The organism is Rhodococcus sp. JS3073, assembly GCF_026810085.1.
GTDB classification, from domain to species: Bacteria; Actinomycetota; Actinomycetes; order Mycobacteriales; family Mycobacteriaceae; genus Rhodococcus_F; species Rhodococcus_F wratislaviensis.
Map to the genome: position 1 here is coordinate 57,672 of NZ_CP113952.1, position 57,671 is coordinate 115,342.

A 57,671-nucleotide genomic window follows, 5' to 3' on the forward strand; every position below is an offset into this window, starting at 1 on the left:
GTGAGATGACCAGCCGAGCAGCGATTGACTGATTCGTCAGGCCTTCGGCGACGAGATCGGCGACCTGTCTTTCCCGCTTGGTCAATGGCGTCGATGTTTCGACGGCACGGCTAGCGTTGCCTGAGGTTTGTTCGTGAAGCGCGTAGGCGATTGCCTGGTCGAAGCTGAGGTGCTCACCCTTGCGATAAGCCTCGGTGAAGGTATCGTTCCCGAGCCTTTGGCGCGTCCAATTGACGCAATCATCTTGGTATCGCAGCAAGTTCGGATGGACGATCGCCGGGCTTCCTATCGATCGCGCCAGCTCTTCCGCCGCTCCCAGCAGTACTGCGCTTCGATGAGCGTCGCGCTGTTCGCCTGCGATCCAGGCCAGTGCCTCCAGGCATGTCGTGGCAAGGCGAGGACTGTGCACGGTCCGGGCCAACTTCAGCGCCTCGTCGAAGTGCCGTACCGCTCGTTCGGTGTCACCCTGCCGCCACACAGCAATTCCCAAGGCCCACAGAGAATACGACCGGTACATCTTCTCGCCGCTCGCTTCTGTGGTCTCCACCGCGCGCTCGAGGCATTCGACAGCTTTGTCTGTCAAGCCCGCCAATGCGTAGGACAAACCTAGCGGGTAGGGGATACTGGTTTCGGGCGTACGTTCGTTGTGTTCGCGGACTTGCGCGAGGGCGGTTTCGAGATGGGGATACGCATCCTCAGGTTTCCCGCTGTAAAGGGCGAGCATGCCGTCGGCGTAGGACACAACCGCGAGCCTCATGGGGTCGCTGGTGTCCGCGGTGAGCGTGTGTATCTCGTCGACGAGTGCAGCCCCGGCATGCAGATCGCCCTGCATGCTCGCCATCACGCTGGCGCTGTAGAGCGCCTTGATTTGTGGTGGTGTCGGCGGACCGCTGTAGCCGGCGAGTAAGTGGCGAAACCAGCGTCGGCCTTCGTCGTAGAGGCCTTGGGAGGTCCAGAACGGTCGGAGTGCGACGGCGATGCTCAGACCGGCGTCGGGGTCCTCGTCGTCGACGCAGAACTCGAGCGCCGTGCGGATGTTCGGTAGTTCGCGCTTCAGGCGGGCGATCCAGTCGAGCTGGTGTGAGCTGATCCACTCCGCCTCCGCCTCGAGCGCTAACGCCTCGTACCAGTCCCGGTGCCGTCGACGTAGGGTCGTCTTCTCCCCGGTCTGCTCGAGTTTCGAGTTCCCGTAGTCGCGCAGGGTTTCGAGCAGGCGGAACCGCACACCCGACTCGTATTCCTCTCGGATCAGGATCGACTTGTCCACCAACGAGGTCACTGCGTCCAGGATCTCTTCCGATGTCAGGTCCGTCCCGCACACCTGTTCGGCCGCCTCCAGTTCGAAGCTACTGGCGAACACCGACAGGCGTCCCCACACCAGTTGGTCGTGGGCGGTGCACAACTCGTAACTCCAGTCGATACACCAGCGCAGGGTCTGTTGCCGCGTCGGCGCGCCTCTGAGGCCGTGGGTCAGCAGGGTGTAGCGGTCGGTCAGACGCTGCAGGATCTGCTCGGTCGACATCGCCCGCAGCCGGGCCGCAGCCAACTCGATCGGCAAGGGCAGACCGTCGAGCCGGTGACAGATCCCTGCCACTGCACGCGCGTTGTTGTCGGTGAGCGCAAAACCGGGAACGGCGACAGCGGCCCGTTCGGCGAAAAGCGTCACTGCATCATATGCGGGCAATCCCCGAAGCGACGGCGGCCGCTCGGGATCCGGCAGGGCCAAAGGCGGCACCCGCAGCACCGCCTCCCCGCCGATGACCAGGGGCTCGCGGCTGGTGGCGAGCACCCGCACCCCCGGACAGGCCTGCAACAAGGTCTCGGCCAGTTCCGCGGCCGCGCCCACGATGTGCTCACAGTTGTCGAGGACGAGCAGGAGTTCGCGGGTCCCGATGTACTCCACCAAAACCTCACGCAACGGCCGTGCCGAGTGGTGCTGAATCCTCAGGGCCCCGGCCACCGCGTCCACCAGCAACGACTCGTCGCGCAGCTCCCCGAGCTCCACCAGCCACACCCCGTTGGCGTACTCGCGTCCTACGCTCGCGGCGGCCCGTAACGCCAGGCGCGTCTTGCCGACACCTCCGATTCCGGTCAAGGTCACCAGTCGGGACTGCGCCAGCAGATTCCTCGTCTCGGTGAGTTCATGCCGGCGGCCGACGAAACTGGTCAATTCCAGTGGAAGATTCCCTGTAGGTGAGGCGCCTGATGGACGACGTCCACCACCAACTGGCGCCCCTCTTCGGCCGCTTCCCTGCGTGTCGGGTGTGGTGTGTAACGCCATCTCGTCGACCAGGATGTCGTGGTCCCTTTGAAGTTGTCTCAGTTGCTCACCGAAGTCGGACGCGGTCGCGGGGCGTTGATCGGGGGTGCGGGACATTGCGCGGGAGATCACCGCGGACACGTCATCAGGGATCCCGTGCTCGGTCAGGTCGGGAACCGGTTGGGTGGTGATCCGCAGAAACTGGGCGACGACCTGCTCACCGCTACGGCGTTCGAAGGCGGCGTGACCGGTGAGGGCGCTGAACAGGGTGGCGCCGAGCGAATAGATGTCGGAAGCCGGGCTCGGCGGTTTCCCCGCGAGCACCTCTGGCGCGGTATACGCCGGTGACCCGGTGATAGCACCGGTAGCGGTCTCGAAGCCACCGGCGACGTGCGCTATGCCGAAGTCGGCCAATTGGGGCTCGCCGTAGTCGGTGATCAGAATGTTCGCGGGCTTGACGTCGCGGTGGAGGATGCCCTGTCGATGCGTGGTCTCGATCGCGCCGGCGACCTTCACCCCGAGCTGCAGCGCTTCGTCTAACGGCAACGCACCTTGTCCGCGGATCCGCACGTCGAGCGAATCCTGTGAGTGGTAGGGCATCACGATGAAGGGAAGCCCCCTGTCGGTGGCACCGACCTGCAGAATGTGGACGATGTTCGGATGCCCGGTCAGCCGTCCCATCGCTCGCTGTTCGCGGAAGAATCGCGCCCGGCTCTGCTCGTCGAGTTCGACGGTCAGAACCTTCACGGCGACTGTGCGATCCAATTCGGCCTGGGTGCAGCGGTAGACGACACCGAATCCGCCACGGCCGATCTCCTCAGCGTTATCGAAGCCGACTCCCACCAGGTCGGCAGCCGGGGAGACCGGATGCCGCTGTGTGTCGAGCGGATCACCTGCACCCATCGGAACGGTCTACTCACTCCGCCGGCTCGTAGTTGTCGTGCGCTGGTCCCGACGGCACGACCAGTGCAGATTGATCTGTACTCTCCTCTCGATGATGCGTCCAGGATATCGCCGCCACCAGTTGTCGCGAGCATCGCCGCGGGCGGCCTGAGCGGTTTCGCGGAGGGCGGGCCTGCCCCGGATTTCGCCGGGGCCTGCCCTCCGACTGCGACTCGGCCCCTGATGGTCGGGCCAGCGGCCGTGGTCGGGCTCTGTCCGCGCCGTAACAGACCGGAAGGTTTCACTCCCGGGAAGTCCCGTGGTCCGATCCGGCGCTTTTCGAGGTTCGCCCCTTCCGATCTGTGCGGGGCGCGACCGACGGAGTCATTCAGTCCGTGCCCCGCGGGGGTCCGCCTAGATCGCTCGCCCGTCCCCGCCTGGCATCGAGTGGCTCGCTGTAATGTTGTGGCGTCGCTGGTGCCGCTGCGCGTTCAAGTGTTCGGGGTTCGCTTGCAGCAGAGCTTTTTGCGACAGCTGATTGTTGGTGCCCGTCGACATCGTCGAGGTTGCGGTTGTGTGTGTTTGCTCCGAAGGTGCCGATGATCAGCCCGGCAAGTGTCGAGAACAGGGCAGCTGCTCCGAAAGCGCCGGCGAAGCCCAGCACGGTGACGATTGCCGCCGTGATGAAGCCACTGGCGATGCCCGCGGCTCGGCCGACGCCGTTGGCGAGGCCGGCCCCGGATCCACGCAGGGCAGTCGGGAAGTTTTCAGGCAGGTAGGCGTACAGCACCTGGAAGGTCGTCACGAAGAACAGTTGGGTCAAGAAGCCCGATACAACGAGGGTGGCGTAGTTGTGGGTGTATGCGAAGGCAGTCACTGCTGCGGCGGCGAGCATGCACAGGACCATGCAGGTCCGCTTCCGCTCCCATCGATCGGTGATCGGCAACGCGAGAAGCGTTGCTGCCAGTGGTGAGGCCGACAGGACGGTAGTCACGGTCAGCGCAGCAGAAATGGTGAGTCCGCGATCGACCAGCAAGGTCGGTACCCAGTTGTTGAAACCGTAGTAGCCCAAGAGGAAGAAGGTCATCGCGACGCAGAGCACTACCGTGCGGCGACGGTATCGGGCGGTGAACAAGTTGCTCATCGGTTGCGGAGTGGTGGGGGCGGCAGGTGCGGGCGCGGGCAGCGGGGAACCGGTGCGTGCGATCACGTGCTGCTCGAGAGTTGTCACGAGCTGGTCGGTGCGGGCGGTCTTGCCGTTGGTTTCGTCCCAGTGCACGGATTCCGGCAACAGTTTTGGCACAAAGATCACGGCGAGCAGTCCGATGCCTCCGAAAACGAACACCCAGCGCCAGGTCTCGGGTCCGGCGGGGACGACGATGCGGGCGGCGAGTGCCATGGGGGGCATACCGAGGGAGCCCAGGCCGATGACGAGGGAGATGTACCGGCCACGGGACACGCGGGGGAACATTTCGGTGACGTAGACCAGGACGACACCGACGACGGCCTGCAGGCCCGCACCTGTCAGGGTCCGAAGGATGATGAACACCTCGTAGTTGGGCGATAATGCGGACAGGATGGAGGCGACCGAGAAGACGATCGTCCCCGCAATCAGCGTGGGCCGGCGTCCGAATTTGTCGGACAGTCTGCCTCCGAGTACAGCGCCGATCGCCATTCCCGCGAAGGTGCACGAGGTCACGGCGCCAATTTGTGTGGTCGACAGCTGCCACGTTTGACGCATAGCGGGCATCGCGTAGGACAGGCTGAATATGTCGGCCCAGTCGCATGCATAGATAAAGCTGAGAAGTGCTATCCATACCCGGTGAGAGCGGGTGATTCGGGGGAGGCGCTCGAGCCGGGCGGACGGCGATACAGAATGCGTGGTCGGGGAGCTGCTCGGGGGGTCGACGATGTCCATGGGGGCTCTCCTAGAGGAGACAGGCTGGGGTTGGGGAGTTGCGAACTGGGCTGGCTTTGGGGCCAGTGAGGCGTTGACGGGAAGGACTAAGCCGCCCACCTCCTTGAACGACGCCGCTGACGGGCACCCAGTTCAGTTGCTGCGGGTACACCTGCTATTCGTGTGGTGTCTAGTTGCTGGGGCCCGCGACTGTGCGAAAGCCGTGCGGTCGGTGCCTGGATCACACGAGCGCCTACCGCACCAGCGAGTGCGTCGGTTTGGCCTAGGTCAGCTGGGGATAGTGAGTGTGGATGTATTTCTTGCTGATTCGTTCGTCATCGAGATCCCTCGTGACAAGGGCTGAGTCTCGGTCGCAGCCGTTTCCGATGCCCCCGCCGCCGGCTGTCTCGCGTAGGAATTCGTCGCCTGCCTCGAGTGAGACGAGGGTTTTCGACGGGAGGACTCGTTCGTGTTCGGTTCCGGGGTTGAGTACGAACCGGCAGGGTTGGCCGTCGGCGCCATCGTCTACTCCGCTGGGTCCGGAGGTCACCTGGTCGCCTCGGATCATCAGCTCTCCTCCGAGGTCACGGAGCCGGAAGCCTCGTCGTAGACCCAGACCGCCCCGGAACCGACCGGCGCCGCAGGAGTCGGGTCTGAACTCGAAGCAGGTGAATTCGATGGGGAACTCGGCCTCGAGTGCTTCGATCGGGGCATTCATGCAGTTTGAGATGTGTACGTCGGTGCCATCGATTCCGTCGTCCTCGGGTCGCGCGCCCAGTGCGCCGGGCATGACCTCGAAGAAGATGGGGGCGTGACCGGCGCGGCGATCGAACTGCAGGCTCATCGTCATGTTTCCGCAGCTGCCGGCCGTGTAGCGGTCGGGTGTGAAGGTAGCACATGCTCGTAGTAGGGCATCGACAACGCGGTAGCACGTCTGCATTCGGCCGCCGCACGCGGTCGGCGAGGTCGGATTGACGATGGTTCCGGACGGCGCGACGATTCGCACCGCACTGTTCAGTCCGTCGTTGGCCGGGAGGTCCGGTCCGAACACCGATCGGATGACATACAACACGGATGCGGTGGTTGCGCTGAGGACTGAGTTGATCGGGCCGTCGGTTTGGGGAGAGCTGCCGGTGAAGTCCACGACCAGCCCATCGCCAGTGATCTCGACTGAGACCTTGACGGTGAGGGGACCGTTGCCGAGGCCGTCGTCTTCGACGAAGTCCTCGCCGGTGCCACATGCGTCGGGCAGATCAGCCATCCTCTTCCGGAATTCCGTTTCCGTGGCCTCGATCGACCGATCCATGGCGGTCAACACATTCCGGGTGCCGTGTTCTTGTGCGATTCCGTGAACTCGGGACACGCCGAGCATATTCGCCGACAACTGGGCCTGCAGGTCACCGATGGTGACTTCCGGCAGGCGCACGTTCGCTGCGAGGATGCTGGCGAACGTTTCGTCGATTACTCCATTCCGATACGCGATGATCGGGGGGATACGCAGGCCCTCCTGGAAAATGTTCCGGTTATCTCCGGCCACGCTACCGGCGACGCGTCCGCCGACATCGATGTGGTGCGCCACCGAGCCCACGTATCCGACGACGTCGTCGTCGACCACGACCGGACTGAACAGCAGGATATCGGGAGTGTGTTGAGCGCCGCTGTAGGGGTCGTTGACGAGAACCGCGTCGCCGGCCGCCAATCGACCCTCGAAGATGCGGAGAGTTCGATGCCCACCACCACTTCCGACGTCGTCACATGGCTCTGTGAAGCCGCACCCCGGCTCGAAGCCGCCGATACCTTCGCCAGCGCGCACCTGTCGCTGGTGGACTTTGTCGGCTGCTCGATCTCGGGCTCGGACCACCCTGCTGCGCGCGTCGTCACCGATATCTGCGGCATCTCCGGTGAAGTTCCGGCGCTCGGCCACTCGACGACGAGGCTGCACCCTGCATCCGCCGCATATGTGCACGCCCTGCAAGCCCACGCGTTTGAACTCGACGACGGCGACTGGGAGACCTGGGGCCACCTCGGCGCACCCACCATCGCGGCGGGACTGTCCGCCGGATGGCGGAGCAACGCCACCGTGGGCGAGCTGACCGATGCAGTCGCGACCGCGCTGATCCTGGGAATGTCCCTCGGGCGCCGGGTCAATCCCGGTCACTATCAGCAAGGCTTCTGTACCACCGGCACCATTGGTGCACTCACTGCCGCGGCTGCAGCGGCGCGACTGCTCCGGCTGGACGAGGCCGCCACTGCGCATGCTCTGGACTTTGCGGTTGCGCAGGCAGCAGGGGTGCGCCAATTCGCAGTGGACGGCAGTGCCTCGTGCTTGATCAACCCTGCGAATGCCGCGCGCGTCGGCTACGAGGCAGCCGTGCTGGCCGGGGCAGGCCTCGCCGGTGGCCTCGAGGCGTTCGATGGTCAGTTGGGCTTTCTGCGCGTTCTCGGAGGAGTATCGGCGTCGGATTTGCGCCTACCCGCATACGCCGAACACCGGCCCTCTCAGATCTACTACAAGCCACACAGCTGCTGCGGTAACGCCCTCGGCCCGTTACATGGTTTCGTCGAGGGTTGGCAGCGACTCGACCACGCGCCGCTTCGCCGCATCGCGTTCGAGCTTCCGCGCGAGGTTGCACGTAATGTGAATCATCCCTCGCCGGACAGCGAACTCGAGCGTCACCTCAGTCTGCAACTCGCGGTGGCGATGTATCTAGCGCGCGGCGCGATCGCGGCGCGCGATCTGATCGAGGTCTCGATAACGGACGAACTCGAGCAAGCCATGGCGATGGTCCATGTCACCGTCGTCGCCGCCGAGGATGTACAGGAGTTGAGAGCCGGAGAGATGGGCTTCCTTATTCTTTCCGCTGCGGACGGTCGCGAAATCCGCTGTCCTGTAGGTGAAGTTGGCCCAGCAATGGGCGAGACTGAGATCGATGAGAAGTTCCGATCACTCGTGGGTTCGTCAATGGGCGAACACGGTGCCACACGACTGCGTGCGATGTTGGGTGATTGGTCGAGTCCGGTGCGCGACGTGCTGTTAACCGGCCGCCCACCTCTGCCGACGTCGTGGCCGTGAGGAGTCGAACCCGGTCAGCGCGATAGGTCAGCGAAAGAGCAGCCTGAGCCGAGTCCAGTGAGCAGTGGTAGAAGATCTGTGCGGCCACTCACTGCCGCACCGGCCTCGATGAGGCCGCCAGGCGCGTGCGCTTACTGGTGCGCAACGGTTGAATTCGCGTCTCGTCCTGGCCGCCGTCCCGATTGCGATCGATCCCCGTCGTCGCGAGACGAGGGTGGATCGGCCTCGGGGAGCCAGTGCGGCCGTGCGGTGGATCATGAGGATCCATTTGCGTGTTTCGACCACGCCGTTGGGCACCACTTGCCTGAGACGACGGTCTGCCGCCCTCCTCTGCCTGGTGCTGTGCTCGAGTCGTCCGTCACACGTTGGTGGGAATGGCAGCGGCGGCGCTCTGGATTGCTCCGCACACGGCCGTGATCGAGGGGTGCGTTTCGCTGCCGGCGCGCAGCGCTATGGAGATGGAGCGCTTTTCCCCGGGAAGCCGATGGAGTCCTGGTGGGCGTCGGTGAGTGCGCCAGAGTAGGCCGGGTAGAAATGCGCTGGCATGGCCCGCGTGTACCAGCTGAACGTGGATCGACAGGTTGGCGGCTTCGAACTGGATGTCGGGTTCGAAACCGGCGTCACGGCACCGTGCGATGGCCCATCGGCGACCGACGCTGCCTTCGGGTTCCATCACCCAGGCGTCGTGGCGTGCGTCGGCTAGGTCCCACGACGTGGGGTGGTTGGGACGGGCGAGATAGAGCGGGTCATCGGCCACGGGGAGGCGGATGATCTCGGCTGGCACGGGGAAGGGGTGGCCGGGGAATTGTTCGGTGATCAGCAGGTCGAGGTCCCGGGCGAGCAGAGCGGGCAGTGCGGTGCTGGGTTTGGCCTCGACGACCTCGACTCGGAGTCGCTCGTGCTGGTGTAGCGCGACCAGGGCGCCGGGCACGATCGATTCTGCGACGGTCTGGAACGCCCCGACGCGGATGGTGCCGACTGGTTGGTGTGCTGCGGCGGCGAGGTCGGACTCGGCCTGCTCGAGTTGCGCGAAGACTTTCTTCGCGTGTTCGACGAGCACCTTCGCTTGTGCGGTCAGCCGCACGTTGCGCCCCACTCGTTCGAGGAGCCGAACACCGGCCTCGGTCTCGAGCTGGCTGAGCTGCTGAGAGACCCCCGAGGGTGCGAAATGTAGGGCCTGCGCGACGGAAGCGATGGTGCCGTGTCTGTCGAGTTCATAGAGCAGGCGTAGGCGGCGGACATCGAGCATGAGCCCTCCAACAAGTCAGCAAAAGCGAATGGTTTCGCTCAAAAACGATACCTTGTGTGAATTTTTGACCGTCACCATACTTATGACATCCCTCACAACGGTGCCGATGAAGAAGAGACTCCCCATGCCCAAGAATTCGGACCCCAGGCTCCGACGCGCGCTGCAAGCGAGCCTGTTCGGCAGCACGCTGGAGTTCTACGACTACATCATTTTCGGGCTGGCAGCCGCGTTGGTGTTCCCCAAAGTGTTCTTCCCCCACAGTTCACCGACCGCGGGGTTGCTCAGCGCATTTGCGACCTTTGCGGTAGGTTTCGTCGCCCGGCCGATCGGTGCGGTGATCGCCGGTCATTTCGGTGACCGCATCGGTCGTCGCAGAGTCCTTCTCATCACCTTGTTTGCGATGGGTGTCGCCACTGGCGGTATCGGGCTGCTTCCCACTTATGACCAGGTTGGCCTGTGGGCGCCGGCGCTGCTGGTGGTGTGTCGAATCGTGCAGGGCCTCTCCTTGGGCGGCGAGTGGAGTGGTTCGGTGCTGCTGGCTGTGGAGCAGACGTCGGGGAGCCGGCGTAAGGGTTTGTTCGGCAGCATCCCCCAGGTCGGTGATCCACTCGGACTGTTGCTCGCCAACGGCGCCTTCGCGATCGTCAAGGCCACTACGAGTGATGAGGCCTTCCTGGCGTGGGGGTGGCGTGTGCCGTTCCTGCTTGGGCTTGTCATCGTCGCCGTCGGGATGTGGCTGCGGTTGAGGGTCACCGAAACGCCCGAGTTCGAAGAGCGCATGGCCACGGTCAGCGAGCCGCTGAAGCGGCCGTTGGTGACGTTGTTGCGGGAACAGCCGCGCAACTTCGTGCTCTCGATGGGCTGCCGTCTCGGCAACGATGTCGCGTTCTACATCGTGACCGTCTTCGCCATCACCTACGTCACGCACGAAAACTTGATGGATGGCTCGGTGGTGCTCATCGCGACGATGGCTGCAGCGGGAGTCGGGGTGATCGTCACGCCACTGATGGGTGTGGTCGCCGATCGGATCGGCCTGCGCAAGTTGGCGATCTGCGGGCTTCTGGCTCTCGGTGTCGGCGTGGCCGCCTACTTCCCACTGCTCAATGCGGGGCAACCAGTGCTTGCTATCGCTGCCGCTGTCTTCACCAGCGGTATTGCGGCTAAGGCATTTTGGGCACCCTACGCGGGATTCATGTCCACACTGTTCCCGCCGGAGATGCGCTTCAGCGGCATGTCATTCAGTTTCCAGCTCGCCGGCATCGTGGGCGGCGGCATCGCACCCTTCGTGGCCGTGACGCTGCTCGAATTCACTGGTTCCTCGTGGGCTATCACCGTGTACGGACTGGTCGCTGTCGCGATCAGCCTCGCCTGCGTCGCCGCCGTCCGCCCCTATGCGCAGCAGTCTTCGGCCGATTCGACCACTCACCCAAAAGACTCACCTAACCAAACCGCTCACCCAATAGTGAAGAAGTAATCACATGACGCTGACGTTACCGGCAATTGGCGATATCACCGAGGCACGGCTGGACCGTCTGCGGGACAAGCTCGCGGAATCGAGCTACGACGCGATCGTGTGCTGCGGCTTCGAGAACATCCAGTACGCGACCGGCTACCGGAGCGCGCCCGGGGCGAACCGCCGCAGCCAGCGGATGGCCGCGATCGTCACCCCGGCCGTGGTGCTGCTGGTCGGCGGTACCGCCGAAGCCGCCCCGGCTGTGGCGGGCGGCCTCGCCCCTGATCGATACATCCCTTACGGCGCGTTCTACTTCGACTCCGTCACCGAACACCATCCCGCACTGCAGTGTGCACCGCAGCAGGCCTCGCTCGGCGCCGGCGTCGAGTACGCCGCCCGCCTGCTCCAGTCCGTGCCCCTGTCCGTGGTCGGCGTCGACGAGGACGATTGTGCCGATGAGGTGCGTAACGCACTGGTGAGCGCATTGCCCGGCGCCACGTTCGCCAACGCGAGCGGGTGGCTGCAGGGTGTGCGCAGCATCAAATTGCCCGGCGAGATCGATCGATTGCGGCATGCGGCCGGATTGGCCGAAGACGGGATCACCGCGGCCATCGCCGCGGCCGCACCGGGCGTGACCGAAACCGAATTGTCCGCCATCGTCGGTCGGACGATGGCCGCCGGTGGGGCGATGCCGCGCTCGATCACCCTCACCACGGGCGAGCGTTCGGCGCTGGCCGACGAGTTCCCCACGAATACCGTTATCCGCGAGGGCGACCTGCTGCGGTTCGACGTCAGCTGCGATTACGAGGGCTACCGGTCCGATATCGGCCGGACCGCCGTGATCGGCGAGCCCACCGCGTTGCAGAGCGACCGGTACAACGCGATCTGGCGCGGTGAGGAGCGCGAGATCGAGATCTGCCGACCGGGGCTGCGGACAGCGGATCTCTTCGCCGCCGCCATCGAGGCCGTCGAGGAGGCCGGACTGCGACCGTATCGGCGCAATCACTGCGGGCACGGCATCGGAATGCAGATCTACGAAGGCTTCCGCGTCGCACCCAGCGACAAGCACGTGCTCGAACCGGGCAATGTCCTGTGCGTCGAGACACCGTATTACGTGCTGGGATGGGGCGGGATGATGGTCGAGGACACGCTCGTCGTCACCCCGACCGGCGCCGAAACGCTCACGGTCAGCACGCGGGAACTCAGGACGGTGTCGTGATCACGGGCTACACCGGGAAGCTGGGTTGTCAGCGGTGCGGAGCGGTGGTCTCCGACCGGCACGGAATCGGTGGCTGCCGCTCCTGCGGTGCGCAGGGTGTCCCGGTGAACCTGCACGCCCAGTTCGACGCCTATGACCCGATTGCATCTGCCGAGCGGGCTCAGCCCGGCATTTTCCGGTGGCGGGCCGGGTTCCCGATCGAGCCGAACACCTCGGCGATCAGCCTGGGTGAGGGCGATACGCCGGCGATACGTTCCGATGCTCTCGCCGATCGTCTTGGTGTCGCGTCCGTGGTGGTCAAGGACGAAACCCATAATCCGACGTCGTCGTACAAGGACCGTCTCGCTGCCGTAGCCGTCACCAAAGCGGTTGAGTTCGGGGCGCGGACGGTCGTGGTTGCCTCAACCGGCAACCACGGCGCGGCCACGGCAGCGTATGCGGCGAGGGCAGGGCTGGAGTGCGTCGTTCTGACGGCAAGTACCGTGTCGGCGTTGATGGTCGAGCAGATGCGCGCCTACGGTGCCCGGGTCGTCGCGCTCCCGACCATTCCGGACCGCTGGACCGTCATGAAGGCTGCAGTGGAGGAGTTCGGCTGGTTTCCCATCTCGGGTTTTCAGAGTCCGGTGGTGGGCTCCCCGCCGTTCGGAATCGAGGGATATAAATCCATCGCCTTCGAACTGCACGCGCAGCTCACCACGACCCCCACCGCGATCATCGTGCCCACGGCCTACGGTGACGGTCTCACCGGGATCTTCCGGGGATTCGACGAGTTGCGCGCCGCCGGGCACATTCCGAGCGTGCCCCGGATGATCGCCGCGGAAGCGCTCGGCACTCATGCTCAGGCACTCTCGGCGGGTAACACCGATGTCGTGCCCGCGATCGAACGACAGCCGACGTTGGCATTCTCGGCGGGCAGCCCTGTGGGTACCCATCAGACGTTGGCGACAGTGCGCAACAGCCACGGCTGTGCCGTCGGTCCGATTTCCGACGATGCGATTGTGCGGGCTCAAGCGCTGTTGGCCCGCGAGGTCGGTGTCTTCGCCGAGACCACATCGGCGATGAGTCTGGCGGCAGCAGAACGCCTGAGTGACGAAGGAGCCTTTCATGAGACAGACGAGCTCGTGCTCCTGATCACCTCGAGTGGGCTCAAATCCAGCGCAGAAGTAGCAGCCCGTCGCACGGCTGTCCCCGTCGTCAAACCGACATTGGGCGACCTGGTTGCCGTTCTTGCAACCAAGGCCGATGCATGAGTTCCCAGGCACGCGCTGCCATGGATCGGTAATCCGCTCGACGACACGAGAGCGGTCCCACTATTCGAAAGGCTCGGGGATGACCCTGAAATCGGGGGAAGACGACACCGATCCACGCACCGCCGCCACCGGGGCGGCGGAGGTGCGCGTCCGCGGTCCATTGGGTGGATCTGCTCTGATGGAACAGCTCGCATCGCACTGCGTGAGCGCGGCGGCGGGCAGCCCGGCCGACTCCCCCGCCATGACGCGCGCCAAGGAGTGTGTGCTCGACCTGTTGACGCTCGCCCTCGGCGGTACCCGGACCGAGGTCGGTCAGATGGCGCTGCGCAGCAGATCGGCTCCGTTTTTTCCCGATCGATCCGATGTTCGGGGATGCTCGGTCGCCGGAATACCCACCAGCCTTTCTCCAGGCGATGCCGCCGGTGTGAACGGTCTGCTCGGTCATACCCTGCAATGCGACGACGGCATGCGAAGGGCGCACGGGCACCCGGGTATCGCGGTCATCCCGGCCGTACTCGCTGCCGCGCAACTGACCGACGCGGACGGGCCGACATTTCTTCGCGGAGTGATCGCGGGCTACGAAACATTCGGCCGGGTCGGCGCGGCCATCAACCCCGCACACCTGAGTCTCGGATTCCACCCTTCGGGGACGGTGGGCGCACTCGCAGCCGCGGCAGGTGCGAGCTCGGTGCTGGCGCCCGGCGATCTGAACCAGATTCAGAATTCCATGGCCCTCGCCGGAGCTGTCAGTGGGGGCCTCATGGAGTACTCGCACTATGGCGACATGTCCTCCTATTTCGTCGGGGGGAACGCCGCGCGCGTCGGAATCGACGCGGCCCTTCTCGCCCGCGCGGGAATGATGGGACCGCTCACCGTGCTGGAGGGCACGTACGGGATGGCTGCAACCATGGCAAACAGGACCTTGCACGAAAGTGAACTGACCGACATCAAGGAGGACGGCCCGCACATCCTGCAGACCTACACGAAACTGTTCCCGTCCTGTCGACATACGCACAGCGCCATCGAGGCTGCGCTCTACTTGCGGAACGAGCTACCACCCGCCAACGACATCGAGTCGGTCCAGATCGAGGTGTACCGACTCGCGGTCGACGAGTGCAATCGACCCACCGCGGCCAGCCTGGCCGGTGCCGAAAGCAGTCTGCAGATGACCGTGGCCGCCGCCCTTGTCCACGGCGACCTGTCCCTCGAACACCGTTCCTACGAACGCTATTTGGACGATCGGGTGCAAGCATTATCGCGCCGGGTCACCGTCGTCCACGACCCGGGGCTGGACGCAGCACTGCCCGACCAACGACCCGCCCGGCTCACGGTGCGGACAGTGGCAGGCGGAACCTCGCGGGCGCAGGTCGACCTACCGCGTGGTGAACCGGAGCGACCGCTGACCTGGCAGACTCTTACCGCCAAAGCCTGGTCGGCCTGCTCCGGCGTCCTCACCCGGGAGCAGTTCACGCGACTGGAATCGGCCGTGGCCTCACTCGACAGGCCCGGTAGCTTACGGCAGCTGACCGACGCTTTGACATCAAAACAATTGTGAGGCAGTAGATACCGTGCTAATACCGCGAGAGAACTGAATCTCTCACCCTTCCCAGCTCGATGAGAGGTGCTCACTGGCGCCGGTAGTCACCCAGGTAGGCGCCTGCGGCAGTGAGCGGCTCTGTACCGAACCCGCACCCTGATGAGGACCTCATGACAATCTCCGAGCTCACCCCGATAACGAAGGAATCCGGCGCCTCACCGCTCACCGACGCGCTCGAGCAACTGCGCCAGGCCGTCGACGTCCTCGGGCTCGACGACGGCGTCTACTCCATCCTCTCGACGCCACGACGAGAGATGACCGTCAGCGTGCCCCTCCGCCGAGACGACGGCACGATCGAGGTATTCACCGGTCACCGTGTCCAACACAACCTTTCTCGTGGCCCCGCCAAGGGCGGACTGCGCTACAGCCCCGATGTCCGGCTCGACGAAGTACGCGCGCTCGCGATGTGGATGACCTGGAAGTGCGCGCTCCTCGACGTCCCGTACGGCGGCGCCAAGGGCGGCATCACCATCGACCCGCGCCGGTACTCGCCCGCCGAACTCGAACGGGTCACCCGCCGGTACACCAGCGAAATCTCGCCCATCCTCGGTCCCGAGACCGACATCCCGGCTCCGGACATCGGCACAGACGAACAAACCATGTCCTGGGTGATGGACACCTACTCCACCGGACGCGGGCACACCGTCCTCGGCGTGGTGACCGGCAAACCACTCGCACTGGGTGGATCTCTCGGTCGCGCCTCCGCCACCTCGCGGGGTGTAGTCCATACCGCCCTCGCCGCGCTCGATGAGCTCGGCATTGCACCGCACCAGGCCTCGTCCGCCGTTCAGGGATTTGGCAAGGTGGGGCGCGGCGCGGCCCTGTTCCTGCACGAGGCCGGTGTCAAGGTCGTCGCGGTCAGCGATCAATACGGTGCCGTGCACAACGATGCCGGATTGGATGTCCCCGCCCTCACCGAGTTCGTCGACCGGACCGGATCCGTCGTCGGATACCCCGAGGCGCAGACCCTGCCCGACAAGGATCTTCTCCTCTTACTCGAAGTGACGCTGCTGGTGCCCGCCGCGGTGGAAGGCGTCCTCGACGCACACAATGCCGGCGCCGTCCGAGCTCGCATCATTGTCGAAGGCGCGAACGGGCCCACCACGCCGGAAGCCGACGAGATCTTGCAGAACAACGATGTCCTCGTCGTTCCCGACATCCTCGCCAACGCCGGCGGTGTCGTCGTCTCCTATTTCGAGTGGGCACAGGCCAATCAGGCCTATTGGTGGAAAGCCCACGAGGTCGAACAACGTCTCGCCGAGCGGATGCGTGCGGGGTGGCAACGCGTTCGGCAGCACGCGAAAGACAAGAACCTGACACTGCGCACCGCCGCCACCTCACTGGCGGTCAAGACGGTGACCGAAGCGCACCAATCACGGGGCCTGTACCCCTGAGCAGAGTCAGTTTCTTCCGGAGGTGGCGGTGAGTCGAATCCTGCGGCCGTCCTCCGGAGTGGATCCGCATCCGCATCCGCATCTTCCAGTTCGGATGCGGATCCACCCCGCGTCAATCCCACCGCCCCTCTACAGGGAAGCGGTCCGCCACAGCTCGGAACTTTCTGTGTCACACCGCCAGCCGGAACTCACTGGGGCACCTCGCTAGACAACACGACGAACCGAGCAATGATGACCGCCGCGGGCACGCTTCCCCGCTCGCACCGCCACCCGCGAACACGAGCACGGTCGGCACCATTCGATCGTCGACCGGTTCGCCGCCGCCACCAGGCATCCTGGCGGCAATTCGTCGAATAGCGCTGCCGCTGGGGCGTTCACAGGTATGTCGGTCACGTATTGTCCGCGAGTTGTTTCAGCAGTGGAGTCAGACGGTAGTCGAGGAGCTGGCGCATGACGAGGGCTGTGGTGGTCTTCTCGACGCCGTCGATGTCGAGGATGCGGCCAGCGATCCGGTACAGATCGTCGGCGTCGCGGGCGACGACGTGGACGAGAAGGTCTGTGACGCCGCTTAGTCCGTGCACTTCCACCACCTCTGCGATGCCGTCGAGCGCGGCGGCGATGGGCGTCAGCTTGCGCTGCGTGACTGCAGTGAGGATGAACGCGGTCAGCGGGTAACCGAGCGCAGCCGGGTCGATACGGCGTTCGAATGGTCTGAGGACGCCCTGCTTTTCGAGCTTGCCGAGCCTGGCCTGCACCGTGTTGCGGGACAGCTTGGTCTTGTCGGCCAGCGCGATCACGGTGGCTCGTGGGTCCGCGTTCAATGCCTCGAGGATGCTGGCGTCGATGGAATCGATGGTGCTCCGGGTGGGCATATTGCCAACCTCCCACTGATATGAACTCGATGATGCTGCGCAGAATGCTGAAAATCCGCGGCCGGTCTTGCCGAAAGCGTAAGCGGATGATCAACTATTCCACGTTCTGCATACAGAACTCATGTCGTACCGGCAGCCCGAACGCTGCCACCCCAGCTCCGGCCTCATCCCAGTCCGGCTGCCTTTTGCCACACGATCCGCCCGCTCACAACCTGAGCATGCCGATCCACGTTGGCGCCAGGATCCCACAGGCAAGGACGAACCCCATGAACGGCACCCGCACGCTCGACCTGAACACCCTGTCCGAACAGTCACCGACACCCGAGGCGCTTCGCGAGATCGAACGGCGCGTGCTGTGGCTGTCGACGGCGATGATTCACCACGCAAACCGGGTCCGCCCCAACCCGTCGGGGTTGAAGGTCGGTGGCCACCAGGCGTCGTGCGCCTCGATCGCGACCATCATGACGTCGCTGTGGTTCGAGCAGTTGCGCCCGGGTGACCGGGTGTCGGTCAAGCCGCACGCCTCCCCGGTGCTGCACGGCATCAACTACCTGCTCGGCGAGCTGGACGAAAAACACCTGACCACGCTGCGCGAATTCGGTGGGCTGCAGTCGTACCCGTCCCGGATCAAGGACCCGGACCCGGTGGACTACTCGACCGGGTCGGTGGGCATCGGTGCGACCGCCCCGATCTGGGGTGCCATCGCCCGCCGCTTCGTCGACACCCACATCGGCGGCGCCGGCACCGGTCGGCAGTACTCCCTCGTCGGCGACGCCGAACTGGACGAGGGCGCCGTGTGGGAGGCGATCCTCGATCACTCCGTCGCCGAACTCGGCGAGATCGTGTGGATCGTCGACCTGAACCGGCAGTCCCTGGACCGGGTGGTCCCCAACATCGCCGCCGGCCGCCTCGAATCCATGTTCTCCGCCGCCGGCTGGCAGGTGCTCACCGTCAAATTCGGGACCCTGCTCGAGTCGCTGTTCACCCGCCCCGGCGGGCCGGCGCTGCGCACCCGGATCCTGGACATGCCCAACCCCGAATACCAGCGGCTGCTGCGCTGTACCGCCGAGCAGCTGCGCGACCGGCTGCCCGGCGACGGCCCCGACTCGAGCGCGATCGCATCGTTGATCGCCGACCTGGACGACGCCACCCTCCTGGCCGCGATCCGCAACCTCGGTGGGCACGACCTCGACGCCCTGCGCGCGGCCTACGGGCAGATCGACGACACCCGCCCCACGGTGATCATCGCCTACACCATCAAGGGCCGCGGCCTGCCCACTCAGGGGCATCCGCAGAACCACTCGTCGCTGCTCACGGTGGAGCAGTACGAACAACTCGCCGCCGAGCTGGGGATGAACCCGAACAACCCATGGGCCCGGTTCGACCCGGACAGCACCGCCGGCCGGGTCTGCGCCGCCTCCGCCCATTGGTTGCAGCGTGAACCCATCGAGCTGACCACCCCGCCCGCCGTCCCCACCGACATCGGGCGCACCCCGTCCGGGACGTCCACCACCCAGGCGGCACTGGGTCGCGCGTTGCTGGACCTGTCCCGGCAGGCACCCGAGGCCGCCAAACGGGTGGTCACCATCAGCCCCGACGTCTCCTCGACCACCAACCTGGCCGGGTGGCTCAACAAGGTCGGGGTGTGGTCACCGAACGAGCGCCGCAACTGGTTCGACGACGACGCCGAAACCATCATGCACTGGCGGGAAAAGCCCACCGGGCAACACATGGAACTCGGCATCGCCGAAACCAACCTCGTCGGACTGATGGGGGAGCTCGGTGCCACCTGGAGTCGCTGGGGTCAGCCGCTGTTCCCGATCGGGGTGATGTACGACCCGTTCGTCGAACGCGCCCTCGAACCGTGGTCGTACGGGATCTATGCCGGCGGGCAGTCCATCCTGGTCGGCACCCCGTCCGGGGTGACCCTGGCCGCGGAGGGTGGGGCGCATCAGTCGATCAAGACCCCATCGATCGGACTCGAGCAACCCGGCTGCGTCAGCTTCGAACCGGCGTTCGCGATCGACACCGAGTGGGCCCTGCTCGACAGCATCTCCCGGCTGGGGCGCCCGGACGGGTCGTCATCGTATCTGCGCCTGTCGACCCGCCCGGTCGATCAGACCCTGGCGAATGTACCGTCGGATCCGGCGGCTCGGGAGCGTCGCCGCCGGCAGGTGGTCGCAGGCGCCTACACCCTGCGGCATGCTGACAATCCGGTGGTGACGTTGGTGGGGATGGGCGCGATGATCCCCGACACCCTCGCCGCCGCAAACCGGTTGGCCGAGCAGGGTATCGCCGCCGACGTGGTGTGCGTCACCAGCCCCGGACTACTGTTCCAGGCGGTCCAGGCCCGCCGGGGATTGGCCGACGGCCCGTCGTGGATTCTCGATCAGGTGTTCCCGGCGGAGCGGGCGGCACCGATGGTGACCGTCCTCGACGGGCACCCGCACACCCTGGCGTTCCTCACCGGCATCAACCAGGTGCGCGGGGCCGCGCTCGGTGTCAGCAAGTTCGGGCAGGTCGGCTCCCTCGACGACGTCTACCGCTACCACGGAATCGACACCGACAGCATCGTCCGCGCCGCCTTCGATCTCGTCGACTGACTAAGAGAGACAACACGAATGACTACGACACAGACCGGCACCACGGTGACGCTGCCCTCGCTCGGTGAGAACATCACCGAAGCCACCATCACCCGCTGGCTCAAAGCCCCCGGCGAGTACGTCGAGTTCGACGAACCCTTGCTCGAAGTCGCTACCGACAAGGTCGACACCGAGATCCCCTCCCCGATCGCTGGCACCCTGCTCGAAGTGCTCACACCGGAAGACGCATTAGTCGATGTCGGCGCGGCGGTGGCGGTTCTCGGTGCACGGCCGCCCGACGCCGCGGGTGCGCACGCCCAGAGCAGTGCACCCAGCCCTGCGCCTGCCCCCGAGTCCCCGGCAGCCCCAGCCGCGGCCGTCCAGGTCCCGGCTCCGGCGGCCCTGGCTCCGGCTACCCCGTCCGCGCCGGTACCCACTCCGCCGCCGGCACCGGAGTCCCCGGCGGCCGTGCCGCAGGCAGACAGCGGTGATCGGGTAGAGAAGCTGCCGCGTATTCGCCGCACGATCGCGCGGAGGATGATCGAGTCGCTGCAGACTTCGGCGCAACTGACCACGGTCGTCGAGGTCGATATCACCGCGATCGCCCGCCTGCGTACCCGCGAGAAGGAGGCCTTCCACACACGGACCGGGATGAAGCTGTCGTTCCTGCCGTTCTTTGTGGCGGCGGCCATGGAGGCGCTGACCGCGCACCCGGTGATCAACTCCTCGCTCGACGCCGACTGCACCGAGGTGACCTACCACGGTGCTGTGCACCTTGGCATGGCCGTCGACAGCGACAAAGGCCTGATGGTCCCTGTCATCCGCGATGCCAACGGGTTGCGGATCCCCGCACTCGCCCGGGCGATCGCCGGTGCCGCTGACAGTGTGCGCACCGGCGCCATCCGCCCCGACGACCTGTCCGGTGGCACGTTCACCATCACCAATACCGGCAGCCGTGGGGCGCTGTTCGACACCCCTATCGTCAACCAACCGCAATCAGCGATTCTCGGGATCGGAACCGTGGTCGAACGCCTCGTTCCCACCCGCGGCGAGAGCGGCGAACTGCGGATCGATGTTCGGTCGGTGGCCTACCTGTCGCTATCGTACGACCACCGCATCGTCGACGGCGCCGACGCCGCACGCTACCTGACAGCGGTCAAACGGCGACTCGAGAATGGCTTCCCAGTCGAGGACCTACAGTGACCGCCCCCTACTCGAAACTGCAGAGCGAACCGTTGAGTGGGTACGAACGGGAACTGCTCGCCTTCTCGGTCCGATGGGAACCCTACGGCGGTGGCGACGAATTCATCCTTCCGCACTTCGGAATCGGTCCGGCGCTATTCTATCGGCGGGTTCTCGATGCCCTGCGCCCCGTCCGCGACCACCAGCTCTCCCCCGACGAGCAGAAGCGGCTGCTTGATTTCTGCATACGAAAGCTCGACGCGCAGTATGGGATCGGCGGCGGCGCCGACTGCCTTGTGCAGTGCGAGAAGCAATGACGGTCACCGCTAAGCCACCGGCTCGCCTCCCGTATCTCTCTCGCGTCCCGATTCCGAAAGTCTCCTCCGGCCCGAATATCCGAGTGAAATTCCATGAACTCTCGTCAGTACCACCAGTATCGCCAGCGGCTGCGTGCCAGGTGGACCGATGCCCACCGCCCGCGCACGCATCCCGACTACGAGGGGGCGCGCCTCATCGAGTTCGCCAGAATGTGGGCCCCCTACGGAGGCGCCCCTGAGGGGGAGATCCTCGTCCACTTCGGCATGACCACGCACCGGTTCACCGAGCGATTGTGGCAGCTCATCCCCGAGTCCCACTGCAGCCACGACGAGGTGCGCAGTTTAACGAGCGCCTACCCGCGCCACCGGCGACCGCTCGGTTTCCCACCCTTTCGATATGCCCTCGGCGATCTGTCACGTGAACAACGCGGGTGAACGAGGGTGTGCGCTGGCCTCATCGAAGTCGGGGAAGGCATCAGAGCAGGAAAATTTGGTAGGAAGAGATGTGGAACCGCGAAAACGACACTGACATTCTCGACTTCGCGCTTCTCTGGGAACCTCTCGGAGGGCCCGCACCGGAAACCGTGACGGCCGCCTTCGCCATCGACATCAGCGAGTACACCCATCGACTCCGCAAGGCGGCGAGGACCCAGTTGACACGACTTCAGTACGGCGTCACATCTGCAGAGCACATCTACGGGTTGTCCGCCATGACAGACCTTGGTCGAGATCCCGCTGAAGCGCGCCGCACAACGTGACCAGATCTTCCTGGGATTCGTTGTTGACGAACCTTTGGCCGTCGAACTATCTATCTCGCGCGGCACCATGGTGCCGTACAAGATCACAGAGGGAACTGCACAGTGAGTACACCGATCGCTGACGTCGTCTCGATTCGAGCCGACCGACCGTCCGAAGACCGTCCTGCCCGCCCATCGCACGAGCGGGTGACCGGGGCCCAAGCGGTGATCCGGACGCTCGAGGAACTCGGCGTCGACTACGTCTTCGGCATCCCCGGCGGAGCGATCCTCCCCGTCTACGACCCGATGCTCGAATCCACGCGCATACGACACATACTGGTGCGGCACGAACAGGCCGGGGGCCACGCCGCCACCGGCTACGCACAAGCCACCGGCCGAGTCGGCGTCTGCATGGCCACCTCCGGACCCGGTGCCACCAACCTCGTCACCCCCCTTGCCGATGCCCAGATGGACTCCGTTCCCGTGGTCGCCATCACCGGACAGGTCCACTCCAGCCTGGTCGGTACCGACGCGTTCCAGGAAGCCGACATCTGCGGCATCACGATGCCGATCACCAAACACAACTACCTGGTCACCAACGCCGCCGACATTGCCCGCACCCTCGCCGAAGCGTTCCACATCGCCTCCACCGGTCGGCCGGGTGCGGTCCTCGTCGACATCCCGAAGGACGTCTTACAGGCACCGACCAGCTTTTCGTGGCCACCCGAGTTGCATCTGCCCGGATACCGGCCGGTGACCAAACCGCACGCCAAACAGATCCGAGCCGCCGCCGCACTCATCACGTCGTCGACCGCGCCCGTGCTGTATGTCGGCGGAGGGGTGGTCAAAGCCGACGCCGCCGTCGAACTCCTCGACCTCGCCGAACTCATCGGAATCCCGGTAGTGACCACCCTCATGGCCCGCGGCGCCTTCCCCGACAGCCACCCGCTGCATTACGGCATGCCCGGAATGCACGGCACCGTCGCCGCTGTCGCCGCAATGCAGAGAAGTGACCTGCTGATCGCACTGGGCGCCCGATTCGACGACCGGGTTACCGGCCACCTCGACTCGTTCGCCCCACACGCGAAAGTCATCCACGCCGACATCGACCCCGCCGAGATCGGCAAGAACCGACACGCCGACGTCCCGATCGTCGGTGACTGCCGCCGCATTCTCACTGAACTGCTCACCACCCTGCGCCATAGGTTCGAGACCTCACCCCCACCGGACCTGACCGGCTGGCGTGAGGTCTTGGACCGGATCCGCGGCCAATATCCCCTCAGCTACACCACACCGGCGAACGGAATGCTCTCACCGCAGTTCGTCATCGAAGCCGTCGGAAAAGCAGCAGGACCCGGCGCCATCTACGCGTCGGGGGTCGGTCAACACCAGATGTGGGCCGCGCACTTCGTCGGGTTCGAACAACCCCGCACCTGGCTCAACTCCGGCGGGCTGGGCACCATGGGATACGCCGTCCCCGCCGCGATCGGCGCGAAACTCGGAGCCCCCGACCGCGAAGTGTGGGCCATCGACGGCGACGGATGCTTCCAGATGACCAACCAGGAACTCGCCACCGCAGCCATCGAGGGCATTCCGATCAAGGTGGCGCTGATCAACAACGGCAGCCTCGGGATGGTCAAACAACTCCAAGCCCTCTTCTACGAAGAGCGGTACTCCAGTATCGATCTGGCCACCCATTCCCGCCGGATCCCCGACTTCGTCGCACTCGCCGAAGCCCTCGGATGCGCCGCCCTGCGCTGCGAACGCGAAGAAGACGTCGACCGCGTCATCGCCCAGGCCAGAACCATCAACGACAGACCGGTCGTCATCGACTTCATCGTCAGCGACGACGCTCTGGTCTGGCCCATGGTCGCCGCCGGCACCAGCAACGACCACATCATGGCCGCCAAAGGAATCCGCCCCCTCTTCGACGAGGAAGACTAATCTGGGGGGATTGTCCGGGGACCTGCGCAGGCCCCATTCGAGAGCACGAAACGGATCGCGCCCGAAGGTCGAATCCCTGATCTGTGAGTTGCACCGTCGTCACCACCGACACACGAATGAACCCTGGCGAGAGGCGACGAATCGCCAAGTTCGCATGGTCGGTGTACGGGAACAACCTTCGAACAGCCTGACCCGCCCAAGGCCGAGGTCGGGAACCTACTCCTGCATCTTTCTCGACCTTGCCGTAAACCACTCGAGGTCGCCAGCAAGCGTATGTCGCACTGCGCCAACAACGGCAGCACGAGCGCAACTTTCAAAGGTGTCTGAGCTTGAACGGAAGAAGCATCGTCGGCAAACGACTCACGAGATCATGGTCAGCACAATTGTCAATCTCAACCGGGCTCAAGCAGCGATCACCGAGTACCAGGGATGTCCGTCGATATGGAGGACTCTGTGCCCCTGGCGGATTCCGGGGCGATGGGCCCGCGGTCGCCAGGGCGGCTGCGGATCCTTGGATGGCCGTCGAGACGGCCTTGATCGCGGGGTGCGTGTCGCTGCCGACGCGGAGCGCGATCGACGTCGAGCTGGGCTCGTCGGCGAAGATCGTGAGGCTGCTCGGCATCCGGTGTGTCCGCCACAGCAGGCCGGGGAGAAACGCGTTGGCATGCCCCGCCGGCACCAGCTGAACATGGATGGAGAGGTTGGCCGCCTCGACGCGAATGTCGGTTTCGAAGCCGCTTCCCGGCACCGGGCGATGGCCTACTGTCCGCCCACGCTGCCTTCAGGTTCCATGACCCATGCGTCGTAGCGTGCGTGGCAAGGTCGAGCGAGGTGTTGTCCCCCGGCCGAGCGAGATTCAGGGGGTCGTGCCCGATCGGCAGTCGGGTCACCTCGGGTGGCACGGGGTACGGGTAGCCAGGAACTGCTCGGTGATCAACAGGTCTGAGTCGCGAGACAGCAGCGCAGGCAGTGCGTTGCTGGGCTTCGCCTCGATAACCTCAACACGCAGGCGTTTGTGCCTCAGTATGGCCAGCGCCGGGAACGATGGATTCGGCCACGGTCTGGAATGCGCCGACCCGGATCGGGCCTACAGGCTCGTGCACGGCTGCCGCGAGGTCGGCGCCTGCCGTTCCAGCTGCCTGGCGTGCCCGACTAGCACCTGCCCCTCGGCGGTAAGCCGGACTTGCGGCCCACTCTCTCGAGCAGTTTCACGCCGGTGGTCTCCAACCTGGCTCAGTTGCTGCGAGACGCCGGACGGGGGCCAAGCGTAGTGCGGCGGCTCCTGCCGCGATGGCCCCGAGCCGCTCCAGTTCGTGCAGGAGGCGCAGTCTCCGCAGGTCAAGAATAATAACCGCCAAAATCGGAAGAAGGAGTGACGCAATTACTTCACAATATTCACCTTGTGTGAATGATTAGTTAGTCCCCATACTCGTGACATCGATCACACGACGCGAACGTCTCGCGTCGAGATTATGGACGAAAGAGGAAAAGTGGCTACGCAATCGCACCAAAGCCAGCGCCGCGCGCTGCAAGCGAGCCTGGTGGGCAGCACGCTCGAATTCTACGATTACATCATCTTCGGCCTCGCGGCTGCGCTCGTATTCCCCCAGATTTTCTTCCCACACAGCTCCCCCGTTGCGGGCACGCTGAGTGCCTTCGCGACCTTCGCGGTCGGCTTTGTGGCACGCCCGATCGGCGCCGCCATCGCCGGTCACTTCGGCGACCGCATCGGCCGCCGCAAGGTGCTTCTCGTGACCCTGCTCGCCATGGGCGCGGCTACCGGAGGTATAGGCCTGCTGCCGACTTTCGATCAGGTCGGCATCTGGGCGCCCACGCTGCTCGTGGTTTGTCGCATCATCCAGGGCCTGTCGCTCGGCGGTGAGTGGAGCGGATCGGTACTGCTCGCAGTCGAGCAGGAGGGGGGTAGTAAGCGCAAGGGTTTCTTCGGAAGCATCCCGCAGGCGGGCGATCCACTTGGCCTGTTGCTCGCCAACGGCGCGTTCTGGCTCGCCAAGGCGTTCACCGACGACGAACAGTTCATATCGTGGGGCTGGCGCGTACCGTTCCTCGGTGGCCTCGTGATCATCGCCATCGGCATGTGGCTGCGACTGCGAATCACGGAAACCCCTGAGTTCGAGCAGCGAATGGAGACGACCGAGGCGGTACCCACCCCACTGCTGACGGTGCTGCGCCAGCAGCCCGTGACGTTCCTGCTCTCCATGGGCTGCCGGATCGGCAACGACGTGGCGTTCTACATCGTCACTGTCTTCGCCATCATCTATGTCAAGGAACAGAATCTGATGTCCGACTCGGTGATTCTGATGTCCACCATGTGCGCCGCCGGCCTCGCGGTCGTCACCACACCGCTCATGGGCATGCTCGCTGACCGCATCGGTGTGCGAAAGCTGGCCCTGTTCGGCCTGGTCGGACTCGCAATCGGCGTCGGAGCGTACTTCCCCCTGCTGAACACCGGCCGGCCCGGCCTTGCGATCGCCGCTGCGGTGTTCACCAATGGCATTGCCGCCAAGGCGGTCTGGGCCCCATACGCCAGCCTTCTCGCCTCGCTGTTCCCGCCGGAGACCAGGTTCAGCGGCATGGCCTTCAGCTTTCAGCTGGCCGGCATCGTCGGCGGCGGCATTGCCCCGTTCGTTGCGGCCATGTTGCTCGACACGACCGGCTCGTCCACAGCAATCACGATTTACGGCCTGATCGCAGTTGGCATCAGCATCTTCTGCGTCGCGACAGTTCGCGGCTACAACCAGCCTAAGCGAAAGCCGGCAGAGGGCTCGCCAGCACCGGTTGCTGCCGTCCACTGATTGCCCGAAACGATTGCTAAGAAAAGAGATTGGTATGACCACCGCAACAGCATCCATCCCGACCCTCCCCCAGTTCGACGACATCACGGTCGCACGCCTGCAGCGGCTGCAGGCTCAACTCGCCGAGTCCGATTTCGATGCGCTCGTGTGCTGCGGCTTCGAGAACATTCAGTACGCCACGGGCTACCGCAGCGCGCCCGGTGTCAACCGCCGGGCCCAGCGGATGGCGGCAATCGTCACGACGAACACGGTCCTGCTTGTGGGGGGCACCGCCGAATCGGCGCCCGCAATCGCTGGCGGCTTCGCTCCGGACCGCTACATCCCGTATGGCACGTTCTTTTTCGACTCGATCGTCGACGATCACCCCGCATTGCAGACGGCGCCCCAGCAGGCCTCACTCGGCTCCGCAGTGGCCTACGCCGCTCGGCTGATCTCCTCGGCAGGTGTCGTGGGAGTCGACAATGAGGATTGCTCGATCGAGGTCAGAGATGCCCTTGTGAATGCACTTCCCGGGGCATCCTTCCGCAACGCCAGCGGCTGGCTGCAGTCCGTTCGGAGCATCAAACTCCCCGGCGAGGTCGATCGACTCCGCCATGCTGCGCGACTTGCCGAGAATGGGGTCACCGCGGCGATCGAGGCGGCGAGGCCTGGGGTTACTGAGAACGAACTGGCCGCGATCGTCGCACGCACCATGTCCGAGGGGGGTGCCATCCCAAAGTTCATCACCCTCACCACCGGCGTCCGGTCGGCACTGGCGGATGAGTTCTCGACCGATGCGGTAGTTCGAGAGGGAGATTTGCTTCGCTTCGATATCGGCTGCGACTACGACGGTTACCGCTCCGATATCGGTCGCACCGCAGTCATCGGTGAGCCGACGGCCCTGCAAAGTGATCGCTATGCCGCCATCCTCGCCGGCGAGTTGCGCGAGATCGAGATCGCCGCACCGGGAGTGCCTGCGGCACAGCTGTTCAACGAGGCCATCGAAACCGTCGAGGCGGCCGGCGTGATCAAGCCGTATCGGCGCCAGCACGCCGGGCACGGGATCGGCCAGCAGATCTACGAGGGCTTCCGGGTGGCGTCCGACGAAACCCACGTACTCGAGGTTGGGAACGTACTCTGCGTGGAGACGCCCTACTATGTGCTCGGCTGGGGCGGCATGATGGTCGAAGACACCCTGGTGATTACGGAGGACGGCTGCGAGAGCCTCACAATCAGCACCCGAGACCTGCGGGTCGTCTCGTGACCAGCCCCTACACCGGAAAAATGGCCTGTCCACGCTGCGCGAGGCTAGTCGCAGAGGAGTTCGGGGTCGGGGGCTGCCGGTCGTGTGCGGCAGACGGAGTCCCCGTTAACCTGCACACCAATTTCTTGGACTACGACCCAGTAGCGTCGGCCGATCCCAACGAGCCGGGGATCTTCCGTTGGCGCGCAGGCTATCCGATCGCACCCACTTCTCGTCCCGTCAGCCTGGGTGAGGGGAACACGCCCGCTTTCCGATCTGAGGCGCTAGCGAAACATCTCGGCGTGCGCTCGGTCATTCTCAAGGATGAGAGTCAAAACCCCACGTCGTCATACAAGGATCGCCTGGCCGCCGTCGCCATCACCAAAGCAGTCGAGATGGGGGCACGAACAGTAGTAGTTGCCTCCACCGGAAACCACGGAGCCGCTGCAGCGGCGTACGCTGCCGCGGCGGGCCTTGAGTGCGTGGTACTCGCCGCGCGCAGCGCCTCCGTACTCATGGTGGAGCAGATGCGCGTCTATGGAGCGCGGGTCATTGCGCTGCCGACCATTCCGGATCGATGGACCGTGATGCGTGCGGGGATCGAGGAGTTCGGCTGGTTTCCGGTCTCCGGCTATTCCGGGCCGCCGATCGGCTCGCCACCATACGGCATCGAGGGGTACAAATCGATCGCGTTCGAACTGTTCGAGCAGCTCGGCGGTTCGCCGTCGAAGGTCATCGTGCCCACCGCGTACGGTGATGGGCTGACAGGTATCGCACGTGGCTTCGAAGAACTCCGTGCCGTCGGCCACATCGACGCCCTGCCACGCATGATCGCCGCGGAAGCCCTCGGCCCGCACGCACGGGGGATCCGCAACGACTGCGGGGACGTTGTCCCAGAGATCGAGCGGCGACCGACGCTCGCGTTCTCCGCGGGAACGCCGGTCGGGACATACCAGACGCTCGCGACGATCCGTCGGACCGAAGGGGCCGCGGCCGGACCGGTTTCCGACCGCGAAATACTTGATGCACAGGCACTCATCGCCCGTACAACTGGAATCTATGCCGAGACCACGTCGGCGATGAGCCTTGCTGTGGCTGTACAGCTGCGCGATTCTGGGGCACTCAGCGGCAAGGACCAGATCGTCCTGGTCATCACCTCGAGTGGACTGAAGTCAGCGGCCGAGACGAGTGCCCAGCGGGCTGATATCCCTGTGATTGAACCGACCATCACCGCGCTGCGGACGGTCCTGTAGGGCAGTTCCGACAGCGGTTAATGGCGGCGACAGACCGTATGTTCGGTCCGACCGCTGTGGATATCAGCGGCCGGACCGAACAGGTCCTTCACCTTTGAACGAGCGAAGGATCGTCCGGGGGTGACTCGCCCCAAAGCGACTCCACGGCCATGTTGAGAGCGGTCTGCGACAGACGCCAGCGCCGCAGCCCACACCTCGTGCTGGTCGTCGACCGGCACGATCCTCAACAGCTGATCCTTGGGTAGTCGAACAAGAACAGGACAAGGACCATCTTAAAACCGCCATAGATGCGCATTGACGCAACTAAGTACGGCCGCTAGCACATACGCGGCTGCGCGACAGACGCTTTGGAATTTCGCTGTCGAGCGATCGGACCACCCTCCGGGGACTCCCCGCGCCGGGACGGGGACGCGACGAGCGGGAACCTTGACCATCACCACCACTTCCTTCACGCTTGATGGTCGTCCTCATGCGGACGGTTGCTCACCTCCCACGCGTGCGGCGTTAGACTCGGTTGCCGCAACGTGAGCCGGGAGATCTGCAGCCAACGCGTGCCCCGGCATCCGATGTGGGTCAGCACTTCATGCGTCCGAGGCTACGGAGGCAAGCAGGACGACGAGGCCGGCGTGACGGTCCTCGGTGACGCTCGCCGACGGTGCCGTTTTCGGGGAACAGCTGCTCACCTGACCGTTCGGTGGACCCCAGGTCGGCGTCGAACCGATTACCACCGCTGCGGTTCAGAACCAACACGTACCCACCGCTGACACCGCCTCCAGGTGAGATGTCTTGCGCGGCCCACCAACCCCCCAACCGGCCCAGCCGGGCGCAGGGGTACCCCGTTCCTTGGCCACCCCGAAGAGCGCGGTCGGGTCTACCGTTGTTCGGTGGTTACTACCGAGCACCATCGTTGCAGCTGCTTGACAGAAACCATGTAGAGACACCCGTCGAGAGGTTCACCGCCGGGGGTATCCTGATAATTTTCCGCCACCACGTCCGGGAGGTCGCTGCATGGACGCCTGGAGTATCCGAGACTTCGCACCCGAAGACCTCGACGCAGTGGTCCGCATGGACACCGACTCCACTACGACGGACCAACCGCCACTGTTCGGACTGTCGGATGTGGTGTCGAGCCTGTCGAACCACCACCCGGCCGTGGTCGCAGTAATTGACGGGAAGGTGGTCGGGACCGCGATCAGCCGCGTCGACGAGGACCGTGCATGGATCGTGCGCATCTCCCTCCACCCCGACTGGCGCCACCGCGGCCTCGGCAGCGCCCTGCTCTCGCAACTCGAGCACCGACTCCTCGCCAAAGGAGTACGGCGCCTGTCCGCTCTCCTCCCGGACGGCGAGACCGGCGCGGCCGCCCTGACCAACTCCAGCTTCCGAGCGCGCAGCGGCGTCACCTACTACGAAAAGACCGAAACCGTGTCACCACAGACGGCGGCCGTCCTCACCCGCCTCGGCGGCGGAGTCCCACCGGCCGGACTGTAAAAACAGGTAGCGGGCATGACCGACGAGAAATCCCTCATCGAACGCCGCATCGTTCTGCCACTGTCGCGACCCGCGCTCGCCGCCGACCACGGCGTGACAGCGCCGCGAGCCGTGGTGCTCTTCGGTCCGCCGGGGACGGGCAAGACGACCTTCGCCCGAGCCATCGCCAGCCGCCTCGGCTGGCCCTTCGTCGAACTGTTCCCCTCCCGGCTCGCGACGAACGGAAACGGACTCGCCGTCGGCATCGGTGACGCATTCGCCTCGCTCGACGAACTCCAGCACGTCGTCGTCTTCATCGATGAGGTCGAGGAAGTCGCCTCCCGGCGACACCCCGGCTCACCATCCGTCGGCGTGGTCAACGAACTGCTCAAATCGATCGTCACCTTCCGAGAGCGCGGCGGCCGGCTCCTGGTATGCGCCACCAACTCCGTTCGAGCACTCGACGAGGCGTTCCTGCGACACGGCCGGTTCGACTACGTATTACCCATCGGCGCACCCGACGCAGACGCCCGGCACGCCCTGTGGGAGCGCTACCTCGGCAACGAGGACGTCGACGTATCCGCACTCGTCGCCGCCACCGACGGCTACACGCCCGCCGACGTCGCCCACGCGGCACGGACCGCCGCGCAAGCGACCTTCGAGTGCAGTGTCGACTCCGGCGGCCGCTGCCACGCCAGCACCCAGGACTACCTCGACGTCATCAGCACCGTCCGCCCCACCCTCACCCCGAACATGATGAGCGAATTCACCGAAGACATCGACAACCACGCCCGCACCTGAACCCGACACATACGCCACCACCCTCATGTCGCACTAAACGCTGGGCGGGTCCTGAGCAGCGGCCGATACGGTCCCTCCGCTCGCCGAGGTCCGTGTCGTCGAGGACGTGGGCGAAGTACGGATACAGGTCTCCGGGTCATCGCGTCGGTGCCCCGTCCGGCACTAGCGCACCGACCACTCGATCCCGAGATGCTCAGGTAGCCTTCCGATGTCGGCCGCCGGATGCGCGGTCGTGCTGACCGACAAGTCGGCCCCGGGAGCATCCTCCGGCGGTCTCCGCCCGCATCCGCGTCGATCGAACCGCACCGCTCGAAATGCAGCCGGGTCGAAGAATCTGGGCCCCAGGTGCACGACCGCGTCCCGGTCCACCGTGCAGATACCCACCGCAGTTTTGACAGGGTTTCCGAGATACTCGACGTGTTCGTTTCCGACCACTCGATCATCCGCCGCGCCACGACGCCGCTCGGGACCCGAGGTGTCCGCGATGCAGGCGTGGCTCGCGTCCTGTGCGATTGCGTGCGGACCGGTCACCGTCGACGTTCTCGACGTCCGCCCGGTTTGCGACCCGCCGCCCAGCGGGCCACGCGCTGTCAGCATCTGGCCATCGCGGCGATCCGCAGGGCGCGGGTGCGGGATTGGTGCGCGATCATGAGAAGCCGTGCGTGCTCGGCGTGGCCCTCGTGGACGGCGGCCAGGATATCGCGGTGCTCGGTTTCGATCTGCTGCAGATTCGATTCGGCCTGCGCTTCTTCCGCGTCGTACACCCGAAGCTGGGCGTCGAGTCGATCCATCAATTCGGCGATCGTCTGGTTGTGTGCAGCGCTGCGCAGCGCACCGTGCCATTCGTTGTGAAGGGCCAGGCTGGTGGCGGGGTCGGGGGTTTCGACGGCCTGGTCCGATATGTCTGACACCCAGGTCGCACCGCGCCGCGGCGCCACCTCACCTCCCGGCGACCGCCCGTCGGCGCCGCGCCGCCGCCGGCCCGCGGTGCTGTTGCCGTGGGTGGTTCCGGTTCTGCTGATCCTCGGCTGGCAGTGGGCGTCGTCGACCGGCGCGATATCCCCGTCGATCCTTCCCCCGCCCAGCACGGTGCTCGCCACCGCGGATCAGCTGTGGACGTCGGGCGAACTGCAGTGGCATCTTCTGGTGAGTGTGCGCCGGATCCTGATCGGGTTCACCCTCGGCGCCTCCCTCGGCCTGCTGCTCGGCTTCCTCGTCGGGCTCTCGAAGATCGCGGAGGGGCTCGTCGACCGCACCCTGCAGATGCTGCGGGCGCTGCCACACCTCGCGCTGGTGCCGCTGCTGATCGCCGCGTTCGGCATCGGGGAACTGCCGAAGATCGTCCTCGTCATGCTCGGCGTGATCTTCCCCGTCTACCTCAACACCGTCGCGGGTATCCGTACCGTGCGCAGGTGCATCATGATTCGCTGCCGCTCCAGCAGGCTGAGAGCGCGAGTCAAGCTGGCATCCTCAACCGACCCTGGCAGCGACACCCGACGTCCTTATTCCGCGCAGACACCTTCCCTGCCGCCGACGCAGTTCTCCGTCACGCTTCGATGGTGCCGCTCCACGGCGGGAAGCTGGCGACCCCACATCGTGGCGCCGCCAGCTTCCCGTGCATGAACCCGCTCCTGCGGAACGCAAAACGGAATCACTCCGGCGCCACCGGAGTTTGAGTACAGATCATACTAAGCGACTTGAAACGGCGGAATCAGTAGCGGCTAGGTACAAATGCGGATTCCCATCCGTAGCCGAACCTGCATTCTGGAGGTGAGCCGGCTGGCTGGCGTCGGTAGACCAAACAAGTGGAGGTAAGCGTCACATGCGATTCATCTTGATGTCTGAGTGTGGTACGCGTCGCGGCACGACACATCATCGTCGATACTTCGACATGATTGAGGAAGCCGTATTCGCCGAGGAGATGGGCTTTTACGGCTGGGGAACGTCCGAGCATCATTTCTTCAATGACATCGCCGTCACACCGTCTCCAGAGTGCCTGTACACGGCTGTTGCACTGAAAACTAACCGCATCCGCCTTCGGTACATGAGCAGGCTGGTTTCCGCTATTCATCCCATCCTCATTGCGGAACAAACAGCGGTGACGGACATCCTTTCCAACGGCCGTATCGAGCTCGGAACGGCGCGCGGCAACACTTTGCTTCAGTTGGACGCTTTCGGTGTGTCACTGGAGGAGACAAAGGGCCGCTCCGAAGAGGCCCTCGAGCTCATCGTACGAGCACTGAGCAATGACACCTTCAGTCACGAGGGTAAGTACTGGGGCACAATTCCGGAACGACGATTGTCGCCCAAGAGCCTTCAAGAGCCCCATCCCCCCTTGTACAAGATTGCACAGGGCGCAGAATCTGCGGCCGATGCTCGGCGGCGGGGGCTGGGCATGATCACCTCAGACCTGTATCTCGGCTGGGACACGCTCGGAACCTACCTGGACGCGTACAACAACGTTCCGGCAGACGATATTAACCCCGTGGGAAAGTATGTCGTGAAATCGGCTGCAAGCAGTGTAATGACCGCCCGCTGCGCGAAGACCAACGACGAGGCTCTGGCTCATGCAGAAGATGATCTACTCATGTTCGCTCAGATGATCATCAACGATGTGTACGTCCAACTCGCGGAGCGCTCCCCCGAGCAGTATGGCGGTTTCACCCGTTTCGCCGAACTCAGAGAGCATGCTGACGATGCGGCTTGGCTCCGTGAGTGCGGACCAACCGTTCTGGTCGGCGACCCCGAACACTGCGTGCAGCAGGTGCAGCGCACAGCGGAGATGGGCGCCGATGAAATCATCCTTCGCATCGATGGCGGAACTCACGACGAGATTATGCAGTCGATCGAGCATTTCGGTCGCTACGTCATTCCGTACTTCAGCAACCCGGGTGGTGTTCTCCGCAGCGGGCCTGTCGGATTGCTGCCCGGTGACCCTCGCCAGGTCGCCAGCTATGAGAAGACCGCTGTGTCAGGGAATGCCTAGCCATGGCGCCATTCAGGAGACCTGAGCTTGCGGCCGTCCACGATCGGGTGGTGGCCGCGATCGCCAATCGAGATCCTGTGACGTTCGCAGAATTGTACACCGACGATGGTGCGTTGCTTTTGCCGACCGGAAGAGTGGTAACAGGGCGTTCCGCAATACAGGAGGAGTTCGCTTCCTGGTTGGCGCAGGGTTTCGTTCGTCAAACCGTCGAGCTTGTCACCCTCAGCACTGACGAGAACTTCTCCATCGAAGAAGGACAAGCAATCGGAGAGTTCGAAACCCCGGATGGTCGCACCGAATCCAAGAGTCACTATCTTATCGTCCACAAGCGACAACCAGATGGCACGTGGTTGATGCATCGAGATATCTGGACGACAATCCCCGATATGGAGACGCCCGGGGTGTCGTACTGATGCTGAGCGTCGAAGAGTACTCGTCTGAGGATGCAACCGGACTGGCGGAGCTCATCGTATCTGGACATGTGACACCGGAAGAAGTGCACGCCGCGGCCCTTGAAGCAGTCACCGCAACCGACAAGAGGCTGAAGGCAGTGGTCGAAGGACCATGGGACGAGCCTCTCGAATCGTCGCGATCAGGGGTCTTTGCGGGAGTGCCGTTCGTCCTGAAGGACATCCTTTGTCATGCTGCTGGGGTGCCGGTCCACTCTGGCAGCGCTTCTCTCGCGGAGGGCGCCGTTTTCGGTCACGACTCACTACTCATGTCCCGGTTTCGAGACGCCGGACTCGCGACAATTGCAACGACTAAAACACCCGAGTTTGCGCTGAGTGTGGGAACCGAGCCACGTTGGGGTGGCCCCACCCACAACCCGTGGGATCCCAACCGAAGCGCAGGCGGATCCAGTGGCGGTTCCGCCGCACTCGTTGCAGCAGGTGCGGTTCCGATCGGACACGCGAATGACGGGGCCGGGTCCATCCGGATACCCGCCTGTCATACCGGACTCGTGGGTCTGAAGCCAAGCAGGGGCCGTATCCCTATCGGCCCAGACCTTCAGGAGGTGATGTACGGAAACGCCACAGAGTTTGCTGTCACTCGAACAGTCCGCGACACGGCACTCCTTCTCGACGCCGTACATGGCAATGCTCCGGGTGAGAAGTATGCCGCGCCAGGGCCCGGCCGGCCCTACGTGGATGAGCTGAGACCGCAGGAGGAGTTTCCTCTGCGCATCGCAGTCTGCGCCGACTCATGGAGTTCCAGATCCGTTGACCCCGAGGTGGTCACGGTGATCGAATCGACGATGTCGGCGCTTCAGGAAATGGGTCACCACGTGGAGTATGTGCGTCCTCCAATCGACTGGGAGGATTTCCTTTCCGCACTCACCGTCACCTGGTGTGCCGGCACGGCTTCAGCGGTAGTTCCTCTTTTCGAGGCATCGGCCGGAAATGTGAGGAGAGAGCACTTCGAAGCAACAACGCTTGCTTCTGCCGATGCGGGTCGACATCTGACCCCACTCGACCTTGGGCGTGCCTTTGACATCTACAACAGGGCAAGTCGGGTTATGGGCTCGTTCTTCGAGGAATGGGACCTATGGTTAACACCGACCGCAATTGGAGTGGCTCCTACACTCGGTTACTTCGATGCAGACAACGATTCCTACAACGCCGCGGAATGGGTGCGCAAGTGCGCGGAGTACTACCCAACATGCGCTCTCTATAACGTCGTCGGAGCGCCAGCGGTCAATGTACCTATCGGTGTCAGCACTGCTGGGTTGCCCATCGGAGTGCAGCTTGGAGCGGCGGTGTTCAGAGAAGACCTCCTCATCCGGACCGCCTCAGCACTCGAGCAAGCACGGCCGTGGTCTGATCGGCGGCCGAAACTCCACATCCAGAATATTGGGAGGGATACATGATTGTCGTAATCGACGTCGGCAGCCAGGGCTATAGCATGTCAGTCGATGAGGTGAACAACTTCGGAAGCCTCGCTGTGCGTCCAACGGCGGCAGTGGCGAACTCGCTCGAAGCTGCGGTCTCGGAGTTGGGGGCGGGACACCTCGACGGTGACCACCTATGGATCGAGATCGATGGACTCCGCGATCGTGGACCGAAAAACGTGGAGTGGAGGGAGAAGCTCACGAAGATGATCGACTTCGCAGATCAGCATGGATGGGTCGACGGTGGTCGCCGCGTTCGGGCCCACATCGAGTGAGTTGATCGACCAGCTGCAGTAAGCCAGGTGCCTCCCTGATCACAAACCAGTTCGCTGCCTAACGAGCAACTGACTCAGAGGTGATCAGGGAGGCGATCTCGGATCGCCGCTGCGCACCACATTTTGCCAGGATATGGGCAACGTGTGTGTCTACCGTGCGCCGCGAGATGATCAAGGAACTGGCAATCTGCTTGTTCGTCATGCCCTGGGCTATCAGACCTGCGATCTGCCGCTCACGATTCGTCAGACCTGCAAGCCCCGGATATGCGTCGTGAACATCGGATTGAGAGGGGTGTGTCTGTTCATTCCGAGCAAGAGTGGACGGAGTATTCAGTTCGTCGTGCGACGGTCTTGCGAGTCCGGGTATTCCCTCGACCCCGGCACGCAATCCTTCGGCGGTTGCTCGAGCAACGTCGGCATTGGACAGTTCTCTGGTCAGTCGGGACATGCTTGTTTCGCGATGTCTGTGGAGCCGGTCGAACCCCATCAATGGGGACCCCGCGGTACCCCAGTACGCGCCGGTCGCTGCCAGCAGCGCAGCCGCCTTGGGGAATTCGCCGTCCGCCGTAGCGATCCATGCGAGCAACTCACCTACGAGCGTGACACCAAGGTGGTCTTCAACCGTTGCCATGATGCTCAATGCCTCGTCAGCCAACGTTCCGGAACTTTCGGTCTCGCCTTTCATGAAGTGAATGAGTGAGCGAACCCACATCATGTACGCCAGACACCATCGGTCACCGCTGTTGAGGCAAATTTCTGCACACTGGTTACAGGACTCTTCAGCTTGATCGAAATAGCCAAACACGCAATATATCTCCGCCTGTTGATAGAGGAAGATCGCTGTCGCCATCTGGTCGCCGCGGGAGCGCGCATCGTCAACTGCGCTTTGGTAGCTGGCAAGAGCTGCGACCGCGTCCCCACGAAACCCGTGCACTGCGCCTAACAATGCGGTGGCGAAGGCCGCGGATCGCGAGTCATTTTCGCGTCCCGCGCTCGCCAAGCAGGTTCGGAGGCACCACTCCGCCCGATCGACCTCACCGGTGATCAGCAGGATCCAGCCCAGAGTCCATAGCGTCCGCGCTTCGCTTTGAACGCCGCGCTCGTTTACCCGAGTCCATGCCCGCTCAGCCCATATCTTGCCCTCATGTAGATGGCCACACCCGATCCAGTAGAACCATAGGTCGGCGACAACTGATGCCGCCAAACCGCATGTCCGCGAATCGTCGAGAGCGTGTTCGAATGCAACACGGATATTCGCGATCTCTTTTCCGACGCCCGTACTGGACTTCCGCTGATTCGGTCCGAACCAGATTTTCTCTGCATCCGCCGCGTATCCAAGGTAGTACTCCATATGCCGAGACCGAACTCGATTTGTTTGCCAGCTGTTTGGGTTACGGTCTTCGCCGGACAGCATCAACAAGCCGAATTCCCGCATCGAGTCGAGCATACGGAATCTGCTCACACCTTCGTCGTACTCGCAAACAAGGATCGATCGCTGGACGAGCGACTCCACCAGTTCGGCGGGGTGCGCAGTTGCTGTTGTACTACCGCAGATGTCAATGATCGCATCAAGGGTGGCGGACCCCGCAAACACCGAGAAGTACGCCCAAAGGCGCTGTTCGCCAAGATTACACTGATCCCAGCTCCATTGAAGGAGAGCGGTCAGGCTGCGATGACGTCGCGGTAAATCTCGGGGTCCGCCTTTCAACAAGCGGAAGCGGTCCTTGAGGCCGTCGATGATCTCACGAATGGACATCGACCGGGTCCGGAGCGCTGCTAGCTCGATTGCCAAGGGCAGGCCTTCGAGGCGACTACATAGCTCCAGCAACTCTGAGTCGTTCCAATCGACCGGGCCGAGACCCGTCACTGCCTGTGCTCGATGACGAAATAGGGTGACGGCGTCAGAAGACTTCGAGTCTCCCTTGTTATTGTTTCCAGCGACCGCGAAAGGGCGGACCTGAAGAACATACTCACCACTAATTCCCAATGCAGATCGCGTCGTTGTCAGTATTCTGATATCGGGACAATGGGCGAGTATATCCGCAATCCTCTGACCGATGTCTGCACCGACATAGTCGAGATTGTCCAGGACGAGTAGTGACTCTCGATCTGCAAGTTGTTCCTCCACTGAGGCTGCGTTCCTCGGGCCGGGTGCGGCGTCACGAATCGCCTGCTCTGCAAATCCGCCATCCGGCACCGTTGTGAGGTCGATGAGCCAGACACCGTCCCGGAAAGCTCTGTGCATGTCAGCTCCCACGGCTCGGGCCAACCGTGTTTTGCCCACGCCACCTGCTCCGGTCAGCGACAGCAATCGCGCGTGGGACAACACCGAACGGATCCGACGCATTTCGTCGGTGCGCCCGACGAAGCTTGTCACATCCGCCGGGAGGTTACTGTTGCGCGGCTGCTTCTTGATGCTCATGAAACTTCAGCCTCTTCCGTTTGGGACCAGCGCAGACACCACCGATCATGCCGCCTCATCGCGCATGTGTCGATGGTCACAATATCGGGAGACGCCCGATGATCAGTACCGGTGTCGGTAATAGGACCGATCCCCGATTACGTCGGCTGGGCGAGGCTCTTAGATGTTCATGTCGCCTCAAGCACCGCCGCACTACCTGGGAGTTACTATGGAATGGTCAATGTCTGTCGATCAACCAACCTTGCGTTCGTTCTTCGGTCACATTCCCAGCGGCGTTTTGGCGGTCGCCGCGGTGGTCGACTCTCAACCGGTTGGGATGGCGGTCAGCTCCTTCACGAATGTCTCCATCGACCCACCGCTGGTCACCATCTCGATTCGGAACGAATCGGAGACCTGGCCGGTACTCCGGCAGGCTCGATCCATCGGCGGTAGCATCCTGGCAGAAAAGCACACGTCAGTAGGCACCAAGTTGTCCAAAGGGCTCGCACACCAGAGGCTCAGCGATGTCGCGTTTACTGTCTCGGACAACGACGCGATCTTCATCAACGATGCAGCGGCCTGGTTCGAAGGCGTATCAGTCTCGGAGATACCAGCCGGCGATCATTCGCTCGTCCTTGTACAAGTTCAACGGCTCGCGACCAACGCCGATTCAATGCCCTTGATATTTCACAAGAGTAAGTTCGCCGGGGTCCGGCATGACTGACGCTCGCTACGGTCCGCTCACACTGATTGTCGTTCCGCCGAGTACTCGAATTCGTTTTGCCCCAGTGCATGAAGGACGCGCGGAAACCTATCCGCATGTACTCTCGGCCGACAATCTGCGCACCGCCTCGAACCAGTCTAAGCACCTTGAACCAGACGATCACCAGCGCCGACCCCATCCGTTGCTGCGGATCCACGACGAGGAGGCGCCCGCATCTGTCGCCAGTCAGGCGTGGCGGGCACTCGACGGTACAACCGACAGGACCAGTGCCATCTGGGCAAGGTGGCCGGCAAGGAATATCGCCGGCCTGATTGCCGACGCAGTCCGTGCTGGAGTCGCGCAGGGCGCAGTGCTTTTCACGGCTGGCTCGGTCACCTACAGCGACGAGGTCGCCAGCCACATTTCAGCGTCCGGCTTTAAGGTGATCTCGAGCGTCCCGGGATGGACGCTCGAGATCATTCGATCAGCCGACCTGGACAGGTGTGCCGACCAGCCAACCTCCATCGACCGCGATGACTTCTCCGCAGAGGTGATCCGACAGCCCAGATGAAAGGAATAGAACGGTATCGGCAATCTGCTGGGGCGTTGCCCACTTGCCGTTCGGGGTCTGAGCTTCGAGGGCGTGCCGTATCGATGCGTCGTACATCGCGGTCATCTCGGTTTCAACGAAGCCTGGTGCAACTGCATTCACATTGATCCCTTGCGCCCCGTAATCGATCCCTACCTGCCGTGAGAAGTTGATGAGAGCACCTTTCGCTGCACAGTAGGCAGCGAAGCCTTGATTGGCGCGGAGGCCACTCACGGATGCAATATTGACGATCTTTCCACCGGCACCGCGATTGAGCATGTGCCGGATTGCAGCCCGGGTGCAGTAGAAGGTTCCGTCCACATTGACGGAAAATATCGCCCGCCAGGACTCGTCCGACGTCTCGGCAACAGTCCCCGATACGATCGTCCCAGCATTGTTGACAAGGATATCGATGCCGTGTCGTCCGGCGATGTCGTTCATCGTCGCGTCAACCTCGGGAGACGACGATATGTCGAGTAGCACCGATTCTGCGTGCCCGCCCCTACTCCTGATCACATCCGATGTTGACAGCCCGTCGTTTCGCAGCGCATCGCTTCGATCGGCGATGGTCACCCGCGCACCCGCATCTGCGAGCGTGATCGCAACCGCTCGCCCGATCCCGCGGGAACCTCCCGTCACAACTGCACTCTTTCCGTTCAGATCTAATCTCGTACCCATACTTCCCTCTATTCTCGATCTTTGCGGACTCGCCTCAGCGTGTGACGAGTCCGCAAGAACCAGCTGCGCGTAGGTTATGCGCGGATCCTTGAGTCAGCTTCGTGTGTTCACGAAGCGACGAATAACGTTGGCGGTAATGCGTGACACTCCGTTGTCGGCGTTGTTGTGGAGCAACGCTCCCGACCACGCGATAGAACCAACCGAGAACACTTCCCCACCGGCGGGCGTTTGGAAATACACGATATCCGCCCGAACATCCGGATCTTGTTGCCCTCCGCCATGTCCTGGCAGGTTCATGGCGATTTCTTCGAGTGCGCGTTGATAGAAGTTCGAATGATCGCGCGAGGACGCCAAGACGACGGCACCTGGAGGTGTCCCCAAGGCATGGTCGGCCCGATCGAGCTCATCTCCTGCCGCACCGCCCATCGAAGCCCCATACGAACCGATGGGGTTCTCCTCGACTCCATCCAGGATCCATTTCAGGTCAGGGCGCTGAGCATTGGTGCGGTAGTACGGCTCCGAACTCCCCCATCCTTGGGCGGCCATACCGACTCCGACCAACTTTTGTGGTGCACAGCCTCGATGACGCCACAAGCCGCCCGGCTCTCCTGTCGACATCAAAGTCACTTCGCCCGGGTAGGATTCCCAGCAACGAATTCCTGCGTAGCCTCGACGGATTTCGGCTATCAACGGATCCCCACTGTAGACGCCTGTGACCCAGTACCAACCGTTTCCACCGAGGTACATCAAGCTTCCGCCGTCGTCACGGTACTGCTGCAACGTCGTCAGCATGGACCTGCTGGTGTATTCAGGGTGTGAGCCTGAGATGATTGTCGCGTACGGATCCAGGTACGCGGCGCCTCGTACGTGAACTTCATGATCCGTTATCACGTCGACCGTAAAGCCCTGTCGTGCTAGCCATTCGACGAGGTACATGTCGGCGGAGAATCCGCGTCCGGCGTTGTTGAGCCACATCCGGTACCCTCGTCGAAGGTTCACGATCTGTCGTCGTGCGGATGAGTAGATGACTCCGCTTCCGTCGGGATGGGTGTCATACATGGACAGCCCGAAGGAACTGTCACCCACGTGAGCCTCGTCCTCCGCAGCAACGAGCACCTCTTGGTCCGTCATCGCCGAGGTATCAAGGCCGTTGAATAGATTCTCGTTGGCATATGCCAGGTAGGAGAATGTGGGCAGCAGCAACGCGATTCGATTTCTCTGATCAGAACTTTTCGGCACTACCACAATCGGAGTGGTGTCCGATCCGGAGCCGTCTCGTGCCGAGACAACGACGCCGTAGACGCCACTTTCGAGATCCTCAGGTAGCTGTTCATGAAGTGTCGGATTCCAACCGACATCGATGAGATCTGTTTCGTGAAAGTGTGCCGCGGCGAACTCGGAGGGGCGCTGAGTATAGGTGATCACGTCCCCGGTGAAGTGGCGTCCTGTAACGCCACGAGCAGGAAGATTGACAAACAAGCCGTCCGGTTGTCCGCCAACGAGTGCGCGAGCGATTTCCCGGTCTTCCCGGGCATCGCGTGGCGCAAAGTCCCACTCTGCAATGAGTGTGTCACCAAATACGTCGGCCGGCGTCAGCTCGCTCGCCGCCATCCGCCGAACATCCGAGGACGGCAGAGCCCGCCTTGCAATAAAAGGGGCCTCGACCTTTGCATTTAGGTTGTCACAAGCCCGGCCCCGACAGAGCTGACCGGTGCGTTCGATCGACTCAGGCCGCCGTGCCCCGACTGTGGCGTTTTCGATCGAGAGGCGATCAACGCTGGCTCGCCTCTGATCATGACCACTGCGGCCGTACAGACTGTCCACTGGTTCAAGCCAGACGTGAGCAAACAAGCCATCGAATGCCCCTGCAACGAAGTACCACGAATGATCAATGATGCGCTCGGTGGCTGTGACCGACCACAACTCGACCTCATCATCGATGGCGGTGAGCGTTAGAGCTCGGTCCTCGATTGCCAGGACGATCGAAACTGCCGCCGAATCGTTTGCCGCGATGATCGTCTGTCTGTGAGGGCTGTCAAAGTTACTGGACCACACGTACGCACCGAGTGTGAACTGGACTTCGTCCGTAGTGCTGGTCTGTGAGACATCACCGCTCATGAAGGAGCCGACACAACTGAGCTGCGACGATGCGTGGTAGGTACCAGCCGCGCTCCACGGCACGTTGTAGTCCAAATCAGAATTACTGCTCCCCGAGTCGAGCATGCGGACGAGCCGCACGTCGACCGACTCGGAGCATGTGTCGACATGAAGAGTGAGTCCGTCACCGGCCTCGTACGACAACTTGTCGGTGTATGCCCGCACTGGTAGTGCATTCATGAGGTGTCCATTCTCTTGTGGTTGAAGGTGCCCAGCGGGTCCAGTCGACGTGGTGTGCGCCGCAGTCCGTCGAAGCTGATTGGCGTTTACATGATGAGCCCTCCGGACGTTCGCCCTGGAACATCGCCGTTTGCATACTCCCAATGGTTGTAGCGTTGCAGTTCCTTTGTGTGCCCCGTACTGGATGTAAGGCAGCCCAATTCGTCGTGTTGGGCAGTTCGTCAATCATTGCGGAGGTGTCGCTGTTGAGGATCGGTAGTTTTACCGATGCAATGCCGAATTGGGGTTTCGTGACAGCAGCCCACCTATGACAGACATCGCGGCAACGGGTCGGATCACTCTGTTGGTTTTCCGGTCTTGGGAAGGATTCAACGCAAACACGCATCACGCGCATGTCGATCTTGATCAGCGTATGGTCCGCGCTGTCGTCTGTCTGATGGGTCCCGCAAGGACTAGCACGTGAAGCCATCAGGCCTGCACAGGGTCTAGTCAATGATCCGAAAGGGTGGTTACATAGTCGCGTCGGCGCGAGCAGGCGACTTCCCTGCGGCAGAACGCAACAGCGCCTGAGGTGACAGTTCACCGGATCTGCGGAATCGCAGTTTCGACCTTAACGGAGACAGTGAGTGTCGTGGTATTTATTCTGCTACATGCTTTTACGGCCTTCTTTCGCGTGTTGTCCGGTACCTGCGCACCCTTGCGTAGCTTCCAGTTCTGGGCAGGATTCGATGGATTGGAAAGCGAATCGAAGGCCTTCGTTGGCCTGACGACGACGAAACAACGTCAGGTGCAGTCCCCATCCATAGAAGGCTCCGTCCGATGAGCACGGGCGCTGACAGTTTCCGCGCAGTAGTCGCCGATCAGGTCTTGACGGAACTGATCGTTTCGTCTTTGTGTGAGTCCATGAGAGCGTCGGCCGGTACGGCTCGTTATCTCGAGACCGCTGCGACAAAGTTGCGCAGCAATGTGAGCGCGTGTTCTTCACATCGCCATAGCACTTCCGGGTGCCACTGTACGGCGATGATCCGTTCTACTTCGAGCGCGAACGCTTCGACCAGTCCGTCGTCGGTGAAGGCGACCGGTCGTGCATGGTGAGAGGGTCTTGATGCCCTGATGGTGCTGACCGTTTACCCGGACGATTCCGTCGACTCCCATCCACTCGGCGAGGTGTGATTGCACTCGGGTGATCACCACCCCGGGACACGACCCGCTGGCGCGGAGTTGGTCGACGACACCGTAATCGACGGTCGAGTCGACCAGGAGAACACATGTGGGAACTCCGGCAGTGGACCATCTCATCGGCTTCCTGATTGGCTCGCCGGACAGTTCGGCCGCACGTCGCCGCCCTTGTTCCGGGCTCACGGCCGCCGCCGGCGATCTTGCGTCCTCACGACGTCTGCCGATCTCTTTCGGCTCACTCTCCTGCATCTCAGCGGTTCCGACCCGCTCCCTCAGAAGTCTCAGGGCCCCGTGTGCGCTGACCCGTCTCCGATCAGCGCCGTGGGTCCGGGCTTCCTCGCCCCCCTCTTTCCGGTGACGAAGCTGCGGAGAAGTTCGAGTGCATGCGGCTCGTTCCGCCATAGCACTTCTGGATGCCACTGCACCGCGACGAGGCGGTCAGACGCGATCTCGAAGGCCTCTACGAGACCGTCGTCGGTGTAGGCGACCGCTCGCGCCGACGGAGCCAGGGTCTTGATGCCCTGATGGTGCTGACTGTTGACGGGGACGATCCCGTAGATCCCCATCCAGTCGGCGAGGAGGGTGTCCGCTTCCACCTGCACCAAGTGCAGGCTGTCGATCAGAGCTTCCTCGCTGTGCCAGTGCCCGGTGCGCCCGACCCAGTCCCGGGCCAGATCGGCGTAGAGCGTGCCGCCGAGCGCGACATTGGTCAACTGTGCTCCGCGGCAGATGGCGAGGATGGGAATTCCACGCGCACGCGCGATCTCGAGTGCGGTGAGTTCGTTCGTGTCTCGGTGGGGATTGATTTTCTGGATCCGCGGGTCGTCGGGTGAGCCGCCGTACAGGGAAGGGTCGACGTCCACTCCCCCGCTGATGAGCAGACCGTCGACAGACTCGAGAATCGCGGGGAGGTCGGTTCGCGGTTTCCCGCAGTCGATGGCGACCGGTGCTGCGCCGGCAACGACGATGCCGCGGAACATCTCCTTCCAGTGGACGAACCCGGGCAGTTCGTCGAAGTCGAGCGTGACCGCGATGACCGGGATCTCTGCGCTCATCGACATTCCTCCTTCCTGCACTGCCGGTGCAAGATCGATTCACCCGCGACAACCGATGTGCAGCTCAGAAGACCGACCAGCCGGCCAGCCGAGCGAACTCCTCGATCGCCGCCACTCCACCGGCGGAGTTACCGTCGGTGTCGAGCGGAGGGCTCCACACGCAGACGGTGCCCAGGCCCGGCATGATGGCGAGCACGCCACCGCCGATGCCGCTCTTGGCGGGCAGGCCGATCCGGTATGCGACGTCACCGGCCGCGCCGTACATGCCGGACATCAGCAGAACGGCGTTGACACGGCGTGCCGACGCATTGTCGAGTACCTCCGTGTCGGCGGAGCGGTCGGCGAGGAAGAGGGCCGACTTCGCGACCGTTTCCACGGACGCTGCGATGGCGCACTGGGCGAAGTACTGCGTGAGTACTCGGTCGATGCCGTTGACGAGCTTGCCGTGTTCGGCGAGGACGTGCGCGATGGCCGCGTTGCGATGGTCGGCGACAGTCTCCGACAGCGCCACCCGTGCGTCGGAATTGATCGCGGCGGTACCGGAGGTCGAAGCCAGGAGATCGATGGTCGCACCCACCGCGTCCCCGGTGAGATCCATCAAGCGGTCCGTGACGACGAGTGCCCCGGGATTGACGAAGGGGTTGCGGGGCCGGCCGAGGTTGCGTTCGAGCTCGGCCACCGAGCCATACCCGGAGTCGGTCGGCCCCCATCCGATGTGGTCCCACACCGCGGGGTTGCGTTGCAGCAGGGCGCACAGGGCGAAGAGCTTGGAGAGGCTCTGGATCGAGAACGGTTCGGTTCCGTCCCCGGCGGTGAGCACGCAGCCGTCCACGGTCGCCACGGCCATGCCGAACTTCGTCGGCGGCACCGAGCTGAGCGCCGGTACCTGGGTCGAGACGTGCCCGGCCACCGCGGCGGCGCGACCGTGCTCGGCGGCGAGGCCGAGGTACTCCTGGAGCTGGTCGGTGCGCGTCTCGAGACGCGCGAGTTGTGCCGAAATGTCGCACCTCATTTTCAACTGGGCGGAACCATAGGCCGGCCAAGTATCTGGCGCACCGTGCTCGATACCCTCCCCGCTTCCGCGGGCGATGGGACCGTGCGTGCAGTAAGCGTGCCTGCTGACATCCGGCGGAAGTCGCGGACGCGTTGGGCCGACACGGTCGACCCTAATCAGGGAATTAGAACTAGTCAATAGACCTTTAAGTCGGAGAGAGGCCGCGTCGCGACGAACGCCGCCAGGGAGGCGTCGGACACGTTTCGGCCCGGAAAATTCTGTGTCACGCGCCACTTTTTGTGGTCTACTGGTCTTGTCTTTAGTCCTTTAACGGCTCTAGGCTTCCACGGCATACATTGCGAAAGGTAGGCCCGTATGACCGTCAATTCACACCCCTCGGACGGCACCACTCCCCCCGGTCAGGACCACCCTCCGGCCCGACTCAAACGCGGCGCGATCGGTCTTGTCGGTGTCGTATTCATGGTGGTGGCGTTCTCGGCGCCGATCACCGCGATGACCGGAAATCTGCCTGTTGCCGTCGGCTTCGGCAACGGGACCGGCGCTCCGGCAGGCTTCATCATCGCCACCGTCGTGCTCACCATCTTCAGCATTGGCTTCGTCGCCCTTGCCAAGCACATCACCGCCGCCGGCGCCTTCTACACGTTCGTCTCCCGCGGCTGGTCCAAGATTCCCGGGTTGCCCGCCGGCGTGATGTCGATGGTGACGTACATGATCATGGAAGCCGGTTTGATCGGGATCTTCTCGGCGTTCGCGAAGCAGGCGATCGGATCGCAGTTCGGGATCGGCCTACCCTGGGAGGTGTACGCCTTCCTCTGTGTCGTCGTGATCGCCATCCTCTCCCACAAGGACATCTCGGTCGCCGCCAAGGTCCTCGGCGTGGTCCTGGTCTGCGAGATCGGAATGCTCACCCTCACCGCGGTGCGCTCCCTGGCTGCCGGCGGCGGACCGGACGGCATCATGTGGAGTTCCCTCAACCCTGTCAACGCCCTGAGCACGAACGGTGTCGCCGGCGGCGTGGTCGGGCTCGGTCTTCTGATGGCATTCTGGTCCTGGGTCGGCTTCGAATCCACGGCCATCTACGGTGAGGAATCCGAGGACCCCAAGAAGATCGTCCCGCGAGCGACCCTCATCGCAGTGATCGGTATCGGTGTCTTCTACGCCTTCATCTCCTGGGCCATCATCACCGGCAACGGAGCGAAGGAGTCCGTGGAGCTGGCCTCGAGCTCCAACCCCTTCGAGCTGCTGTACGCACCGACCCGTGAATACGTCGGAGCCTGGGGGGTACCGGCCTTCGAATGGCTCGTCCTCGGCGGCTCGTTCGCCTGCGCGCTGGCCATCCACAATTCCGCCGCCCGATACCTGTTCGCCTTCGGGCGCGACGGCCTCCTGTGGCGCCGGCTCGGCGAGGCTCACCCGCAGCACTCGTCACCGTGGATCGCCTCGCTCACCCAGAGCATCTTCGCCGCGATCATCCTGCTGATCTGCTCGCTGACGCAGTCGGATCCCTACTCCACCCTGTTCGTACTCGTTGCGATCCTGGCGACGCTGTGCCTGCTGATCGTCCAGGTCATGTGCTCGATCTCGGTCATCACCTACTTCCACGTCTGGAAGCAACACCCGGAAACGGCGAACTGGTGGCGCACCCTGGTCAGCCCGATCATCGGCGGCCTCGGAATGGTCTTCGTGATCTACCTGATGACCACCAACATGGAAGCAGCAGCCGGTACCGCATCCGGATCGCTGTTCTTCAAGGCGATTCCATGGATCGTCGTCGGATTGCTCTTCGGTTCGATGGGCGTGGCCCTGTACTGGCGATCATCGAAACCACACCTCTACGCCCGCATCGGCAGCACCGTCTTCGACGACGAACCCGACCACTCCGTTCTGACCGAGCCGGCACCCGAGCCCGCCTGATCTACCCCGTATGTGGCCTCCTCGTCGGCGAGGGGGCCACACTCGGTCATGACCCGTACCCAGCGACCCGAAGAGGAAATGATGAAGCAGACTTCGAACTCGATGAAAGTGCTCGTGACCGGCGGCAGCCAGGGCATCGGGCTGGGCATCGCGGAGGTGTTCGCCGCCGCCGGTGCCCAGGTCGCGATCGCGGGCCGCAATCCCGCGAAGCTGGAGAAGGCACGCGCACGGCTGTCCGAACTGGGCGCGACGGTCGCGACGATCGTCGCCGACGTCGCCGACCGCCGATCGTGTGCGCGAATGGCCGCCGAAGCGGACGAGTTGCTCGGTGGCCTCGACGTGTTGTGCGCCAACGCCGGAATCTATCCGGAGCAGACGCTCGAGCAGATCACCCCGGAAGACCTCGATGACGTGTTCGCGACCAACGTGCACGGCATGATCTTCAGCGTCCAGGCGTGCCTGGATGCGCTGACCCGATCCGGCCGCGGACGGATCGTGGTGACCTCGTCGATCACCGGACCGATCACCGGATTTCCCGGATTGAGCCACTACGGGGCGAGCAAGGCCGCCCAGCTGGGCTTCGTCCGCTCGGCGGCACTGGAACTCGCCTCCCGCAAGATCACCGTCAATGCAGTCCTTCCCGGCAGCATCCGCACCGAAGGACTCGACAGTCTCGGCGCCGACACCATCGCCCGAATGGAAGCGTGCATCCCGCAACGTCGACTTGGTGCCACTACCGACATCGGGCACGCCGCATTGTATTTCGCCAGTGAGGGCGCAGGCTTCGTAACCGGTCAGACACTGACCGTCGACGGGGGCCAGACCCTTCCGGAGGTGCCCGACGCCGCAGTCAGCGCTTGAGCCAAGACTCGAGCGTGTGCCGGGTGCCGAGGATGTGCTCTTCCATCTGCTTGGCCGCGACCTCCGGGTCGCGGCTCTCGATGGCCTCCAGAATCGCCTCGTGATAGTCGTTCGCGTTGGGCTCGAGGCGGCCGAAGATCGCCCCCGTCGGAAGCCACATTTTGCGTCGTGCGTCGGCCACCGACTCGAGCAGATAGTCGTTGCGGCAGGCCTGGGCGATCCCCATGTGGAACGCGGAGTCGAGAGTCTGGAACTCGGTGACCCGGTGCACGGACTGGTCCTGCATCGCGGCGTCGAGGGCGCTATCCATGCTTTCGAGCAACGTTCGCAGCTTCGTGAGGTCGGCGGCTCGACGGCGCAGCGCTGCCAGACGGGTCGCCCCTGTCTCCACCACGATCCGGTAGTCGAACGCATCGCGGACCGCCGTCTTGTTCTGGCGCATCAGTCGGCGGGTCTCGGCCGGGTCGTAGGTGGGAGCCTGCACGGTGAATCCGCCGCCGCGCCCGCGGCGAACGGCGATCAGGCCTTCCCGCTCGAGCACTGCCACCGCGGCCCGCACCACGGTGCGCGAGACGTCGAGCATTTCCGACAGCTCCCGCTCGGTGGGAAGCCGGTCGCCGGGCCGGAACTGACCCAACTCGAGCGCCCGGCGCATCTGATCGACGACCAATTCATGCGCGGGAATCTGCCGGATCGGACCGAATCCGGACGGCGATGCCGTGGCTGTTGTCATGCGAGGCTCCTTCCCCTCCCCCCAATCTATCGCACAACTCACCCTGCTGTTCTTTGCTCCAGCCTTTAGACCAAGTTCACAACCGGAAGCCTGTGACAGTCGCAAAAATAAAAGACCTAAAAACTTGACCAATCGTCCTTTGTTGGTGAGACTGGGCTCATCGTGGTGACCACGGTCACGTGTTTGGAAAGGAACCTGAAGTGGGCAACAAGGTAATCGTCACAGGCGGCGCGGGGGTCATCGGTCAGGCGATCTGTCGTCGGCTGTTGCAGAGCAACTACACCCCGGTCGCAGCGGATGTGAAGCAGGCGATCGACGCCTTCGATCCGGGCCAGGAAGGACTGCAGGGCACCATCGCCGTGGCGATGGACGTCACCAGTCGCGAAAGTGTTGAGAGCGCCGTCGATTCGGTGACCTCCGGAGACGAGACGCTCGCGGGTGTGATCAACTGCGCTGGCATCCTGCGGGACTCGTTCCTCGGCGAGCTCGACGAGGCCAAGCTGGAGTTGATGTTCCAGGTGAACATCGCCGGCATGGCCCGGGTCATCGACGTCGCGGCACCCTTGCTGACCGAGGGCTCGGCCATCGTCAACGTCGGCAGCCTCACCGGGCACTTCGGCCGGTTCCGCGGCGCCTCGGTGTACGGCGCCACCAAGGCCGGTATCGCCGCGTACACCCGCTACCTGGCCGAGGAACTCGCCCCGCGCGGCATCCGGGTCAACAACGTCGCCCCCGGCGTCATCCGGGCCCCGATGAGCCCGTCGATGGCGCGGGTCTCCGGCGGTGAAGAGGTCAGCGCCGGCTACGCGATGCTCAAGCGGATCGGTGAGCCGGAGGAAGTCGCCGAGGTTGTGGAGTTCCTCCTGTCCCCGCGCGCCTCCTTCATCACCGCGCAGACCCTGCTCGTCGACGGCGGTGTCACCGCATGGTGACCGCGAACGATCTCGCGACCGCTCCCGCCGAGATCTGGGGCGGCTCGGTCGAGGCCGCCAACGACGAGGCGTTCCGCCGCCTCGACGACGCTGACCCGTGGGTGGTCGACGTCCGGCCCGCGCGCGAGGTGCTCCCCGCCTACCGCGACAACCTGGTGCTCACCTCCGGCGCTCCGATGCCGTGGGAGGCCTACACCGGTGGGCAGCGCGAAGCGCTGATCGGTGGCGCCCTGTTCGAGGGTCTCGCCGCCGACCGCGACGAGGCGATCGCGAAGTTCGCCGACGGCAGCATCGAGATCGGCGCCTGTCACGACTACAACGCGGTCGGCTCGCTCGCCGGGATCTACACCGCGTCGATGCCGGTGTTCGTCGTCGAGAACCGGACCCACGGCAACGTCGGGTTCTGCAACTTCTACGAGGGCAAGGAACCGCGGCGGCTGAACTACGGCTGCTACGACGAGGGCGTCCACGAACGGCTCGAGCACGTCAACACGGTTCTCGCGCCCGTCGTCGGTGAGGCGATCCGCCGCCGCGGCGGCATCGCGCTCAAGCCGATGATCGCCCGGGCGCTGCGGATGGGCGACGAGGTGCACAGCCGCAACGCCGCCGCCTCGATCCTGTTCAACCGGGAAATCCTGCCGTCGGTGCTGGACATGATCGAGGATTCCGTGCCGGGGGTCCGCGAGACCATGCTCCACCTCGCCGAGAACGACTACTTCTTCCTCCGGTTGTCGATGGCCGCGGCGAAGGCCTCCGCCGACGCGATGGTCGTCCCCGGCTCCACCCTCGTCTCCGCCATGGCGTTCAGCTGCCGCGGCTTCGCGATCAAACTCGCCGGCCTCGGCGACACCTGGTTCGAAGGACCGCCCCCGATCCACCAGGGCAAGCTCTTCGCCGGGCACACCGAGGACGAGATCACCTGGATGGGCGGCGAGAGCCCGATCACCGAGACCGTCGGACTCGGCGGCTTCGCGCAGGCCTGCGCACTGTCCTTGCAGGATTATCAGGGCGGCTCCCCCGAGGTGATGATCGAACGCAACCAGGAGATGTACGAGATCACCCACGGCGAGAACAGCACCTACCGCATTGCACTGTTCGGTTTCCGCGGCACCCCCACCGGCGTCGATGCCCGCAAGGTCCTCGACACCTCCGTCCTTCCGGTCATGGATGTCGGTCTGGCCGGTCGGGACGGGGGTCAGATCGGTGCCGGTGTGATCCGCGCACCCCGCGAGTGCTTCGTGGCAGCGCTGGACGAGCACAGCAGAAGGTATGGTCAATCATGACCGCGAATGCGCAGGATCGGCGGTCGTTACCGCTGACGTTCACCGGCCGGGTGGCGTTGGTGACCGGAGCTGCCTCGGGTATCGGCCGCGCCACCGCCGCCGCGCTCATGGCCGCCGGAATCCGCACGATCTGCCTGGACCTGCGTGAGCCCGAGCCCTTTCCCGGGGTTTCCACCGCCCTGCAGGTCCGCTGCGCGGCCGACGTCACCGACGTCACCGCGTTGCGGGCGGTGATCACCGAGAACACCGGCCCGGACGGGTTGAGCTACGTCGTCAACTGCGCGGGGGTTCTCGACGACACCGGATTCTCGAACATCTCCCGCCAGTCGTGGCTGCGGTGCCTCGAGGTGAACCTCGTAGGCGCTTACAACGTCGTCGATGCCGCCGGGGACCTGCTGCGCAAGTCCGAGGCCGGTGGGGTGGTCAATGTGACCTCGATCGAAGGCGCCCGGGTGGTGGCGTTGAGTAACCCGGATCCGACCCCGCAGTACGCCGCGTCCAAGGCCGGGCTGGCCATGCTGACCCAGTCCGCGGCCCGGGCCTTCGCCGCCGACGGGGTCCGCGTCAACAGCGTCTCGCCGGGCTTCGTTGCCACGCCGATGGCGCTGGCGGCCGCGCACGAGGACATCGACGCTCTCCCGCCGTCACTGGCTCCGCGCGTTCCGCTCGGTCGTTTCGCCAGGCCGGAGGAGATCGCCGATGCCGTCGTCTTCCTGCTCAGCGATCAGGCTCGGTTCATCACCGGGTCCGATCTCCGCATCGATGGAGGGTTCACCCTCACATGAGCACCCTGAAGCCAGTCTCACCCGTGGTGGCGTACGAGGCGTCACTCGGGAGAAACGCACGCTTCGGCACTTGGGAAGAACTGGCCCAAGGGACCTTCCGCACCGCCGTCGATCGGTTCCGCCGAGGGCTGCGCGACGATGCGGCCGCTCTGGTCGAGGTCACCGTCCTCGAGGCCGAGGAACTACGAGAAATCTACGAACAATGGCCGAACCGGGCGATCGAGTGGATCACCGCGCACGGCGCTTCGGCGGACGACCTCGACGCGGCGGTTCGCCGTCTCACCGATCTGATCGGTGAGACGGCGATGGCCGGCATCGATGCGGAGTGGGGACAGTTCGTCCAGGCCGTCGACGTGGCGAGCGAACAGTGCCGCCGCAACGACCCCGCAGCGCCGGAAAGCATCGAGAATGCCCGACTGGTCTGGTTGGGTATCCACGACCGGGCGGTCGACCGTATCTCCGGGACGATCGACATCGCGGTCCGCCTGATCGGTGAGTCGTCACTCGGCGACCTGTGGAATTTCCTCATGAGCGACTGGTACGACATCCACGCCCGCCGCTACTCGCTGACGAACCAGAGTTGGGGCGAATCGGCGCACCAACTGATGGTCGCCATCGTCGATGGATTCCATGCCCACCTGACCGGGGTCTCCCGACAGGGTGACATCGAGTTGATCGACGAGCCCGATCGCATCGGTTTCCGATTCGCTCCATGCGGGTCCGGTGGTCGTTCGCTCGATCCCACCATCACCGCCGACCAGCCCCGTGCCGATGCCCCGTTCGGCTTTGCCGTCACCACCGAACCTCATGACTGGGCGTGGAACAAGCGCGGAATCTGCTCCTACTGCGTGCACTGCTGTCTGCTCAACGAGGTCATCCCCATCGACCGCCTGGGCTACCCGACCAGAGTGATCGACCCACCGACCTGGCCGGACAGCCGTGCCGACGCCACCTGCACCTGGTGGGTCTACAAACACCCCTCACTCGTCCCCGATGACGTCTACCGCCGCGTCGGACGCGATCCCGAACTCCGCCCGAAGGACCACAACCATGGCTAATCACGTTTCGATGACACAGCTCGAGGTCCCCGACTACGACCTCGGTCTGCGCGGCAAACTCGTCAAGTCGGACAAGACGACCAGTCCTGCGAGCCTCTCCTTCTGCACCATCATCTACGGTCTCTCGTTGACCGACGAGGTGACCGACACACCGTTCAGCAACGCCGAAAACGGCTACCCCGACATGACACTCGTCCCCGACGAGAGCACCCGGATCGATCTGCCGTGGCGCCTGGGAACGCAAGCGGTGATCGGAGACCATGTCACCGCCGACGGGCGTCCCTTCGAAGCGTCGCCTCGGGCGGTACTCAAGTCGCTGATCGAACGGTACCGCGCACTCGACCTCGAGCCCATGCTCGGCTACGAGTACGAGGTGTGGATCTTCCGGGAGAACACGGACTGCGAGCGGGGCGATCTGACCCGGTTCCAGCCCTTCGGAGCGACCGAGAACGCCTACAGCCTCACCCGTGCGGCCGAGATCGACCGCTTTGCACAGCAGTTCATCGACAGGATGAACGAGGTCGACATCGAGATCGAGGCATTCCATTCCGAACTCGGCCCCGGCTTCTTCGAATTCACTCTCACCCCGCAGCCCGCGCTGCGGGCGGCGGACAACGCCGCGCGCGCACGCCAGTACCTGCGTGATCTGTGCGCCGAGCATGGCCTTCGCGCGAGCTTCATGGCCAAACCGTTCGCCGACAAGTCCGGCGCCGGCGGCCACGTCCATTCGAGCCTCGGCCGCGGCGGCCGGAACGTCTTCGCCTCCGAACCCGGCAAGCTCTCCCCGGAAGGCGGCCACTATCTCGCCGGGCTGGTCAGCTCGATGCCCGACCTGGCGCTGATGTTCAATCCGTTCGTCAACTCCTACAAACGCATCACGCCCGGAATGTTCGTCGCGGAAAAGGCAGCCTGGGGATACGACGACCGCAGCGTCGCCTGCCGCGTGCTTCTCGACGGCATCACGTCAGCGCGTGTCGAACACCGCCGTCCCGGCGCGGATGCGAACCCCTACGTCGTCGCCGACGCACTGCTCGCCGGCGGTCTCGACGGACTCCAGCGATCCCTCGAACTTCCCCGCTCGGGCTCTGATGATGCGGGCGCGGTCGACCTGCCGAGCAATCTCGCGCAGGCCATATCACTGTTCGAGCCGTCGACACTGGCCGCCGACCTGCTCGGCAAGACCTTCACCCAGTCGTACGCGGCGACCCGACGAGCCGAACTCGAACGATTCGAACAGTGGATGCACAACTCGATCACCGACTGGGAACTGTCCCGACACCTGGAGCACCAGTGAACACACACATTCAAACCCTCGACCTCGATCAGTTCGAGGCACTCGCCTCCACCGGGGAGATCGACACAGTCGTCTGCGCGACCCCAGACCCGTACGGGCGACTCGTCGGTAAACGACTGACCATCCAGGCCTTCCGCTCGTTGGGATTGAACGGTGACGGAATCAACGCCAGCAGTTTCATCTTCGCCGTCGACCTCGAGATGACTCCGCTCAACCTCCCGGTGTCGAACTCCGCCAACGGGTGGGCCGACATCCGACTGGTTCCAGACCTGACCACCCTGCGGCGGGTGCCCTGGGAACCGAACACCGCGCTGGTGATCTGCGACGCCTACGAGTGCAGCTCGGACACGATGCTCAGTGTGGCGCCCCGCACCATCCTGAAGAGGCAGATCGAGCGTGCCCACCGAGAAGGACTGGAGTTCAAGTTCGCCTCGGAACTCGAGTTCTTCCTCGCCGCCGTCGCACCCAACGACGCCTGGCGGGCCGGCTATCAGGACCTGAAGATGCTCTCGAACTACCGATCCGACTATCAGATGATCCAGTCCGGGCGGGACGACTGGTTCATCCGCCAGATCCGAAACCAGATGCCGCAGTTCGGGATCTCGGTCGAATCATCCAAGCCAGAGTGGGGTCTCGGCCAGCAGGAGATCACCCTCGACTATTGCGACACCCTCGAGATGGCCGACCGCCACGTCCTGTTCAAGTACGGGATCAAGCAGCTCGCGCACCAAGCTGATTTGACGGTGACGTTCATGGCCAAGCCGAAGATCGACGACGTCGGATCCTCCTGCCATCTGCACGTGAGCATGTGGTCGACCGAATCAGGAAAGCCCCTGTGCTGGTCGGAGACCGCCGACGGTGGAATGTCGGCGCAGTTCGGCTCGTTCGTGGCCGGCCAACTTCACAACGCCGTCGACATCAGTCTCCTGTTCGCTCCGACAATCAACTCATACAAGCGGTTTCAGCCGGACCAGTTCGCCGGATCGGCCATCGCACTCGGCGAGGACAACCGTTCTTGCGCCTTCCGTCTGGTCGGGCACGGACCCTCCTACCGGGTCGAGAACCGGATCCCCGGGGCCGATGTCAATCCGTACTACGCCTACTCGGGCACCATCGCCGCCGGACTCGACGGCATCGAGCGCCAACTGCCGACTCCCGGAATCTTCAGCGGAAACGCCTGGGAAGGAGGCGAGGTCGCACTCGTACCGACGTCGATGCACCGCGCGATCGATCTGTTCGCCAAGAACAAGATGGCGCGTGCCGCCTTCGGCGACGAGGTCTACGAGCATCTCCTCGCCTCCGCCCAGGCGGAGCTGACCTCCTTCGATTCCCACACGGTGACCGACTGGGAAACTCGCCGCTACTACGAACGTGTCTAACACCTTTTCCACGAAAGGACCGCCATGCCATTGGATCCCATCGCCCAGAAGATGGTCGACGACTCCCGTGCTTCCGGGCGACCGAACGCCCACCTGCTGCCAGTGGAGACCGCACGGCAGAACTTCGAAGACACCTTCGGGGCCCTGACCAAGCCCGCGATCCATCGCACCGTCGACGTCGAGATCCCGACCCGCGACGGCGAGAGGATCCGCGGCCGGCTCTACCTGCCCAGCGAGGCGACCGACCTGCCGCTCACCGTGTACTTCCACGGCGGCGGCTGGCTGCTCGGAAGCATCGACTCCCACGACGTCACCACCCGGTTACTGGCGACCACCTCCGGCAGCGCCGTGCTGTCGGTCGACTACCGCCGCGGTCCCGACTACCGCTTCCCCACCGCCGTCTACGATGCGATCGACGCCCTCGAATTGGCGATAAGCGCTGACGCCCAACTGCCGGTCGACACATCCCGCGTCGCCATCGCCGGCGACAGCGCCGGCGGCAACCTCGCCGCCGCCGTGACGCTGCATGTGCGCGACACCGGAAAGGCGCGCCTACGCCACCAGCTGCTCGTCTACCCCGTCACCACCTGCGATCTCGACCGCGGATTCGACGACGAGTACCAGGGAATCATGCTCGAGCGCGACGAGATGCAGTGGCACCAGGACAACTACCTGCCCTCCTCCGACTTCGCACAGGACCCACGGGTGGACGTGTTGTCTGCCGATCTGAGCGGGCTGCCCGACACCACAGTGATCCTCGCCGAATGCGATCCGATCCGCCCGCAGGGCGAGCTTTACGTCGAAGCAGCACAGGCCGCGGGCGTCGCGGTCGAGGTGCATCAGACACCCGGCATGG

At 64.0% G+C, this 57,671-nt stretch carries 43 protein-coding genes and 1 pseudogene (2 of these 44 cut by a window edge); 31 read left to right on the forward strand and 13 right to left on the reverse strand.

All coding sequences use genetic code 11. The features are described 5' to 3' along the window. The 3 genes from OYT95_RS38345 to OYT95_RS38355 all read right to left on the reverse strand — a co-directional run. Positions 1-3,163: the 5' portion of a protein kinase domain-containing protein gene (locus OYT95_RS38345; protein WP_268792829.1), read on the reverse strand. The gene continues 104 nt to the left of window position 1, outside the view; only the first 3,163 of its 3,267 coding nucleotides appear in the window; its start codon is at positions 3,161-3,163; its stop codon lies beyond the left edge, outside the window. Between the two features lie 367 nt (positions 3,164-3,530). After that, positions 3,531-5,060, reverse strand: a complete 1,530-nt coding sequence (locus OYT95_RS38350; RefSeq protein WP_268792830.1) for an MFS transporter — start codon at positions 5,058-5,060, stop codon at positions 3,531-3,533. A 262-nt stretch (positions 5,061-5,322) separates the two neighbouring features. Then, positions 5,323-6,852: a hydantoinase B/oxoprolinase family protein gene (locus OYT95_RS38355; protein ID WP_268792831.1), complete on the reverse strand. Its 1,530-nt coding sequence runs from the start codon at positions 6,850-6,852 to the stop codon at positions 5,323-5,325. Here OYT95_RS38355 and OYT95_RS38360 point away from each other — a divergent pair. Beyond that, a complete protein-coding gene (locus OYT95_RS38360; protein ID WP_268792832.1) occupies positions 6,766-8,112 on the forward strand; it encodes an MmgE/PrpD family protein in 1,347 nt (448 codons plus the stop codon). The two genes, OYT95_RS38355 and OYT95_RS38360, sit on opposite strands and share 87 nt — an antisense overlap. A 358-nt stretch (positions 8,113-8,470) precedes the next feature. Here OYT95_RS38360 and OYT95_RS38365 read toward each other — a convergent pair whose 3' ends face one another. Then, entirely contained in the window at positions 8,471-9,361 is an 891-nt protein-coding gene (locus OYT95_RS38365; RefSeq protein ID WP_268792833.1) for a LysR family transcriptional regulator, read from the reverse strand. 124 nt (positions 9,362-9,485) lie between these two features. Here OYT95_RS38365 and OYT95_RS38370 point away from each other — a divergent pair, with 124 nt between their 5' ends. From OYT95_RS38370 to OYT95_RS38390, 5 genes are all read left to right on the forward strand, one after another. Then, a complete protein-coding gene (locus tag OYT95_RS38370) occupies positions 9,486-10,835 on the forward strand; it encodes an MFS transporter (protein ID WP_268792834.1) in 1,350 nt (449 codons plus the stop codon). Positions 10,836-10,839: 4 nt separating this feature from the next. Then, positions 10,840-12,033, forward strand: coding sequence for a M24 family metallopeptidase (locus tag OYT95_RS38375; RefSeq protein WP_268792835.1), 1,194 nt, complete (start codon positions 10,840-10,842; stop codon positions 12,031-12,033). After that, entirely contained in the window at positions 12,030-13,283 is a 1,254-nt protein-coding gene (locus tag OYT95_RS38380) for a threonine synthase (RefSeq protein ID WP_268792836.1), read from the forward strand. The genes OYT95_RS38375 and OYT95_RS38380 overlap by 4 nt, the downstream gene beginning before the upstream one ends. 79 nt (positions 13,284-13,362) lie before the next feature. Then, positions 13,363-14,838 (forward strand): MmgE/PrpD family protein, encoded by a 1,476-nt coding sequence (locus OYT95_RS38385; RefSeq protein WP_268792837.1) that lies wholly within the window; start codon positions 13,363-13,365, stop codon positions 14,836-14,838. A gap of 152 nt (positions 14,839-14,990) precedes the next feature. Beyond that, the gene (locus OYT95_RS38390; protein ID WP_052033603.1) at positions 14,991-16,274 is read left to right on the forward strand and encodes a Glu/Leu/Phe/Val family dehydrogenase; all 1,284 of its coding nucleotides are present in this window, start codon (positions 14,991-14,993) and stop codon (positions 16,272-16,274) included. Positions 16,275-16,663: 389 nt separating this feature from the next. Here the strand turns inward: OYT95_RS38390 and OYT95_RS38395 are convergent, their stop codons facing one another. After that, a complete protein-coding gene (locus OYT95_RS38395) occupies positions 16,664-17,146 on the reverse strand; it encodes an Lrp/AsnC family transcriptional regulator (protein ID WP_268792838.1) in 483 nt (160 codons plus the stop codon). Positions 17,147-17,412: 266 nt separating this feature from the next. On the opposite strand from OYT95_RS38395, the gene OYT95_RS38400 reads away from it, so the two are divergent. From OYT95_RS38400 to OYT95_RS38445, 10 genes and pseudogenes are all read left to right on the forward strand, one after another. Next, positions 17,413-19,749, forward strand: coding sequence for a transketolase-like TK C-terminal-containing protein (locus OYT95_RS38400; protein ID WP_268792839.1), 2,337 nt, complete (start codon positions 17,413-17,415; stop codon positions 19,747-19,749). Positions 19,750-19,767: 18 nt separating this feature from the next. Further along, complete coding sequence (locus tag OYT95_RS38405) at positions 19,768-20,931, forward strand: 2-oxo acid dehydrogenase subunit E2 (RefSeq protein WP_268792840.1); 1,164 nt, start codon at positions 19,768-19,770, stop codon at positions 20,929-20,931. Further along, positions 20,928-21,227, forward strand: coding sequence for a hypothetical protein (locus OYT95_RS38410; protein ID WP_037240319.1), 300 nt, complete (start codon positions 20,928-20,930; stop codon positions 21,225-21,227). The genes OYT95_RS38405 and OYT95_RS38410 overlap by 4 nt, the downstream gene beginning before the upstream one ends. 93 nt (positions 21,228-21,320) lie before the next feature. After that, positions 21,321-21,662 (forward strand): hypothetical protein, encoded by a 342-nt coding sequence (locus OYT95_RS38415; protein WP_268792841.1) that lies wholly within the window; start codon positions 21,321-21,323, stop codon positions 21,660-21,662. Between the two features lie 455 nt (positions 21,663-22,117). Further along, entirely contained in the window at positions 22,118-23,908 is a 1,791-nt protein-coding gene (locus tag OYT95_RS38420; protein WP_268793269.1) for an acetolactate synthase large subunit, read from the forward strand. Positions 23,909-24,423: 515 nt separating this feature from the next. Next, positions 24,424-24,594: a hypothetical protein gene (locus OYT95_RS38425; RefSeq protein WP_268792842.1), complete on the forward strand. Its 171-nt coding sequence runs from the start codon at positions 24,424-24,426 to the stop codon at positions 24,592-24,594. Positions 24,595-25,398: 804 nt separating this feature from the next. Further along, positions 25,399-26,724, forward strand: a complete 1,326-nt coding sequence (locus tag OYT95_RS38430; RefSeq protein ID WP_268792843.1) for an MFS transporter — start codon at positions 25,399-25,401, stop codon at positions 26,722-26,724. Next, positions 26,708-27,967, forward strand: a complete 1,260-nt coding sequence (locus OYT95_RS38435) for a M24 family metallopeptidase (protein ID WP_268792844.1) — start codon at positions 26,708-26,710, stop codon at positions 27,965-27,967. The genes OYT95_RS38430 and OYT95_RS38435 overlap by 17 nt, the downstream gene beginning before the upstream one ends. A gap of 125 nt (positions 27,968-28,092) precedes the next feature. Then, the gene (locus OYT95_RS38440; protein ID WP_268792845.1) at positions 28,093-29,199 is read left to right on the forward strand and encodes a pyridoxal-phosphate dependent enzyme; all 1,107 of its coding nucleotides are present in this window, start codon (positions 28,093-28,095) and stop codon (positions 29,197-29,199) included. Between the two features lie 1,008 nt (positions 29,200-30,207). Continuing rightward, positions 30,208-31,470 (forward strand): annotated as a pseudogene (locus OYT95_RS38445) (ATP-binding protein). Between the two features lie 590 nt (positions 31,471-32,060). On the opposite strand, the gene OYT95_RS38455 reads toward OYT95_RS38445, so the two are convergent. Continuing rightward, complete coding sequence (locus tag OYT95_RS38455; RefSeq protein WP_268792846.1) at positions 32,061-32,381, reverse strand: FCD domain-containing protein; 321 nt, start codon at positions 32,379-32,381, stop codon at positions 32,061-32,063. Between OYT95_RS38455 and OYT95_RS38460 the strand changes: the two genes are divergently transcribed. The 5 genes from OYT95_RS38460 to OYT95_RS38480 all read left to right on the forward strand — a co-directional run bounded on the left by OYT95_RS38460 (position 32,371) and on the right by OYT95_RS38480 (position 36,619). Then, positions 32,371-33,093, forward strand: a complete 723-nt coding sequence (locus tag OYT95_RS38460; protein ID WP_268792847.1) for an ABC transporter permease — start codon at positions 32,371-32,373, stop codon at positions 33,091-33,093. The genes OYT95_RS38455 and OYT95_RS38460 overlap by 11 nt on opposite strands. A gap of 199 nt (positions 33,094-33,292) precedes the next feature. Beyond that, on the forward strand, positions 33,293-34,456 hold the full coding sequence (locus OYT95_RS38465) for an LLM class flavin-dependent oxidoreductase (RefSeq protein ID WP_081315550.1): 1,164 nt from the start codon (positions 33,293-33,295) through the stop codon (positions 34,454-34,456). A 2-nt stretch (positions 34,457-34,458) separates the two neighbouring features. After that, the gene (tpdB, locus tag OYT95_RS38470; RefSeq protein WP_081315551.1) at positions 34,459-34,869 is read left to right on the forward strand and encodes a tetramethylpyrazine oxygenase system oxygenase component subunit beta TpdB; all 411 of its coding nucleotides are present in this window, start codon (positions 34,459-34,461) and stop codon (positions 34,867-34,869) included. Continuing rightward, positions 34,869-36,323 carry an amidase gene (locus OYT95_RS38475; protein WP_268792848.1) on the forward strand — a complete coding sequence of 485 codons (1,455 nt, stop codon included), beginning with the start codon at positions 34,869-34,871 and terminating at the stop codon, positions 36,321-36,323. The genes tpdB and OYT95_RS38475 overlap by 1 nt, the downstream gene beginning before the upstream one ends. After that, positions 36,320-36,619, forward strand: coding sequence for a hypothetical protein (locus OYT95_RS38480; RefSeq protein WP_268792849.1), 300 nt, complete (start codon positions 36,320-36,322; stop codon positions 36,617-36,619). Before OYT95_RS38475 ends, OYT95_RS38480 begins: the two co-directional genes overlap by 4 nt. 58 nt (positions 36,620-36,677) lie before the next feature. Here the strand turns inward: OYT95_RS38480 and OYT95_RS38485 are convergent, their stop codons facing one another. Further along, a complete protein-coding gene (locus tag OYT95_RS38485; protein WP_268792850.1) occupies positions 36,678-39,041 on the reverse strand; it encodes a helix-turn-helix transcriptional regulator in 2,364 nt (787 codons plus the stop codon). A gap of 220 nt (positions 39,042-39,261) precedes the next feature. Here OYT95_RS38485 and OYT95_RS38490 point away from each other — a divergent pair, with 220 nt between their 5' ends. Then, a complete protein-coding gene (locus OYT95_RS38490; RefSeq protein WP_196775314.1) occupies positions 39,262-39,744 on the forward strand; it encodes a flavin reductase family protein in 483 nt (160 codons plus the stop codon). A 463-nt stretch (positions 39,745-40,207) separates the two neighbouring features. Here OYT95_RS38490 and OYT95_RS38495 read toward each other — a convergent pair whose 3' ends face one another. From OYT95_RS38495 to glsA, 5 genes are all read right to left on the reverse strand, one after another. Further along, the gene (locus OYT95_RS38495) at positions 40,208-40,990 is read right to left on the reverse strand and encodes an SDR family NAD(P)-dependent oxidoreductase (protein WP_065493504.1); all 783 of its coding nucleotides are present in this window, start codon (positions 40,988-40,990) and stop codon (positions 40,208-40,210) included. 93 nt (positions 40,991-41,083) lie between these two features. Continuing rightward, positions 41,084-43,327, reverse strand: a complete 2,244-nt coding sequence (locus OYT95_RS38500; protein WP_268792851.1) for a N,N-dimethylformamidase beta subunit family domain-containing protein — start codon at positions 43,325-43,327, stop codon at positions 41,084-41,086. A gap of 929 nt (positions 43,328-44,256) precedes the next feature. Next, complete coding sequence (locus OYT95_RS44865; protein WP_442972609.1) at positions 44,257-44,442, reverse strand: gamma-glutamyl-gamma-aminobutyrate hydrolase family protein; 186 nt, start codon at positions 44,440-44,442, stop codon at positions 44,257-44,259. A gap of 345 nt (positions 44,443-44,787) precedes the next feature. Continuing rightward, entirely contained in the window at positions 44,788-45,561 is a 774-nt protein-coding gene (locus OYT95_RS38505) for a gamma-glutamyl-gamma-aminobutyrate hydrolase family protein (protein ID WP_268792852.1), read from the reverse strand. A 64-nt stretch (positions 45,562-45,625) separates the two neighbouring features. Further along, complete coding sequence (gene glsA, locus OYT95_RS38510; RefSeq protein WP_268792853.1) at positions 45,626-46,573, reverse strand: glutaminase A; 948 nt, start codon at positions 46,571-46,573, stop codon at positions 45,626-45,628. Between the two features lie 357 nt (positions 46,574-46,930). On the opposite strand from glsA, the gene OYT95_RS38515 reads away from it, so the two are divergent. Next, positions 46,931-48,490: an APC family permease gene (locus OYT95_RS38515; protein ID WP_268792854.1), complete on the forward strand. Its 1,560-nt coding sequence runs from the start codon at positions 46,931-46,933 to the stop codon at positions 48,488-48,490. 81 nt (positions 48,491-48,571) lie between these two features. After that, a complete protein-coding gene (gene fabG / locus OYT95_RS38520; RefSeq protein WP_268793270.1) occupies positions 48,572-49,351 on the forward strand; it encodes a 3-oxoacyl-ACP reductase FabG in 780 nt (259 codons plus the stop codon). On the opposite strand, the gene OYT95_RS38525 is transcribed toward fabG, so the two are convergent. Then, a complete protein-coding gene (locus OYT95_RS38525; protein WP_268792855.1) occupies positions 49,341-50,084 on the reverse strand; it encodes a FadR/GntR family transcriptional regulator in 744 nt (247 codons plus the stop codon). The genes fabG and OYT95_RS38525 overlap by 11 nt on opposite strands. Positions 50,085-50,284: 200 nt before the next feature. On the opposite strand from OYT95_RS38525, the gene OYT95_RS38530 reads away from it, so the two are divergent. The 7 genes in view from OYT95_RS38530 to OYT95_RS38560 are tightly spaced (at most 24 nt apart) and all read left to right on the forward strand, a layout consistent with a single transcriptional unit that may run on beyond the window. Further along, entirely contained in the window at positions 50,285-51,016 is a 732-nt protein-coding gene (locus tag OYT95_RS38530; protein WP_268792856.1) for an SDR family NAD(P)-dependent oxidoreductase, read from the forward strand. Next, complete coding sequence (locus OYT95_RS38535; protein WP_268792857.1) at positions 51,010-52,299, forward strand: DUF1116 domain-containing protein; 1,290 nt, start codon at positions 51,010-51,012, stop codon at positions 52,297-52,299. Before OYT95_RS38530 ends, OYT95_RS38535 begins: the two co-directional genes overlap by 7 nt. After that, positions 52,296-53,084 (forward strand): SDR family NAD(P)-dependent oxidoreductase, encoded by a 789-nt coding sequence (locus tag OYT95_RS38540; RefSeq protein ID WP_268792858.1) that lies wholly within the window; start codon positions 52,296-52,298, stop codon positions 53,082-53,084. The genes OYT95_RS38535 and OYT95_RS38540 overlap by 4 nt, the downstream gene beginning before the upstream one ends. Continuing rightward, positions 53,081-54,142, forward strand: coding sequence for a hypothetical protein (locus OYT95_RS38545; protein ID WP_268792859.1), 1,062 nt, complete (start codon positions 53,081-53,083; stop codon positions 54,140-54,142). The genes OYT95_RS38540 and OYT95_RS38545 overlap by 4 nt, the downstream gene beginning before the upstream one ends. Next, a complete protein-coding gene (locus OYT95_RS38550) occupies positions 54,135-55,436 on the forward strand; it encodes a glutamine synthetase family protein (RefSeq protein ID WP_268792860.1) in 1,302 nt (433 codons plus the stop codon). Before OYT95_RS38545 ends, OYT95_RS38550 begins: the two co-directional genes overlap by 8 nt. Then, complete coding sequence (locus OYT95_RS38555) at positions 55,433-56,815, forward strand: glutamine synthetase family protein (RefSeq protein WP_268792861.1); 1,383 nt, start codon at positions 55,433-55,435, stop codon at positions 56,813-56,815. The genes OYT95_RS38550 and OYT95_RS38555 overlap by 4 nt, the downstream gene beginning before the upstream one ends. A 24-nt stretch (positions 56,816-56,839) precedes the next feature. Further along, positions 56,840-57,671 carry the 5' portion of an alpha/beta hydrolase gene (locus tag OYT95_RS38560; RefSeq protein WP_268792862.1) on the forward strand. Its footprint extends 107 nt past the window's final position, so the window shows 832 of its 939 coding nt (coding positions 1-832); its start codon is at positions 56,840-56,842; the stop codon falls past the right edge of the window.

Bases quoted from the DNA above. Each gene is read 5' to 3' on its own strand.
- glsA (WP_268792853.1), bottom strand. From the start codon at position 46,573: ATGAGGTGCGACATTTCGGCACAACTCGCGCGTCTCGAGACGCGCACC.
- OYT95_RS38385 (WP_268792837.1), top strand. From the start codon at position 13,363: ATGACCCTGAAATCGGGGGAAGACGACACCGATCCACGCACCGCCGCC.
- OYT95_RS38485 (WP_268792850.1), bottom strand. From the start codon at position 39,041: ATGAGCATCAAGAAGCAGCCGCGCAACAGTAACCTCCCGGCGGATGTG.
- OYT95_RS38475 (WP_268792848.1), top strand. From the start codon at position 34,869: ATGCTGAGCGTCGAAGAGTACTCGTCTGAGGATGCAACCGGACTGGCG.
- tpdB (WP_081315551.1), top strand. From the start codon at position 34,459: ATGGCGCCATTCAGGAGACCTGAGCTTGCGGCCGTCCACGATCGGGTG.
- OYT95_RS38395 (WP_268792838.1), bottom strand. From the start codon at position 17,146: ATGCCCACCCGGAGCACCATCGATTCCATCGACGCCAGCATCCTCGAG.
- OYT95_RS38515 (WP_268792854.1), top strand. From the start codon at position 46,931: ATGACCGTCAATTCACACCCCTCGGACGGCACCACTCCCCCCGGTCAG.
- OYT95_RS38465 (WP_081315550.1), top strand. From the start codon at position 33,293: ATGCGATTCATCTTGATGTCTGAGTGTGGTACGCGTCGCGGCACGACA.
- OYT95_RS38540 (WP_268792858.1), top strand. From the start codon at position 52,296: ATGACCGCGAATGCGCAGGATCGGCGGTCGTTACCGCTGACGTTCACC.
- OYT95_RS38415 (WP_268792841.1), top strand. From the start codon at position 21,321: ATGAACTCTCGTCAGTACCACCAGTATCGCCAGCGGCTGCGTGCCAGG.
- fabG (WP_268793270.1), top strand. From the start codon at position 48,572: ATGAAGCAGACTTCGAACTCGATGAAAGTGCTCGTGACCGGCGGCAGC.
- OYT95_RS38460 (WP_268792847.1), top strand. From the start codon at position 32,371: ATGTCTGACACCCAGGTCGCACCGCGCCGCGGCGCCACCTCACCTCCC.
- OYT95_RS38505 (WP_268792852.1), bottom strand. From the start codon at position 45,561: ATGAGCGCAGAGATCCCGGTCATCGCGGTCACGCTCGACTTCGACGAA.
- OYT95_RS38500 (WP_268792851.1), bottom strand. From the start codon at position 43,327: ATGAATGCACTACCAGTGCGGGCATACACCGACAAGTTGTCGTACGAG.
- OYT95_RS38490 (WP_196775314.1), top strand. From the start codon at position 39,262: ATGTCTGTCGATCAACCAACCTTGCGTTCGTTCTTCGGTCACATTCCC.
- OYT95_RS38550 (WP_268792860.1), top strand. From the start codon at position 54,135: ATGGCTAATCACGTTTCGATGACACAGCTCGAGGTCCCCGACTACGAC.
- OYT95_RS38360 (WP_268792832.1), top strand. From the start codon at position 6,766: ATGCCCACCACCACTTCCGACGTCGTCACATGGCTCTGTGAAGCCGCA.
- OYT95_RS38545 (WP_268792859.1), top strand. From the start codon at position 53,081: ATGAGCACCCTGAAGCCAGTCTCACCCGTGGTGGCGTACGAGGCGTCA.
- OYT95_RS38480 (WP_268792849.1), top strand. From the start codon at position 36,320: ATGATTGTCGTAATCGACGTCGGCAGCCAGGGCTATAGCATGTCAGTC.
- OYT95_RS38535 (WP_268792857.1), top strand. From the start codon at position 51,010: ATGGTGACCGCGAACGATCTCGCGACCGCTCCCGCCGAGATCTGGGGC.
- OYT95_RS38525 (WP_268792855.1), bottom strand. From the start codon at position 50,084: ATGACAACAGCCACGGCATCGCCGTCCGGATTCGGTCCGATCCGGCAG.
- OYT95_RS38350 (WP_268792830.1), bottom strand. From the start codon at position 5,060: ATGGACATCGTCGACCCCCCGAGCAGCTCCCCGACCACGCATTCTGTA.
- OYT95_RS38390 (WP_052033603.1), top strand. From the start codon at position 14,991: ATGACAATCTCCGAGCTCACCCCGATAACGAAGGAATCCGGCGCCTCA.
- OYT95_RS38405 (WP_268792840.1), top strand. From the start codon at position 19,768: ATGACTACGACACAGACCGGCACCACGGTGACGCTGCCCTCGCTCGGT.
- OYT95_RS38400 (WP_268792839.1), top strand. From the start codon at position 17,413: ATGAACGGCACCCGCACGCTCGACCTGAACACCCTGTCCGAACAGTCA.
- OYT95_RS38365 (WP_268792833.1), bottom strand. From the start codon at position 9,361: ATGCTCGATGTCCGCCGCCTACGCCTGCTCTATGAACTCGACAGACAC.
- OYT95_RS38370 (WP_268792834.1), top strand. From the start codon at position 9,486: ATGCCCAAGAATTCGGACCCCAGGCTCCGACGCGCGCTGCAAGCGAGC.
- OYT95_RS38375 (WP_268792835.1), top strand. From the start codon at position 10,840: ATGACGCTGACGTTACCGGCAATTGGCGATATCACCGAGGCACGGCTG.
- OYT95_RS38425 (WP_268792842.1), top strand. From the start codon at position 24,424: ATGGCCGTCGAGACGGCCTTGATCGCGGGGTGCGTGTCGCTGCCGACG.
- OYT95_RS38495 (WP_065493504.1), bottom strand. From the start codon at position 40,990: ATGGGTACGAGATTAGATCTGAACGGAAAGAGTGCAGTTGTGACGGGA.